Genomic DNA, 52931 nt, shown 5'->3' on the forward strand with positions numbered 1-52931 from the left:
GGACCTGAACGGGACGGCATCACAAGGCCGCAAACCACAGCTCGCCCATCTGCGCCTGTTCATCGTCGATCCCTCGGCCCGCGGCAGCGGCCTTGGCAAGGCCTTGCTCAGCGAGGCCCTTGATTTCGTTGACACGCAGGCGTTCGACGAGACCCATCTCTGGACCTTCAAGGGGCTCGATGTGGCGCGGCGAATGTATGAAGCCTCCGGCTTCCAGCTCGCCGAGGAGCGCCCGGGTAGCCAGTGGGGCACGCCCGTGCTCGAACAGCGATTCGTTAGAAAGAAACTCTGAGACGTTGGTGCGGACGGCGGGGATCGAACCCGCATGACCTAGGCCGAGAGATTTTAAGTCTCTTGCGTCTACCAGTTTCGCCACGTCCGCGCGGGCCCTGTTTCGATCAGTTCGGCGGACGCGTCAAGGGCGGGCAGCGCCATCGACGCCCTGCCCCGTGCAATCGATCACTCAGCTGGCGAGCACATCGAGGAATTCCACGCCGATCTCCCGAGGGTTGCGCCATTTCACCGCGCAGTCGTGCGTTGTGCCGTCTTCGAAGCGGAGGCGGAACTGGGGTGGAATGTCGGCGGTCGATTCGAAGGTGACCTTGGCACCGATGGGCGAGAGATTGCGAATCATGCAGTCGAAGGTGGAGTGGCCGCCGGCAAGGATGGCGCGGCCGGCTTTCAGGGCTCTGAGACGGGGATGGCGACGACGTTCTGGTTGGGTCATGTCCTTGCATCCGGTTATAATTCACAACCAACAGCATGCATCACAAGGTTGAAACGATCCTTGCGAAGACATCACGCATTTTAACCATCTCTTCTTCGCGGCTCTTCGCGCATGAAAAAAGGCGGAGCCTGCGCCCCGCCTTTGACGATCGTCAATTCTGTCTTGATCAGGCGAGCTTGGCAGCGAGCTTTGCCACATGGGCGCCCTGGTAGCGAGCACCTTCGAGTTCGATCTCGGAAGGCTGGCGCGAGCCGTCGCCGGCCGTGATCGTGGAAGCGCCGTAGGGCGAGTTGCCCATGACTTCGCTCACACCCATCTGGCCCTGGAAGGCGTAAGGCAGGCCGGCATAGAGCATGCCGTGATGCAGGAAGGTCGGGATGAAGCCCATGATCGTGGTTTCCTGGCCGCCATGCTGAGTGGCGGTCGAGGTAAACATCGAGCCGAGCTTGCCGGTCAGCTTGCCCTGCGCCCAGAGGCCGCCGGTCTGATCCCAGAAATTGCGCATCTGCGAGGCAACCGTGCCGTAACGGGTGCCGGCGCCAACGATGATGGCGTCATACTGGTCGAGCTCGGACGGGTCGGCGATCGGGGCCTGCTGGTCCATCTTGTAGTAAGAAGCCTTGGCCACATCATCGGGCACCAGTTCCGGAACGCGCTTGACGGTGACGTCGGCACCAGCAGACTTTGCGCCTTCCGCAACGGCGTAAGCCATCGTTTCGATGTGACCGTAAGCGGAATAGTAGAGAACCAGTACCTTGGCCATGTCGTATCTCCCTTTGAACATGCGGACCCGCCGCGCTGAATGGATGAGCCAGATGTAGCGCATTCCACGGTTGCGACCAGTCACGCCCTCGGGAACGCAGTGTTCAATCAAACACCGCCTTTACTTCTCTTCCCGGACACAAAACGGTAACCTCTAAGCCTTCAACCGCCTGCCCCATCCCATAGGACCTCATCCATGACCTCCACGATCAAGACCGCCGCGATGCTCGCCATCGGCGACGAACTCCTGTCCGGCCGCACCAAAGACAAGAATATCGGCCATCTCGCCGATCTCCTGACGGTTGCCGGCATCGATCTGAAAGAGGTGCGCATCGTCTCCGACGAGGAGGATGCGATCGTCGAGGCGCTGAATGCGCTTCGCGCCAAATACACTTACGTCTTCACATCGGGCGGCATCGGCCCGACCCATGACGACATCACGGCGGATGCCGTGTCCAAGGCTTTCAACGTTCCCTGCCTGCATGATCCCGCCGCCATGAAGCTGCTCGGCGACATGTATGCCGGACGCGGGCTGGAATTCACCGAGGCGCGCCAGCGCATGGCGCGCATGCCGGAAGGCAGCCGCCACATCCCGAACCCGGTCTCGACAGCGCCGGGCTTCATCATCGGCAATGTGCATGTGATGGCGGGCGTGCCGCAGGTCTTCCAGGCGATGATGGCGCATGTGATCGACACACTCCCGGCCGGCCAGCGGGTGCTGTCGCGCTCCATCCCCTGCCCCTTCGGCGAAGGCGATATCGGAACGGCGCTCGGCGCGATCCAGAAGGCGCATCCGGAGACCTCGATTGGCTCCTATCCGCATTTCGACGGCATCCGATTCTCTACCGAGCTGATCGTCAGGGCGCGCGACCAGGCGGTGGTCGATGCGGCAGCAGCCGATGTCGAGGCGATGATCGAGGCCTTGCGGTCCGAGAAGGATGCGGCCGCCAAGCGCGATCTCGGCACCGGCGAAGTCGCCTGAGCCACTTCTCCCGGCTTGACCTCGGTCAAGGCGGAACATCGTACCGGAACCCATAGTTATCTCATGCGGACAATACATAAGGGCCGCGAGAGGAGACGACCATGGGTTACCGGACACTTCTTTCCATATTGGACACCCCGAAAACCACGCGCCAGGTGACGGATTTCACCGTCGCCATCGCCAACCAGTTCCAGTCGCATGTGATCGGCGCACATGCGGAAGCCGTCGCCATGGTGCCGCTCGTCGCACCGATGGAGATCCCGGACCCTGCGACCGTACAGGCACTGCAGGACATGGCGCATCAGGAAACCGAAAGCGTCGAGAAGATCTTTCGCGAGATCGGCACCCGCGAGGGGCTCTCGCATGAGTGGCGCAGCTTCGTCACCTCTTCCGGCTTCAACTCGGCCTCGCTGATCGACAGCGCCCGCAGCGTTGATCTAGTCATTGCCGCCCAGGGCGAAACCGGCATGCTGTCGGAGACCCGTTCCGAACTTGAGAGCTTCCTGTTCGAAAGCGGGCGGCCGGTGCTGCTGATCCCGCATATCCTGAAAGAACCAAAGCCGATCCGCCGGGTGCTCGTTGCCTGGAATGGCTCGCGAGAGGCGGCCCGCGCCACATTCGATGCGCTTCCGTTCCTTAAAGCTGCCGAAGTGGTCGAGATCTTCACCGTCGATGCGTCCGACACCGCCACCCAGACCGGCTCCATGGCCGGGGCCGAGATCGCCACTTCGCTTGCCCGCCACGGCATCAATGTCACGCTGACCGCGTCGGAAAAGACCGGCCTTGCACCGGCCATCGCCATCGAAAACCGTCTGTCGGACAGCTCCATCGACCTCCTCGTCATGGGCGCCTATGGCAACAAGCGCTGGTGGGAAATGCTGTTCGGCGGCGTCACCCGCACGCTGCTCGATTCGATGACGGCGCTGACGCTTTTGTCGCGCTGATCCAGAGCGAGAGCGGGATGGAACACGGGCCTTGCCAGAGGCTTCGGATTCCCGCTAATAGCAACGGCCAAAGACTGGAGCCCCTCGGGGACGAGCTTCGCGCGGTACATGCCGCGCGAAACGCGTTTCAGGACCGCGCATATGGCGGCCCGCCCAAGGATCCGGTCCATGGCGCCGCAATCCGGCGCGGACGATATCATCCAGCCAGCGGAGCCCTCTTTCCATGTCTCTTCCCGATAAAGCCTTCCCCGTCTCCTGGGACCAGTTCCACCGCGATGCCCGTGCGCTTGCCTGGCGCCTTGCCGGCCTCGGCCAGGAATTCCGCGCCATCGTCTGCATCACTCGCGGCGGTCTCGTGCCGGCGGCGATCATCTCGCGCGAACTCAACATCCGCCTGATCGAGACGGTCTGCGTCGCCTCGTACCATGACTATGTCAACCAGGGCGAAATGAACCTGCTGAAGGGCATTACGGCAGAGCTGATGGTCAATGGCGGCGAAGGCGTGCTCGTGGTCGATGACCTCACCGACACCGGCAAGACCGCACTTGAAGTCCGCCAGATGATGCCGAAGGCGCATTTCGCCTGCGTCTACGCCAAGCCGAAGGGTGTGCCGACCATCGATACCTTCGTCACCGAAGTTTCGCAGGACACCTGGATCTACTTCCCCTGGGACATGGGCTTCACCTATCAGGAGCCGATCGCCAAGGGCTCGAAGGGCTGACAGCCCTCCTCCTCTATAATCAAGAAAGCCCGCGCATTGCCGCGGGCTTTTTTGTCCCTGTCTTTCTCTCGAGCGCGACCCACGGCTGAAGGACGGAACAAAACTGGCGCTCGGTCGTCTGGCTAGGGTATCCCATCCCTCCAGATCGAGATCGCCATGGCCATCCATTCTCCGCCCGCTGCCGGAAACGCCTATCCGTTTTCAGCACTTTTCGCCCCCTTCCCCTTCGTCTGCTTCACCCTGACGCTGATCACCGACATCCTCTACTGGCGGACGTCGCATCTGATGTGGAGCAACTTCTCCGACTGGCTCTTGTTCTTCGGCCTGATCTTCGGCGCACTCGCCGTGCTTGCCGGCCTCATCGATCTTGCCCGCCCCGCCACCCGTGCGCTTCGTCCGCGCTGGCCGGCGTCCCTCGCCTTTATCGGCATTCTGGTCCTCGCCATCCTCAACAGCTTCATCCATGCCGGTGACGGCTGGACCGCCATCGTGCCCTACGGCCTCATCGCCTCGACCGTCACCGTGATTGCCATGATCGCTTGCGTCTACCTCACGGCAGACCAGCGCGCGGCCGATGCCTGGAGAACACCATGAACCGCCTTACCCTGCGCCATGCAGCACTCGCGTCCACAGCCGTCCTGATCATCGCACTGACAGGCTGCAGCGACGACAACGACAATTTCGACATCACCAGCCAGATTGGCCCCGATCCGGTCCTCCCGGAGCCGAGCCAGTCGCTGGTGCCGGACCTCAAGGTCGCGCCCGTCGTCGGCTGGGGTGACAACGAGACGCCTGATGTCATCGAGGGCTTCACGATCACGGCCTATGCCAGGGATCTCGTCAATCCGCGCACCGTGCACACACTGCCGAATGGCGACGTACTGGTCGTGCAGAGCAAGGCACCGCCCGGCAAGCCGGTCGAGCGGCCGAAGGACGTCATCCGCGGCTTCATCATGTCGATCGCCTCAGGCGGCGGTGGCGGCGACAAGCCGACCAATCTCATCACCCTCCTGCGCGACACGGACCGCGACGGCACGGTCGATGAGCGCCACGACATCCTGAGGGATCTCAACTCGCCCTTCGGCCTCGCCTTCGTCGACGACACGCTCTATGTCGCGGCCGCCGACGCGGTGCTCGCCTATGATTACCAGCTCGGCCAGAACGAGATTACGACGCCGCCGCAGGTGCTTAGCCCCCTGCCCGGTGGCCCGATCAATCACCACTGGACCAAGGATCTGGCACTCAGCCCCGATGGCCGCTTCCTCTACGCCTCGGTCGGCTCCAACTCCAATGCCGGCGAACGCGGGCTGGAAGCCGAAAAGGGGCGCGCTGCCATCTGGCAGATCGACCGGGAAACCGGCGCCTCGCGCGTTTACGCGTCGGGCCTGCGCAACCCGAACGGCCTTGCCTTCAACCCGGAAAGCGGTGCGCTCTGGACCGTCGTCAACGAGCGCGACGAACTGGGCCCGAACCTCGTTCCCGACTACATGACCTCGGTCCAGGATCGCGGCTTCTACGGTTGGCCCTGGAGCTACTACGGCCAGCATGTCGATCCGCGCCTGCATCCGCCGCGCCCCGACATGGTCGAACAGGCGATCAAGCCTGACTATGCGCTGTCGAGCCATGTCGCGGCTCTGGGCCTTGCCTTCTCCATGGGCACAGCCATGCCTCAGGACTTCGCCAATGGTGCATTCGTCGGCAATCGCGGCAGCTGGAACCGCGATCAGTTCAACGGCTACAAGGTGCTTTACGTGCCCTTCGAAAACGGCCGACCCACCGGTGAACCACGCGACGTGGTCACGGGCTTCCTGAACGCCGAAGAAGAGGCGCGCGGTCGCCCCGTCGGCGTCGGCTTTGATGGCACAGGCGCGCTTCTGATCGCCGATGACGCCGGCAATACTGTCTGGCGTGTCGCCGCCGAAGGGGCAACCGCCCTCGCCGCGCCGCTCGGCACCGACCAGATGCCGGCCGGTTCACCGGTTGCTGCAGAACAAGCCGCAGCCGGCGATGCCGTGGAAGGCACAGCGCCTGCCACGGGTACGGGTGCGCCTCCCCCTGCACCGGCGCCGTCGTCCACCTCGCCAGCCGAAGATCCGGCCGTCGCGCCGACGCCGGACGCACCCGCCAATACCGGTGACGGAACGCTCGCTCCGCCCACACCGCCCCAGACGGATGTCCCGGCAACCGCTCCGGAAGGTGCGGTTCAAGATGCCGCGCCACCGGCACCCGCCCAGCCATAAACGGTTGATCGGCAACTGTTGAAACGACAAGGCCCTCCAGATCACTCCGGAGGGCCTTGCTTTTGCGCTGTGTAGATCCGGACGCTCCAGCCTCAGGCCGGCAGGCGTCGATCATAGTCGTCCTTCAAGGCCAGCCATCCATCCCAGAAGGGTGCGGACTGCGTGCTGTTCAGCTTGGCTGAGAGTATGTCGAGATGCATGTGCCAGCCGGCACCGACCATCAGCAGATTGGCGCGATCCGAAATCCGCCTGTGCGTCACTGTCAACAACACCTCGTCGCCTTCAGCCTTGAGATCGAAGGCCACCTCGCCGCTCTCGCCCCAGGTGAAAACGAGACGCTTGTCTTTCTGCACTTCGAGAACGCGGCTCTTCATCCGCATTTCCTCACTGAACCCGTCCGGCCTGTGACCGGGCGGATCGGTGAGTTCATCATTGCGCCAGACCAGTTCGAAGGCAGCGCCCGCCTTTTCTTCCATGGCGCCGGCCGCCAACCACTTGCGGCGCATCTCGCCATCGGTGAGATAGCGCCAGATCCGCGAGGCGGGGCCGGGCAAAAGGCGCTCGATCACCAGCGTCGCCGGTTCGGTCAGCCGGCCATAGGGGTTGATGCCAAGTCTTTCCGTCATCGTCATTCTCCATCGGTTTGCTCTCGGGTGAATGCGGCATCCTCCGCGCGAAGGAGCCGTTCGAGGACATCCAGCCGGCCGGCCCAGAAGTGCTCGTAGTCGCTCAGCCACTGGTGGGCGCCGGCAAGCGGCCCCGGTTCCAGACGACAGAGATGCGTGCGCCCCTTGACCTCACGGCGGATCAGGCCTGCCGTCTCCAGCACCTTGATGTGCTTGGAGGCCGCTGCCAGCGACATGGCGAAAGGTTCAGCCAGTTCACCGACGCTGAGTTCGCCCTTGGACAGGGCCGCCAGCATGCGGCGACGGGTCTGGTCGCCCAACGCGTGAAAGATCGTATCGAGCGGGTGTTCTGATAATTCAACCATGTGGTTGAACATGCGCCTGCCATGGACCATTGTCAACCATATGGTTGAGCAATTTCCAGCCTCGCGAATATCGCTCTCAGATGAGGATCAGTCCGCCGAGGACCAGCACCAGAAACAGGCCGCCTATTACAAGCGACCAGGCAGAAAGAACGAAGCCGGGTTTGGCACCGCTGTCAGATCGGGACGCATAATCGGTGTCATCGCGTGGCTCACTGCCATTCTGTCCTGGTTCCAGCGCCATCGGATGCTCCCCTGTTGATTGTCTTTGCGGCTAACCCCTTGCTGAGCTGTCGGTTCCGCTGGGCATGCAAAGAAGACCTGGTCAGGCGGGATCAATGCAGGGGAAACGGAACCCCACCCTCTCTTCTCCGTTCTCTCCGGAGATAAGGAGAGGCTTTCCATGAACACGCGGTCGAAATTTCACTTGCTGGCACGAGCGGGCTACAGCGCACGCGGCATCGTCTTTCTGCTGATTGCGGCGCTGGCACTGTTTTCCAGCTTTGCCGGCGGCAGGCCGGATACGCAGTCGGCGCTCTCAGCCATCCTGCAGCAGCCTTTCGGACGGATCTGGATCGGCCTGATCGGGCTCGGGCTTGCCGGCTTTGTCGTCTGGCGGCTCGCCCAGTCGCTCGCCAATGCCGATGGCCAGGATGATGACCTCAAGGGCTATGCAATCCGCGCGGCACTCTTCGGCAGTGCCATCACCTATGCAGGCCTTGCGGTCACCAGCCTGATGATGGCCCTGCAGATGTCGGGTGGCGGCGGCTCCGGTGGCGAAGAGGGCCTGGCTGCCTGGGTCATGGCCCAGCCTTTCGGTCGCTATCTCGCCGGTATCATCGGCATCGGCTTTGTCATCGGCGGCGTGATCACCGCGATGAAGGGGATCAAACGCCGGTTCGGTCGCTATCTGGACCTCGATGCGGAGAAGAACTCGCCGGCCGTGCTCATCTCCATCTACGGCCTTGTCGCACGCGGTGCGGTCTTTGCCATTATCGGCATCTTCTTTGTCTATGCCGGCTTCACTGTCGACCCGGAGCAGGCCGGCGGCATGGCCGATGCCTTGGCCTGGGTGCAGAGCCTTCCATTCGGCAGCGTCATCTATGCCGTGGTCGCGGTGGGTCTCGCCGCCTTCGGCATCTATAACTTCGTCGAGGCCCGCTATCGGCGCATCGAGGCCCCTGATGTCGCTGGCATCCGCCGTCAGCTGCCGCTCGGCCGCTTCAACTAAAGGCCATGGAAGACCCGTCGGTGCCGCCCCTCGCTGTCACACCAGCTTTTCGGACGGCACGACGGTCACGCCCGGCGCCGCCGCGATGGCGGCATCGAGCATGGCGCGGGCGATGGCCTCCGGCCGGTTCGCCTGCATGGATAAAGGCAGGACCGGCTTCAAAACCGAAAGCACTTTGCCTGCCCATTGCTCCATGGGGCGCGGCTCAGGACGCGGCCCGTCGATTAGGCCCGGACGGACAAGCACGGTGCGCTCGAACCCAAGCGCCAAGATATCCTGCTCCGTTTCACCCTTCACCCGGCTATAGAAGAAGAGAGACTTGATGTCCGCACCCTTGGCCGAGTTGAGGACGAAGCACCTGGCGCCATGAGCTTTCGCCAGCTTGGCGATCTCGACCGGATAGTCATGGTCGACGCGGTGGAAGCGCTCGCGCGATCCGGCGGACTTGAGCGTGGTGCCGAGCGCGCAGATCACCGCATCCGCGGTCCAGATCGACGGATCCTGCGGAAGCTCGTCGAAATCCAGAATGGGTGCAGACAATCCCGGTCGAGATGGCAAAGGCTTGCGGGCCGGAGCGGTCACCGCAGTCACCCGCGGGTCAGCGAGCGCCAGTTCCAGAACATGACTGCCGACAAGCCCGGTAGCGCCCAACAACAACAGATGCATGATCCCGTCTTCCTATATGTAAACAGCCGGCTCAGATCGGCCGCCCCCTGCCCGCTTATGGGTCACGACCTCAATGTCCGGTCACACTGCCTGTTCCATCATACATACGCAAAAAAGGCGCCGCATCGCTGCGGCGCCCTGTGTTGTGACCGGTTACCCGGAGCCTTGGCTCAGGCTGCTGTACGGTAGCTGGCAGAGCCGGACGATGCGCCGCCTTCGAGCTTGAAGCGGGCGAGCTGCGCCTGCAACTGGCGGGCTTCGCCGGCAAGAACCTGGCTGGCAGCCGTGGTTTCTTCGACCATGGCGGCGTTCTGCTGGGTCATCTGGTCCATATGGTTGACCGAGGTGTTGATCTCGCCGAGCGCTGCCGACTGTTCTTCGGCGGCACGGGCAATCGTCACAACGTGGTCGTTGACGCGGTTGACCAGCGATTCGATCTCCTTCAGCGCCTCGCCAGTCGACAGAACCAGCGACACGCCACCCTTCACCTCGTCGGCCGAGGTGTTGATCAGGGTCTTGATCTCCTTGGCGGCATTTGCCGAACGCTGGGCCAATTCACGCACTTCCTGGGCGACGACGGCGAAGCCACGACCGGCTTCACCGGCACGCGCTGCCTCGACACCGGCGTTCAGTGCGAGAAGGTTGGTCTGGAAGGCGATTTCGTCGATGACCGAGATGATCTGGCTGATCTTCTGCGAGGACTGCTCGATGCGGCCCATGGCGTCGATCGCGTTGCGAACGATATCACCCGACTTGCCGGCGCTCGACTTGGTCTCGTCGACCATGTGCGAGGCTTCCTTGGCGCGGACGGTCGAGGTCTTCACCGTGGTGGTGATTTCCTCGAGCGCTGCAGCGGTTTCTTCCAGCGAAGCGGCCTGCTGCTCGGTGCGGCGGGCAAGCTGGTTGGCAGCCGACGACAATTCGCCGGAATTGCCGGTGATGGTGCCAGCGGCGGTCAGGATGTTCTGCATGGTCTGGCGCAGAACGGCCATGGTCTGGTTGACGTTGCCCTGGAGTTCGGCAAACGCGCCCTGGAACTGACCCTGCATCTCATGCGTCAGGTCGGCATCGGCAAGTGCTGCGATCACGCGGCGGACTTCCGAGACGCCACGGTCGACGCTTTCGACCAGTTCGTTGACCGAAGCTGCAAAGCGCTGCAGGTCGGCATCCTCATAGGTCTTGGAGATACGCTTGGAGAAGTCACCGGCAGCGGCCGCAGCAACAATGCCGCTGATCGAGGTCTGCAGGTCGCGGCTCTGGGCATGCAGAGCGGCTTCCTGGGCTTCCATGGCGCGCATCTGCTCTTCATTGGTGCGGAAGACTTCAAGCGCACGGGCCATTTCGCCGATTTCGTCCTTGCGGTCGGTGCCGGGGATGGCGCTGCCGAGCTTGCCGGATGCCATTTCGGACATGATCGAGGTCAGGCTGCGGATCGGGTTGACGATGCCGCGGCGGGCGAGCAGGAAGCTGATCGCCACACCGGCGAGAATACACACACCTGCGGTGACAACCTGAAGCAGCATGGTGAAGCCGGAGGCGGCCAGCGCGTTTTCACGCGAGCCCTTCAGGCTCTCGGCCGAGGAGGTCGAGTATTCCTTGACGACCGAGGTCACGACCTTCTGGGCTTCGAGCGCCTTTGCGAGCTCAGCCTTCATGACCGCGAGATCCTGGCCGGCGGGCGTTGCGGCAACGGCGACCATTGCCCGGATCTGGTTGAAATAGGCATCCAGCGCCGTCTTGGTGCGATCGAGGATCTGTGCTTCCGCCGGGCTGGCCGTCGTTGCGATCTTCGGCAGGCGGGCCAGCATCTCGCCCGCGCGCTTGTCGGTTTCAGCGGCGAAGTCGGCCGCCTTTTCCGGCGTCAGCGCCAGCTGATAGGTCATGCGCGAGATCGCGATGATGTCGACGCGCAGGTCCATCGCCTCGCGGGCAACCTCTTCGCGTGCGCCGGTGTCCTTGAGGGCAGACCCCAGCGAGGACAGGCCGCTTGCGCCGACAGCTGCAATTGCCGCAGCCGCCACGCCCATCAGCACCACGACAAGGCTGACCTTTTTCAGAATGGAAAGATTGGCAATACTCATGAAACTTACTCCGTGCGACCCGCCATCCTGGCAGGCGGCCTTGTGCGGCCGTGCATGGAGCTCATTCCATACTGATCACCTTCCTCACTACACGGGACATGTTTCCATTTCGTTGATGCGAAATAGAGGAATTACGCATGGGAAATACAGGGTATGGCCCGCTAGCCGGAGACCTGCCAGAGCCTGTCAAGCCCGCGATTTGTGCAGTGTGTCATCCCCAGCTTTTTCGCCGTCCGATTCGACGTGGCCGAAAGAGCGCCGAAATAGTGGCTCGGCCCTGCAAACCGGCTCGTTTCGATACGAAATTATAACTGTGACAATTGGCTGAAGCCACGACATCTGCTGACCCTTGCGTCACACCGCACGAGAAAGCCGTGTCATTCCCGTGACTTCGCTCTTTTGCCCGTTATCCACAATCTAACACCACAACATATAGCGTTAACATTTCCTTCACAGACCACCCCTTGACGGAATCAGTCGGGACGATGTTAATGGACCCTGTTGCGGCGGCGACTGGACCGGGCATAACGAGGCCGGGTTTCATCAAACATTGTGGCGGCTTTCTTTGAGGCGGAACGACGTTCTGACGACGTCGTCCGCGACAGGAAATTTGTGCGATTTTTGACCGCCCGGCAGGGGTCTGGGTCTGGCGGCAATAATCTGTTAGTACTATATTTAGTGTTTGCAGCCACCATCACCACAATATACAGAGTGCCATCATCTCCGGATGAATCACCTGACGGACGACCAAGTCAACGGCTGCGCGACTTTCCCGCGCGACCGCAGCAATATTTACGCGCCGGTTTTTCGGCGCCCTAGATCGAGGGACATAGGCAGATGCGCATTGAACGTCGCTTCACCAAACCGGGACAGTCCGCTTACGCGGAGATCGAGTTCCGCAAGGCCATCAGCGAGATCAAGAACCCCGACGGCTCAATCGTATTTCGTCTTGCCGACATCGACGTGCCCGCTCAGTTCAGCCAGGTGGCAGCGGACATTCTCGCTCAGAAGTATTTCCGCAAGGCCGGCGTGCCGAAGGTGCTGAAGAAGGTTGAGGAGAACGATGTTCCTTCCTTCCTCTGGCGCTCGGTTGCCGACGAGAAGGCACTTGCCTCGCTTCCTGAAAACGAGCGTTACGGCTCGGAAACCGATGCTCGCCAGGTCTTCGATCGCCTGGCCGGCACCTGGGCCTATTGGGGCTGGAAGGGCAAGTATTTCTCCTCCGAAGAAGACGCTGCCGCCTTCAAGGACGAGCTCTCCTACATGCTCGCCACCCAGCGCGTCGCACCGAATTCCCCGCAGTGGTTCAACACCGGCCTGCACTGGGCCTATGGCATCGACGGCCCCGGCCAGGGCCATTTCTATGTCGACCCCTTCACCGGCAAGCTCGTCAAGTCCAAGTCGGCCTATGAGCATCCGCAGCCGCATGCCTGCTTCATCCAGTCCGTCGAAGACGACCTGGTCAACGAAGGCGGCATCATGGACCTCTGGGTCCGCGAAGCCCGTCTCTTCAAGTATGGCTCCGGCACCGGCTCCAACTTCTCTTATCTCCGCGGCGAAGGCGAAAAGCTTTCCGGCGGCGGCCGCTCGTCCGGCCTCATGTCCTTCCTGAAGATCGGCGACCGCGCTGCCGGCGCCATCAAGTCTGGCGGCACCACCCGTCGTGCGGCCAAGATGGTCGTCGTCGACATCGACCATCCTGACATCGAAGCCTATATCGACTGGAAGGTGAAGGAAGAGCAGAAGGTTGCCGCCCTCGTCACCGGCTCCAAGATCGTCGCCCGTCACCTCAAGGCGATCATGAAGGCCTGCGTCAACTGCGAGGCTGACAACGGCGCCTGCTTCGACCCGAACGAGAACCCTGCCCTCAAGCGCGAAATCAAGGCCGCGAAGAAGGACCAGGTTCCGGAAAACTACATCAAGCGCGTCATCCAGTTCGCCCAGCAGGGCTACAAGGATCTCGACTTCAAGACCTATGACACCGACTGGGATTCGGAAGCCTATCTGACGGTCTCCGGCCAGAACTCTAACAACTCGGTTTCGCTGAAGGACGACTTCCTGCGCGCCGTCGAGAATGATGGCGACTGGAACCTCACCGCCCGCAAGGACGGCAAGGTCATGAAGACGCTGAAGGCCCGCGACCTCTGGGACAAGATCTCCTATGCCGCCTGGGCATCGGCTGATCCTGGCCTGCACTTCAACACGACGATGAACGACTGGCACACCTCGCCGGCAGCCGGTCCGATCCGCGCGTCGAACCCGTGCTCGGAATACATGTTCCTTGACGACACGGCCTGCAACCTGGCTTCGTTGAACCTGCTCCGCTTCAAGGATCAGAAGACCAAGAACATCGACATCGCCGACTACGAACATGCCGTCCGTCTGTGGACCGTCGTGCTCGAAGTCTCGGTCATGATGGCGCAGTTCCCGTCGCGCCAGATCGCCGAACGCTCCTATGAATACCGCACGCTCGGCCTCGGCTATGCAAATATCGGCGGCCTGCTGATGTCGTCCGGCATTCCTTATGACTCGGCCGAAGGCCGCGCCATCGCCGGTGCGCTCACCGCCATCATGACCGGCGTCTCCTATGCGACGTCAGCCGAAATGGCTTCGGAACTCGGCCCCTTCCCGGGCTTTGCGCCGAACCGCGACAACATGCTGCGCGTCATCCGCAACCATCGCCGCGCGGCGCTCGGCCTGTCGGACGGCTATGAAGGCCTCTCCGTCAATCCCGTACCGCTCGTCCATGCCGAATGCACGGATCCGGCCCTGATCGCCCATGCGACGGCTGCCTGGGACAAGGCACTTGAGCTCGGCGAAAAGCATGGCTACCGCAATGCCCAGGTCTCGGTCATCGCGCCGACCGGCACGATCGGTCTCGTCATGGACTGCGACACGACCGGCATCGAGCCCGACTTCGCGCTCGTCAAGTTCAAGAAGCTCGCCGGTGGCGGTTACTTCAAGATCATCAACGCTGCCGTTCCGGAAGCGCTGCGCTCGCTCGGCTATTCGGAAAGCCAGATCGCCGAGATCGACGCCTATGCCGTCGGCCATGGCAACCTGAACCAGGCCCCGGGCATCAACCCCTCGACGCTGCGTGCTAAGGGCTTCACCGACGAGAAGATCGAAGCCGTCAACGGCGCGCTGAAGGCTGCCTTCGACATCAAGTTCGTCTTCAACCAGTGGACGCTCGGCGCCGACTTCCTGAAAGAGACCCTCAAGGTCTCCGAGGAGCAGCTCGCCGACATGAGCTTCAACCTGCTCGACCACATGGGCTTCTCGAAGAAGGACATCGAAGCCGCCAACATCCACGTTTGCGGTGCAATGACGCTCGAAGGCGCCCCCTTCCTCAAGAAGGAGCACCTGCCCGTCTTCGATTGCGCCAATCCGTGCGGCAAGATCGGCAAGCGTTATCTCTCGGTCGAATCCCACATCCGCATGATGGCAGCGGCCCAGCCGTTCATCTCGGGTGCGATCTCCAAGACGATCAACATGCCGAACGAAGCCACCGTCGAAGATTGCGGCTCCGCCTACATGCTGTCCTGGAAGCTGGCACTGAAGGCCAACGCGCTCTACCGCGACGGCTCGAAGCTCTCCCAGCCGCTCAACGCCTCGCTGATCGAGGACGAGGATGATGAGGATGGCGTCGACGAACTGCTGCAGCAGCCGATGGCGGCCCAGGCGGTTACCATCACGGAACGCATCGTCGAGCGCATCGTCGATCGTGTCGTGCGCGAACAGGAAAAGCTGCCGACCCGCCGCAAGGGTTACACCCAGAAGGCCAAGATCGGTGGTCACACCATCTTCCTGCGCACCGGTGAATATGACGACGGCCGTCTCGGCGAAATCTTCCTTGACATGAACAAGGAAGGCTCGGCGCTCCGCGCCTTCATCAACAACTTCGCCATCTCCGTCTCGCTCGGCCTGCAGTATGGCGTGCCGCTCGAGGAATATGTCGACGCCTTCACCTTCACCAAGTTCGAGCCGGCCGGCATGGTCACCGGCAACGACGCGATCAAGAATGCGACGTCGATCCTCGACTACGTCTTCCGCGAACTGGCGATCTCCTATCTCGGTCGCCACGACCTCGCGCATGTCGACACCTCGGACTTCTCGACCACGGCGCTTGGCCGCGGCATGAAGGAAGGCAAGGCCGATGTCGTCTCCAAGGGTCTGACCCGCGGTTACAAGCCGACGCTCGTCTCCAGCCACATGCCGGCTGCGGCCAGCGCCGAGCCCAAGGGTGCAGCCACCGCCGCCCCCGCCAAGGCCTCGGCCACCGTCACCGCCTTCTCGTCTTCGGGCGCCACCGCCCGCAAGCTCGAAGTAACGACCGCTGTAGCAACCTCTGAAGTCGTGTCCTTCAAGCGCGACTACGAGGAGCGCGCCGTGGAACTGGCCGAGGAGATCGCGTCGGAAAGCGTCTTCTCCGACGCCGCCGCCGACGAGGCAGCAGCCGCCAAGGCCGACGCCAAGAAGCTCGAAGCCTCGCGCCGCATGCGCTCGATTGCACAGGGCTATACGGGCAACATGTGCTCGGAATGCCAGAACTTCACGATGGTGCGGAACGGCACTTGCGAGAAGTGCGACACGTGTGGCGCGACGAGTGGGTGCAGCTGATTAGACACAGGGATAGGTGGAGATTTCGATGTCCACCCGCCTGAGATGAGGTAGATTAAACCCCGCGTCGATTGAGTTCGGCGCGGGGTTTTGGTTGGGGGAGCTAGCAATGCGATTTCCATTTGAGCTCGAAATCACGAACTATCGATCGATTAAGAGCCCAATCTGCATTCCGTTCAGATCAAAGACAACATTTATTGTTGGTCAAAATAATTCTGGAAAATCGAACATTCTTCGTGCGCTATCAGCTGTGTTCAATAAATCGCCACAGTCCGGCGACGCAAAATACGATTTCCGAATATCGATTAAAGACAATGACTTCACCTCAGATATTTTACCTGCAAATTGCGCACGCATACTCGGACACTCAAAAATAGTACTACCCATATCACACAAAAAGAAAACGCTTCCTCAAGAGATTCCCTCTGATCTAGTTTCATACGCTCAGTCACATAGTTTCTTGTCTGATTTTGGCTACAGGTCACAGGATTATTTGGACAATCTATCATCTGTCTATGGGCAAATCGAAAACCACATTATGTCTTCGATGCCGGGAACAGTATATGTCCCAACTACCCGGTTCATAACTCAAACTGGACAAGAGCCTGTGCGCTTTTCTACATTTGAGATGCCAGGGGAGACGTTGAATTACGGCAACATCATTCAGCGCTTGGCTGAAATGGATCGACCTCCGACTGACAAACGGCACCTGAGGCAACAGTTCAAGGAACTAGAGGAATTTATCGCTTATTGCTTAGAAAAATCTACAGTTAAACTTGAGATACCCACCGACCAGAGGACAATCCATGTAAGTATTGAAGGAGACGAACATCCAATAGAGGATCTTGGGTCAGGCATAGAACAGTTGGTCATAATCGGTTTGGCGTCGTTTGGCTTCAAGGGCAAACTGGTCCTTATCGATGAACCTGAACTCCACTTTCATCCTCGCGCCCAAAAAAGGATGGTGCAGTACCTTAATGACAGGGTGGAAGCGGATTTCGTTTTTGCCACCCACTCCGCAGCAATATTGGACGCGATATGTGCAGATGTAATTCAAGTGAACTATGCGGAAGGCCAATCCAGCGGACGCACCCTGGTAAACAACGCTGACAGATATCGCGCGGTCCGAGACCTGGGCCACTCCCCTAGTGAACTGCTTCAAACGCGTTTTGCTATTTGGGCGGAAGGGCCATCAGACCGCATTTACGTCAATCACTGGATCCGCAAGATTGACAGTTCATTGGTAGAAGGAGTTGATTACACAATTTTGTTCTATGGGGGCAAAATCCTTAGCCATCATGGATTTTTGGACGATGAATCGGAACTCGTGAAAGCAATATCGCTTTCGAGAGCTTTCGCAGTGATTATGGATAGCGACGTGAGGATTGGAAGACCGGCAATTAATGCGACCAAAGCTCGCGTCCGAGATGAAGTCCAAAGCCAGGGTGGAATATGCTGGGTCACGAAAGGGCGAGAGATCGAGAACTATCTGCCGAATTTGGTCGTCAGGCAGCTGGTTAGCAAATTCCCAGGAGCGGAAGAGCCGAGTTCTGAACTTGATCAAGTACTTGATCCGGATAAAGTGAAGAAGAGCGAGTTCGCGCGTGCTGCGATTGAAGTTGAAACGGATGAGTGGCCGCTCGATCTGAAGGAACGCGTAAGTGAGCTGGTAAATGCGATCAAAGACGCACGTTAAAAAGGCGTGTGGAAAACAATCGTCTCAGCCGCCTACCTCTCCTCTTTGTGGGAGAGGTTGCAAAATCGAAGGCTTAGGAGCGCGAAAGCCGCCTAAACTTCAGATTTTGCTGGTGAGGGGATCGGTTCCGTTGCCACGACATAACCGCCCCCTCACTTGCGAAATCTGAGGTTTGACCCTGATCGGGCCATACTAGGCCTTGTGTCTGGATCCTCGGGTCAAGCCCGAGGATGACCGAGGATGGGGAAGCTGCGGGTATCCTCTTCTACCGTTTTCATCGCACGAGGCCTGAGGAGAGTACCCTCATCTTCCCCCAACGGTCGTCATCCTCGGGCTTGACCCGAGGATCCAAACACAAGCCCTGCCAAGGCAGCGATCGGCACCAAGTACCACTGAAACTGTAACATCAACCGATGATGCAAATCCCGCCAGGTGGGACGGAGCATGGGGAATTGCGGGTATCCTCCTCTACCGTCGTCCTCACGCGAGCCCTGAGGAGAATACCCTTACCTCACCCCAAAGGTCGTCACCCTCACACTCCTTCATCCTCGGGCTTGACCCGAGGATCCAGACACAAGCCCTTCACCGGCATCGGAAAGCACCCCGTCACAACTCATAATACAAATCGCGCCAATCAGGGTTGAATCCCTCAATCAGCTCGATCTTCCACTGCCGATACCAGCGCTTCAGCGACTTCTCTCGTTGGATCGCCGTTCCGATGCGGTCGTGCTCCTCGTACCACACCAGTTGCCGGCAGCCATACTTGGAAGCAAAGCCCGGCGTTTCGCCCTCCCGATGCTCGTAGATCCGCCGCTCCAGATCGGATGTCACACCGATATAAAGGGTGCCGCGTTTGTGGTTGGTGACGATGTAGACATATCCCGCCATGCGTGCAGTGTGCTTGTGACTGGATCCTCGGGTCAAGCCCGAGGATGACGACCTCTAGGGTGGGGGAAGGTATTCTCCTTTAGCGTTGTGGGAGCGAAACAGTGGTGGAGGATACCTGTCGCTCCCCTCACACTCCGTCATCCTCGTCCTCGGGTTTAACCCGAGGATGACCCGAGGATCCAAACACAAGCATTCTGAGGGCCGTCGGGGAGCAAGAAGCGCTCTATTTGCCGGAAAAAGGGGGACGCCCCGCAGCGATTCCTAAACAAAATCAAACACCGGCATGTTTTTTCATCCCCCACCATTTCCACCCTCGTAGACTCATCCCCGTCCCGCCCTCGGATACACCTGACGATGCGATGTCAGGCGAGGCGGGGCCGGCGCCGGGGTGGCGTGCTCTCGCAGGCACAAATCCCCGGCCCGCTGCAACGGTCTCCCTCCGGACGAAGGGCTTGACGAGGGTGATGGGGTCGGATGCGCCTCAAAACCTGGATACCCTGATCGGAAGGACGTGCCTCAGAGACACACAGACAAGGCGCCTACGCTGTCGCGAACATACCAGACAGCGGGGCGGAAAAAACGGCGGGGATGAGCGCCGGTCGCAAATGACCAAGTCCTCATCCCCCGGGCGAGGGTCCCGGTCGGATTGGTGCACCATCCGGCGGGAACCTCCCGGGCCACCGGCCAGGCTGAAGCGTCACTATCATGGTGGCGCCGCAGCCGGACCCTACGCCCGGTCATCCTCGGGCCTGACCCGAGGACCGTCGCCGCCTTGCCAGAGAGACGCATGCAGCGGGAAAAAACGTCGAACGAGGCGCCGGAAGGAGCCACATAAAACTACTTAGACAGGTTGCTTCTGGCGCCTCGTCCGAGACAAATTTCAGCCCACCCGGAGGGAGCGATCCCGACCGGCGGCGAAGCTTGGGGTTTTTGACAATCGGTTTTCCCCTCTCCCCCTTGTGGGAGAGGTTACAAAATCGAGGGCTTAGCCTGATCAGGGCTAAACCTCAGATTTTGTTGGTGAGGGGATCGGTGCTGCGGGCACGACGAACGGACCCCCTCACTTGCGATTTCAGATGTTTAGGCGGCTTACGCTCGCCTAATTCATCGAAATCGCTTTCTCCCCCACCAAGGGGGAGATGGGCCTCGCACACGCAGGTCCCTCTTTCATTCCGATAAACGCCGCGTCCCAAAAAAGTCCGCCCTGCCCGGCCCTGCGCCACCCTCCGGCCAACGCTTCCTTAACGGCCTTGCGGTACATTACGATAGATTAAAAGACTGGACGGAGACCCGAGCGAAATGTCCAAACCGACCTTCCGCTTCACCCATTACGACCTGAAGGAACAGCGCGCCGGCACCATTATCGAGGTGACGTTGTCTGCCGTGAACAATGTGCGGCTAATGACGCCGACGAATTTCCAGCGCTTCAAAGAAACGCTCGATTACAAGTTTCTCGGTGGCGTGGCGAAGAAGTCGCCGCTCAAAATCGTCATTCCGGAAAGCGGCCATTGGCACATGATCGTCGACATGGAAGGCCATCACGGACTGGCCGAATCCAAGGTCAAGATGATCGCGGCCCCTGTCGTGCAGCCGAAGCAGAAGGCATCTTAAGGCCTTCTCACCTCCCCTTGGCCACTGCCCTTTCCCCACGTCATCGGCCCAAAGCCAATCAGCCCTTGCGGTCTGCAAGGATCGCAAGAGCCGCCCGTTCCCCGCTCAGCATCGCGCCATGCACCGTGCCGAAATAGTCGGCACTCACATGTTCGCCTGCTAGCCGAAGGCGCGGTCCGGCAGGTTTGGACAGCGTGTGGTGATCGGCAGGCTCTGCGCCCACAGCGGGGAAGGAATAGGCGCCGAGCGCATGAGGATCGGTTGACCAGGCATGGCGGGCGATCGCTTTCGGCTCTGGCACGTCATCCCCAAACATATCGCGCAGCACTGCCGTGATATCGGCGACAAGAGCCGCCTCATCCATCACATCGACACGGGCTGCGTAATCGCCGCTAGCGATCAGCGTCAGCACCGGCGCATCCTGGATCGGCATCAGGTTCAGCATATCGGCGAAACGGCCACGATCATTCCCGGCATAGCCCAGGAAATGCTGGTCCTTCGGCCAGAAGGCCGCGTCGAAGGCAACCGACACCTTGGCCAGCTGGCCGAAGCCGATGGCGGCAATCGCCTTCTGCTGTGGCTGTGGCAGCGGCGGATCAAAGGCGATGCGCCCGGCCTTCAACACGCCGAGTGGCACGGTGACGATGCAATGATCCGCCTCGAAGCGCCCGTTATCCGTTTCGACGATGACGCCGTCCTGCGTGTGGCGGATGCGGGTGACCGGATGGCCCAGGCGGATATCGAGTCGCTTGCCCAGGAATGTCGGCAGGCGGTCATACCCTTCGCGGAGCACGGCGTCCGGCCCGTCGAACATCTCGCCGGCATCGACATGCAGGGCCGAAATCTGTGACAGGGATGCCGCAAACTCGCCCTCATAGGTATCGGTGAGCGCCCAGTTACCGATCGGCTCCTGAAGCAGCGCCGGGTCGAGAAGCTCGATGACATCGAGCAGCGACAGGGAGCCATCGCCATCGTCCTCTTCGGCGGCTTTCTCGGCGATCTGCTCGAGATCATCGAAGACATCGTCGATCTCGAAGTCCTCGGGCTCGACGCCACCGGGCTGGAAGAGTTGCCAGCGCTCCTGATCGATGAAGAAGGGTGTGGCGCCGGCTTCCACCGCGAGCTCAGCTGCCGGATTGTCGTTGAAGCCGTGAATGAAGTTGGCCCCGTGCTCGACGGGCACCCCGAGGCTGCGGTCGGTGAAGATGCGGCCGCCGATCCGGTCCCGGGCTTCCAGCACGATCACCTCAGCACCGGCCTCGGCAAGGTTGGCGGCAGCGGAAAGACCCGCCATTCCAGCCCCCACCACGATGACCTTCAGCCCCTTGCCGGCACCGGAGCTGGCCGCAGGCGCATCGCTTGGGGCCGGCGGTGAGGTTTGCGCCAGGGCAAGGCGAACTGACGACGCGGTCGACAGGCCGGCCGAAGCAGCGAGCAGAAGGAGCAGCCTGCGACGGATCAGATCAGGCCGCATCGACCGCCGGCTCCTCCTCTTCCGGGGGCAGATCCTCAGCGAAGAAGGCCCGGCCGCGACCGCCTTGCTTGGAGGCGTAAAGCGCCCGGTCGGCAATCGCCATGATCGGGCGGGCCGCTGCACCGTTTTCAGGCGCAATGGCAATGCCGAGGCTGATGCCGACATCCACAACCGCGCCGCTCGAGAGCGTGATCGGCTGGGATATCGACGTGATGACGTGCTGGGCGAGCATCGCAAGGCGCGGCCGGTCGCGGAAGGCATTGATCAGCACGACGAATTCGTCACCGCCGACGCGCCCGACCAGCCCGTATTCGCCGACGGCGTCGCGCAGCCGCTCGGCCACCACGCGGATGACCTCGTCGCCGGCGCCGTGGCCGTGGAGATCGTTGACGGCCTTGAAGCGGTCGAGATCGCTCGCGATCACCGCAAAGGGCGCATGGGCGAGCCGGTCGGCGGCCTCGTTCAGCGCCTTGTCGAAGCAGAGGCGGTTGGCAAGCCCGGACAGGGCATCGCGATGGGCGAGTTCGCGGTTGCGGCGCTCGCTCTCCTCAAGCCGCTCCGAGAGGCGGCCGATATAGCGGCCGAGCACGAAGCTGGCTGCAAACAGCAGGCCGCAAAGCAGGATGACGGTGGGCACGACCAGGGTCCAGATGTCAGCGCCCGGCTTGTAAAGGGTAAAGTCGAAGCTGCCGAGAACCTCGCCATCGACGCCCTTTACCGCCAGCAGCCCGTCGCTGTTGCGGTTGAACTGCAGGCCGCCATATTCGAGCTGGCTGTTGATGTCCGCAACGAATTCCGCGTCGATCGGCCGGGCTGAGACAAGAATGACGGGATCGCCATCCGGCAGCGCCACCTCACCGTCGTCAGGCACGATCGCCATGGCCGTGGTCAGCATGACGTCGCCGTCGATCTCGGCGAAACCGAAGGCTGCGATGGCATGAACCTGCGACGGGGGTACCTGCTTCTGGCCATAGCCGCCGTCGATCGTGGTGCGATGGGCGTGGTGCTGGGTGAGCGCGAGCTCCGCAATTGCCTTCAGATCCTCGCCGGGCTTAAGATCACGGGCGGTGAGATCCTCCTCGTCCTGAACGGCCGACATCAAAAGGCGACCGCCGGGGCCGATCAGGAAGCTGCGCTCGTGGCCGAAATCGTACCAGAGCGAGGAGACGAACTCCTCGACGACGTAAGAGGGACGAAACTTCAGCGTGATGTATTTGACCGAGCGGTCCCAGCGCGCCAGACCCAGCTGATCGCGGGCAAGAAGGCTGTGGCGATCCCGCAGGACGTTTTCCAGCATGAGGATCTGCTTCTCGACCGCGATATCGTCGGCCTTTCGCGACGCGATATAGCCGATGAACAGCAGCGACAGCGCCGAGAGCGTGATCAGCACCAGCGAGAAGAGCTTGACCAGTGTCGGCAAGCCAATGCGCGGCGGCTCCGTGCCTCCGGCGTGCAGATAGCTCAGTTCGGTCTTCTTCGGCATGCGCAATCCCTAGGTTCGGACGAGAACACTAGGGCATAGCGCTTAAAAGCAGCTTAAGCTGAAATGACGATAGGCAAGCGGCTTAGCCGCCTCCCCTTTCCCGGCGCAATTTCGCCCACCAGTCGAGGCGCTTCTTGATCTCCCGCTCGAAGCCGCGCTCTGGCGGATCGTAGAAGGTCTGGCGGCCCATCTTTTCGGGGAAATAGTCCTGACCGGAAAAGGCATCGGGCTCATCGTGATCGTAACGATATCCCTCGTTATAGCCTTCCGCCTTCATCAGCTTGGTCGGGGCGTTCAGGATATGCTTGGGCGGCAGAAGCGAGCCGTGCTCCTTGGCGGCGCGCATGGCGGCCTTGTAGGCGACATAGACGCCGTTCGACTTCGGCGCGGTCGCGAGATAGACGCAGGCCTGGGCCAGCGCCAGTTCACCCTCGGGAGAGCCGAGGTAATCATAGGCGTCCTTGGCGGCATTGCAGACCACCAGCGCCTGCGGGTCGGCAAGGCCGATATCCTCGACGGCCATGCGCACCAGCCGCCGCCCGAGATAGAGCGGATCCTCGCCGGCGTCGAACATGCGGCAGAGATAATAAAGCGCTGCATCCGGATCTGAGCCCCGAACGGCCTTGTGGAGCGCCGAGATCAGATTGTAGTGGCCATCCTGGCCCTTGTCGTAGACCGGCGCGCGGCGCTGGACGATCTTTCCCAGACCTTCCGTGTCGAAGACTTCGCCCGGGCGGGCGGCACGCCAGACTTCTTCGGCAAGCGTCAAAGAGGCGCGGCCATCGCCATCGGCCATGCGGATCAGGGTTGCGCGGGCATCCGCGTCCAGCGGCAGCGGCTTGGCTTCCGTTTCCTCGGCACGCTTCAGAAGCGTCTCGATGCTGTCGGTATCATGGCTCTTGAAGGTGAGCACCCGCGCCCGCGACAAAAGAGCGGCGTTCAGTTCGAAGCTCGGGTTTTCGGTCGTTGCACCCACGAGGATGACGGTGCCATCCTCCATGACCGGCAGGAAACTGTCCTGCTGGGCGCGGTTGAAGCGGTGGATCTCATCGACGAAGAGCAGCGTCTGACGGCCCTCCATGCGGCGCAGGCGGGCGCTTTCGAAGACCTTCTTGAGGTCAGCGACGCCCGAAAAGATCGCCGAGATCTGCTCGAAGGCAAGCCCCGCCTCGCCCGACAGAAGCCGGGCGACGGTGGTCTTGCCGGTGCCGGGCGGGCCCCAGAAGATCATCGATCCGAGCGAACCTGCCGCGATCATCCGGGCCAGCACGCCATCCTCGCCGGTCAGGTGTTCCTGGCCGGTGACTTCGGCGAGGTTCTTCGGCCGCAGGCGGTCGGCGAGCGGGCGACGCTCGGCCATTTCCTTCGACATCTGCGGCGCGAAGAGGTCACTCATCGGAAGATCTGCCGGATGCGCTGGCCGTCGCGTTCGATCTCGACCCGCCAGAAGCCGGGATCGCTCTCGGCGATCTTCTGCAGGTCCTCGACCGAGGCAATATCCTCGCCGTTGACGGCCACGACAATGTCGCGCGGCTGGAAGCCGAGGCGGGCCGCGGGCGAACCGCGGACGATATCGGTGACCACGACGCCGGTGACTTCTGAGGCCATCTTCAGCTCATAGGCCAGACGCGGCGAGAGGTTGCCGGCGCGGAGGCCGGCAAAGGGGCTGCGGCCCTCGATCAGCTGGATGTCGCGCGGACGGGTTTCGGGGGCTGCGGCAAGCGTCAGCGCGATCGTCTCTTCGCGACCGTCTTCCTGAACCGTCAGTTCTGCCTTCTTGCCCAGTCCTGCGGTGGTCAGACGATAGCCGAGGGCATCGGGATGCTCGACGGGGATGCCATTGACGGCGGTGACCACCTGGCCGGGCTTCAGACCCGCCTTGGCCGCCGGGCCATCCTCGGCGATGCGCACCACGAGCGCGCCGCGTACCGTTTTCAGGCCAAGGGCTTCGGCAACATCCGAGGTGACCGGCTCGAAGCTCGCACCGACATAGGGCCGCTCAAAGCTTGCCTCGCCGCGATCGGCGGCATCGAGGAAGACGCGAACGAGATTACCGGGGATCGCGAAGCCGACACCGTTCGAGCCGCCACCGCGCGAAAAGATCGCCGTGTTGATGCCGATCAGCTCGCCGTTCATGTTGACCAGCGCACCGCCGGAATTGCCGGGATTGATGGCGGCATCGGTCTGGATGAAGAAGCCGAAATCGCCTTCCGTCACCTGGTTGCGGGCGAGCGCCGAGACGATGCCCGAGGTGACCGTCTGGCCGACGCCGAAGGGGTTGCCGATGGCGAGCACGAGATCGCCGACTTCGGTCGCGTCGGAATTGCCGATCGGGAGCGTGGGCATGACCTCGTTGGTTTCGAATTTCAGGACGGCGAGATCGAGGCGATCGTCCTTCAGCACGACCTTGACCGGGAATTCACGGCCGTCGGCCAGGGCCACCTTGATGTCGTCGGCACCATCGATGACGTGGTTGTTGGTGACAACTACGCCATCGGCCTCGACGATCACGCCGGAGCCCAGCGAGGACTGCTTTTCGGTGCGGTTCGGCATGCGCTGGCCGAAGAATTGCTCAAGGAAGGGATCGCCGGCAAACAGGCTGGAGCGACGCTGGACGAGGCGCTCGGCATAGACATTGACCACGGCGCCGCGCGCCTGCTTGACCAAGGGCGCGAAGGAGAGCTGCATCTCGAGCTGGCTCTGCGGCACGGCCTTGTCCTGCGCAAGCGCGGGAGCAGAGAGCGGCACCATAAGAGCGACAATCACGGCAATCGGTTTGAGACGGTCGAAGCGCGGCATGCAAAGATCCTTCATGCGATCATGGACGTTCTAGACCCGGTTCCTGCTCCGGCAAATAGGCAGAAGCAAGGACGACCAATCGCAGATGGGGATAACGTTTGCCCGGCTCAAGCCCCGACCGTTTCGATGATGCGCGTCATCAGGCCATGGAGCTCATCGCGGTAACCGGTGCGGGCGGAAGGGGCTGCTTCGTTCGATGTCATGGCGACGGTCAGACCGCGGCTTGGGGTGATGTAGAGCATCTGTCCGCCGTAGCCCCAGGCATAATTCACCTGCTCGCCCGCCATCTCCTTCAGGAACCAGGCATAACCGTAGCCATCGCCGTTGAAGACGGAATTGGTGCGGCGGATCCAGCTTTCGCGGATCCAGGCCTCCGAGATGACCCGCGTGCCGTCCTCGGTCACGCCGCCCCGGCGATAGAGTTCGCCGAAGGCATGCAGCGAGCGCGGCGTCATCGCCATCTGGTTGCCGCCGAGATAGAAGCCCTGGGGATCGCGATCCCAGGACCCGATCCGGAACCCTTCGAGCGGCTCCAGCCATTCGCGGGCAAGCGCCAGCGTCGGTTTGCCCGAGACCTTGGTGAGGATGACCGACAGAAGATGGGTCGACGCCGTCGAGTAGAGCATGCCGCCGCCCGGTTCGTCGACGAAATCGGCGGCGAGCGCAAAACGCGTCCAGTTGCGGCTCGCAACCCATCGGCCGTAATTCGGGCCGGACATGCGGTCGAGGCCAGAGCGCATCGACAAGAGATGGCCGATGGTGATCTGCGACAGGCGCGGATCGGGATTGGCGGGAAACTCCGAGCGCAGCACGGTTTCGATGCGCTGGTCGACGCCTTCGAGCAGGCCCTTGTCGATGGCAATGCCGACCAGTGCGGAGACAACGCATTTCGAGGCGGATTTGATGTTGGTGGATCCATCAAGCGAATTGTTGCCATAGGCGCGCTCGCCGAGCGTTTCGCCATTGCGGGTGACGATGACGGTTTCCAGCGTATCCAGCCTGCGGGCTTCTTCGAGCAGCGTCGCGATACGCGGGCGGAGGACATCGAGATTTGCGGGCGGCGCCGCTTCATCCGCGGGCACCGTCACAGCCGGCTCTGCCGACTGGGCAAAGGCGCGAGATACGGAAAGAATCGGCACGGTGGCTGCGGCGGCGAGGAGGGTTCTTCTGTTCATGGTGGTGAAGGTAGGGATTGTGGCTGGCAATGACAGGACCTTTTGCGGATTTTCACCGGATAGTGAGAGGCTGGCATGCGCGGATTGCATGGAACGATGGGCCGGCTGCGGGCGTTGCTTCGGCAAGTTAAAACCGAGCGAGGTGACCATGTCCGATACAACCGCAGCCACGCGCGCCATCCTGTTTGCACTTCTGGCTGGCCCCGTTTTGGCGGGCGCGCTTCCGGCCCACGCGGCAAGCTTCGACTGCCAGAAGCCCGACCTTGCCGAGGACGAGACGGCCATCTGCGAGACGCTGTCGCTCAACGACATGGACGTGAAGATGGTCACCACCTTCGAGCTTCTCTCCGGCCTGCTGGCCATGGGCGCGCGGGGTGAACTGCAGGACCAGCAGATCGAGTGGCTGACCAAGCGCGGCGAATGCAAGGGCGACGTCGCCTGCCTGACGGCCGTCTATACGGCGCGGATGGCGCAGCTAGCTGTGGTGTATGAGGGTATTCAGCGGCCGAAGTGAGCTTTGCTGCCGGAACTCAACTACGACCCAGCAGCTCAGATATTCTTGTCAGCACAGCAGCTGTCATCGATGGAGATGCGGCACCCAAGGGCTCCACATTGCGCGCCTCGACAGTCGCCAATTTCACCGGGCGCACGACCGAAGGTGCCGGCAAGCCGGCTTGCAGATGCTCGGGAATGACAACGTCCTGCGGCCAAGGGCGGTTTTCCGCAGAGGTGATCATGGCAACCCACAAAAGGCCCTCGCCTTCGCCAATTCCACCGTTCGAAACGACGAAAGCCGGCCTTCGCTGACGCGTGTCGCGATCTGTATAGGGAAAGGGAACGCGCACGATATCGCCTTGCTCAAAGGTCGGCATACGCGCGCCTATCCGCTTCACTGTCCCATTCGGAGAAAGTGGCGAAGGGATCCTCCAATGGGTGATCCGACGCGGCTCGTGACAACAGGACGCGGCCGTCAGCCTCGATCGTGTAGACGATTGCGTCGCCCTCCTTCAACCGGAGAGCCGCCCGAACGGCTTGGGGAACCGTGGTTTGCGCCTTGCTGCTCAGCTTGCTCGTGATCATAAAGCTACCTCTCCCCAGAAAGTAAGGAATTTCCTTGTTTCAGGCAAGAGGCAGGCAGAGCACCCAAAGTGACGGGCAAGATACCGTGTGGTAATATGTAATCATGAAGCAGGTTGAAGCCCTAGCGAAGCTCCGTTGGCTTGCCCCAAGGGTCCAGGGCATGGGAGCGACCGCGCTATTCATTTTCGGCTCGACGGCCCGCGACGAAGCCAAGCCAACAAGTGATCTGGACCTGTTCATCGACCATGATCCAGCCCGAAAGTTCTCTCTCATCGAACTCATCGGCATCCAGCAGTTTCTGGAGCAGGAGCTTTCGATCACTATAGATCTCACGACTCGGAATAGCCTGCACCCCATGCTCAGGGCCGATATCGAGCGGTCCGCACTTCGGGTGTTCTGATTGCCTGTTAGAGCCCTTGGGCGTGCCGGACAGCGGCCTCTCGAAGGAGAGGTAAAAAGGCCATCCCGCTTGATATTCTTCGCGAGACGCAGCCCCTTCCTAGGGGAGACATCCAACAGCAATGACTTCGCTATTTTCCTAACTTCCTATTTCTCTTCACTTCTCGACGCCCCACTCTCGATCCCCTCCCCCAACCACGCCACAAACGCCTTGACCGCCGGGCGTTTTGCCGCCGCCGGTGCGACTGTGGCGAAATAGGCGGTGCCGAGGCCGAGGGCTCCATCGGGCCAGGATTTGAGGCTGCCGTCGGCGACGAGGGTGTCGGTGATTGAGCGCCAGCCGAGCATCAGACCTCGGCCGTCGAGGGCTGCCTGGACGGCCTGGACGTAGTTGTCGAAGATGTGAGATGGGCCGCGCGGTTTGGGGAGGTCGCGACGGGCGAGATAGTCGGTCCAGCCTTCCCAGTGGCGCGCTTCGACCGTGCGGACATGGATCAGCGGGGCAGCGTCCAGCCCCTCGCCTTTTGACAGCAGGCTTTCGACCAATGCCGGGCGACCGACGGGGCAGACAGTCTCGTCGAAGAGGCGGAGCGTCGTGCCATCGGTCCAGGTGCCGCGGCCGTAGCGCAGGACGAGATCGGTGCCGGGCCACATCTGCGGCAGGTCGGTGGGGGGCACCTGGACATTGACGAAGAAGCCGGGATGGCGGGCGTAGAAATCGCTGAGGCGCGGCATCAGCCAGTGAGTAGCGAGGCCCATGGTGCAGGCGACGGTCAGGCGCTGGTCTTCGAGGCCTGTGCTGCTGCGGATTTCCTCGATGGTGTCGGCGATGAGGTCTAGGCCGTCGCGAGTGGCGCGGGCGAGCTGCTGGCCGGGTTCGGTGAGCCTTGCCGGACGGGTCGAGCGATCGATCAGGACGGCGCCGACATGCTCTTCCAGCGCCTTCAGGGCTTGCGTTACGGCAGGCTGGGTGACGTTCAGGGCGCTTGCCGCCTCGCGCATCGAGCCGAGCCGGGCGACGGCCTCGAAGGTGGTCAGCAGACGCAGGGGTGGCAGACGGCTCAACTTAATCTCCAGCTTAACTCAGCATAAGCATAATCGCTCTGGCCTCGCCTGCAAAGTCGGATGATGATCGTCAAATCCGATATTCTCTTCCGCTGTCCAGACTTAAGGAAAACCGCTGTGAATATGCATGTTGCGACCGGGGCCGTCACGCTTGCCGACAAGGGGCTTCACCTGCCGCTTTCCGAGGGTGGGCAGGCCTATTTCAATTACTACTGGCTGCGTGACAATTGCCCCTCCTCCTTCGACAGCACGACGCGCGAACGCAGCTTCGACATCTTTCATCTGTCGGCCGCACCGCGCGCCGATAGCGCCGAGATCGAGGACGGCATGCTGGTGATCCGCTGGGCGGGTGAGAACCATGTGTCGCGCTTTCCGCTGTCGCTGCTGGCGCTCTACACCGAGGGCAAACATCGGCCTGACCCCGCCGACCTGCCGCGCAAGGCCTGGTTCAGCGACCACTATCCTGATGTCCCGCGCTTCTCGCAGCCGGAGCTGATGCGCGATCCGAAGAAGGTTGCGGAATGGCTGGAGGCGATGATCGTCGAGGGGCTGACGATCGTCACCGACATGCCCGACAGCAACGAAGGGCTGACCGAGACCGTCAAGCTGATGGGCCATGTGCGGCCGACCTTCTTCGGCGAATATTTCGATGTGAAGACGCATATCAACCCGACCAACACCGCCTATACGGCGAAGGCGTTGGAGCTGCATACCGACACGCCGGCGGAGGAGCATGCGCCGGGCATCCAGTTTCTGCATTGTCGGGCCAATACCGTCGAGGGCGGGATGAGCATCTATTCAGATGGTGTTGCCGTGGCCAATGCCTTCCGCGAGATCGATCCTGAGGGGTTCAAGCTCTTGTCGGAGATCGATATTCCGTTCTTCTGCGAACACGACACCTACGACATGCGCTCGCGGCAGCGGGTGATCGAACTCGACAAACATGGCGAGGTCTCGGGTCTGACGATCAGCCAGCATATGGCCGATCTGTTCGACCTGCCGCAGACCGTGCTCGACGATTATTACCCGGCCTTCTGCCGCTTCGGCAAAATGCTGCAGGACGACAAGTTCATGATGCGCTTCCTGATGAAGGCGGGGGACTGCATGGTGTTCGACAACCACCGCATCGTACATGGCCGCATGGCCTATTCGGCGACCAGCGGCGATCGTTATCTGCGCGGCTGCTACGCCGATCGCGAGGAGATGCGCTCGACCTATCGGGCGCTGACGACGGAAGGGCGGTTCAAGGCATGAATATTTCCCCTTCGGTCAACGACATGCTCGATGAGGCTGATCTAACCACGCTGCGTCAGGATCTGGCGGCGGCCTTCCGGCTCTGCCATCGCTTCGGCTGGAGCGAGTCGGTCGGCAATCATTTCAGCGCTGCGGTCTCCGCCAATGGGCGAAAATTCCTGCTCAATCCGCGCTGGCAGCATTTTGCCACGGTAAAGGCGAGCGATCTGCTGCTGCTCGATGCAGATGACCCTGGCGTGATGAACCGGCCCAATGCGCCGGATCCGTCGGCCTGGACCGTGCATGGCACGCTGCACCGGATGCTGCCGGAGGCGCGGGTGATCCTGCATTGCCATTCGCCCTATGCGGTAGCGCTGTCCTGCCTCAAGGACCCGACGCTTCTGCCGCTCGACAACAACACGGCGCGGTTTTTCGGGCGGATCGGCTATGACCTCGATTTTGGCGGCATCGCCGACGCGGCGGAGGAAGGCGAACGGCTGGCGGAGATGATCCGCGGCAAGGCGGTGCTGGTCATGGGCAATCACGGCGTTTCGGTTGCCGGCGAGACGGTGGCGGATGCCTTCGAGGACCTCTATTTCTTCGAGAAGGCAGCGCAGACGATGGTGCTGGCGCTTTCGACCGGCCAGCCGCTGGCCGTGCTATCGGATGAGATTGCGCAGGGCACCTCGGACGGGTGGATTCCGTATCGGGGCATGGCGGAGAAGCACTTCGCCTATCTGAAGTCGTGCCTGGACAAGGAAGATCCGAGCTACCGGGATTAAGGCGAGGCGTCAGGCGCATCCATCCGGATATTCGGCCGGGCCCTTGATCTCGATCGTGTTCCCGAAGGGGTCCTTCACATAGAAGGAATGGCCGATGCCGCGGGCACCGCCGTGGAGGGCTTCGCGGTCTATCGCCACACCGTGGCGGGCGAGATGGGCGCGCAGCTCGTTATGGTCGAAGGGGCCGGTTGCGATGCAGATATGGTCAACGTTGCGACCGCCTGCGACGGGCGGGGCAGCCTTGTGGCCGCCGGGATGGGTAATGTCCCAGAGCACGATTAAGGCACTGCCGCACCAGACCTGCTCCATGCCGAGCGCCGGATAGGTGTAGCCGGGGCGGCAACCGAGGACGTTATGATAGAAGCGGAGCGCCTTTTCCATGTCGTCGACGATGAAGACGACGTGGTCGATGCCGACAAGGCTGAAGGGGACGGTCATCTTGGCTCCTGATTACAAAAGGTATTGGCAAGCAATTGAGCGCCGGAGACACGATTGCCGGGAATGCCCCGATCGGTCAGCGGCTGGTCGGCTCGTTACCGGACCATTCGACGGTTCCCGTGGATGAGTGCCTGAGTCGGTACCGGCGAAGATCGATGCCGTTGATGAACCTGCGCGCAGGCCCCTCGATAAACAGATAGCTACCGATGGCACAGCACAGGGCGGCCATGACAAGCACGAGGACGTAGATCAAACCCATGTCCCGGAACCGGCCAGCCGCAACATAAAATGGCTGCTGCCAAAGATAGAGAGAATAGCTAACGAGCCCGAGAGACACCAGCGGCTTGAACGAAAGCGCCTCCCTTATCAGTTTCGGGGACTCGTCGAGCGCGTTGACACTCCAGGCCAACAGAAGCGTCGCCGCTCCATATTTGATATAACCGGGGGTCTGCTCGGCAAACATCATCAGGGCCAAAGGCAGGGCAAGCACCGTGATTGCTGGATGCATGAAGCGCCTTAGGTCAAACTCGCGGATCGCAAGAAAGGTCGAGGCGGAGATCAGGATCGAAGCGATGCGGACGTCGGTGCGCCAATAGACCAGTTCTTCGCGCTGGCCGAAATGCTCGCTGGAAATCACGCCGTTTACCACGCACAGGATCGCAGCTCCAATCATGCAGTACATCGCCAGCCGCGTATTGCGACGGGTGAACCAGGCAAGCGCCAGCAGGACGAGATAGCTGTTTTCCTCGACCGACAGCGACCAGGTATGAGCGAACACCAGGCCGCGCGCGTAGAAAAGCTCGAGATAGCTTGAGGTGAAAGTGAGCGCCGCGACGATGTCAGGTAGCTGTGCCAGCGGCTCGCGTGTGTGCATCAGTTCCACGCTCAGCAGGGCCGGAATGCTGACGCAGGATACGAAAAACAGCAGGGCCGGGTAGATGCGCGAAAAGCGGCGACGGAGGAACTCCAGAGCGTCCAGTTTGCGAACAAACAGGATCTCGGCCATCAGCCTGCCGGACAGGACAAAAAAGAGCTCGACCCCGAATGAACCGAACTCAAAGCCCGGGACCGGGAAGAAATGCCCGATCATCACGGCCAGAATGGCCAGACCGCGCCATCCATCGAGAAAGGCCAGTCTCTCGCTGGTGGGGTTTACGCCGCTCGCTGTCATGAACCATCTCCCGGGTATCCAGGCGATTTATTCAAACGGGCGGATTTTCGAAAGTTCAACGTGGAGAAGTGGTTAACGTCAACCCGTCGGTCATGCCGACGGATTGACGTGTGTAGACGCCTTACTCCGGCAGCTGGCGCACCGCGCCCTTGTCGGCGGACGAGGCGAAGGCGGCGTAGGCTTTCAGCGCGGTCGTGACGTTGCGCTTGCGCTTTTCTTCGGGGAACCAGCCCTTGGCGTCCTGTTCAACTCGGCGGCGTTCAAGCTCTGCCGGGTCAACGACGAGGTTGATCGTGCGGTTCGGGATGTCGATGTCGATGATGTCGCCTTCGCGGACGAGACCGATCGCGCCGCCCTGGGCTGCTTCCGGCGAGGCGTGGCCGATCGAGAGGCCCGAGGTGCCGCCGGAGAAACGGCCGTCGGTGATCAGCGCGCAGACCTTTCCGAGGCCCTTCGACTTCAGATAGCTCGTCGGATAGAGCATTTCCTGCATGCCGGGGCCACCCTTCGGGCCTTCATAGCGGATGACGACGACGTCGCCGGCCTTGACCTCGTTCGACAGGATTGCCTTGACGGAGGCGTCCTGGCTTTCGAAGACGCGGGCGGGACCGGAGAACTTCAAGATCGATTCATCAACGCCGGCCGTCTTCACGATGCAGCCGTCAAGCGCGATGTTGCCCTTGAGGACCGCCAGACCACCATCCTTGGAGAAGGGATGTTCGACGGAGCGGATGACGCCCTTCTCGCCGTCGGTGTCGAGATCATCCCAGCGCGAGGCCTGGGAGAAGGCCTGGGTGGTGCGAACGCCGCCGGGGGCCGCCTTGAAGAAGTCGCGCACGGTTTCGGAATTGGTGCGGGTGATGTCCCAGCGGTCGATGGCATGGCCGAGGGTTTCAGCATGCACGGTCGGGCAATCGCGGTTGATCAGGCCGCCGCGATCGAGTTCGCCGAGGATACGCATGATGCCGCCGGCGCGGTGGACGTCTTCCATGTGCACGTCCTGCTTGGCAGGGGCGACCTTGGACAGGCAGGGCACCTTGCGCGACAGGCGATCGATGTCGTCCATGGTGAAGTCGATACCGCCTTCATGGGCAGCGGCCAGGATGTGCAGAACCGTGTTGGTCGAGCCGCCCATGGCAATGTCGAGCGCCATGGCGTTTTCGAAGGCAGCCTTGGAGGCGACGTTGCGCGGCAGAACGCTTTCGTCGTCCTGTTCGTAGTAACGGCGGGTGATGTCGACGATCAGGTGGCCCGCTTCGACGAAGAGGCGCTTACGGTCGGCATGGGTTGCGAGCGTCGAGCCGTTGCCGGGCAGCGACAGACCAAGCGCTTCGGTGAGGCAGTTCATCGAGTTGGCGGTGAACATGCCCGAGCAGGAGCCGCATGTCGGACAGGCGGCCTTTTCGATCTCGTCGACATCGGCGTCGGAGATCTTGTCATCGGCAGCGGCGACCATGGCGTCGACGAGGTCAAGCGCCACCTTGCGGCCCTGCAGGATCGCCTTGCCGGCTTCCATCGGGCCGCCGGAGACGAAGACCGCGGGGATGTTGAGGCGCATGGCAGCCGATAGCATGCCGGGCGTGATCTTGTCGCAGTTGGAAATGCAGACCATGGCGTCGGCGCAATGGGCGTTGACCATGTACTCGACCGAGTCGGAGATGATCTCGCGCGACGGCAGCGAATAGAGCATGCCGTCATGGCCCATGGCGATGCCGTCATCGACGGCAATGGTGTTGAACTCCTTCGCCACGCCGCCGGCCGCTTCGATTTCGCGGACAACGAGCTGGCCGAGATCCTTCAGGTGGACGTGGCCTGGCACGAACTGGGTGAAGGAGTTGACGACCGCGATGATCGGCTTGCCGAAATCGCCGTCCTTCATGCCGGTGGCGCGCCACAGACCGCGGGCGCCGGCCATGTTGCGGCCGTGGGTGGTGGTTCTCGAACGATAGACGGGCATGGGTGTCACCTCGATGGCTTGTTCGCCGCCATGCCTGCACCCCGGGCGCCAAGGCAAGGCAGCCATTTTGGAACTGATCTAAGCCATGCGCCCTCACCTGTCACTAGCATCGAAGGGCAAATCGGTACGCCTGGCGGTCACGGAGCCTGCGACTTCGTTCGCATTTGAGTGATCGGCTTAAGCCTGCGGCAAGATGTGTTTATTAGAGTTTACCGCGGAAAGGGGAGTCATGATGACCCGGAAACCTGCCCGCGTGATTCTGCTGAAAGATGCTCGCCAGAAGCTCAATCCCGAGCCTGCGCCACGCTGGAGCCCGTTCAAGGCGCTCTACCAACTGCGCCGCGTCTTCCTGTGTGCCGGCCTCGCCGCACTGGCCGTCATTCATTTCGATAAACTTCCCTATTCCTACCTGGTTGTGCCAGCCGGCAACAAATTCATCGATTACAGCATCACCGGCGCCGTGGAACCGCATCCAGAGCCGATCGAGGGACGCTTCATCACCTGCTCAGGCGCACAGCGGGTCAATTGCGTCGTTGATGGCGACACCTTCTGGTACCGGGCGGTGAAATACCGGATCTCTGATATCAACACGCCGGAGATCGGGCGCCCGGAATGCGAGCGGGAACGCACGCTCGGGCTTGAGGCTCAGGTGGCACTGCTCGACAGCCTGAATGCCGGGGGCCTCACCATGGAGCGCCGGGAACGGCGGGACGTGGACCAATATGGCCGCAAGCTGCGCGTGGTGCTGCAGGACGGACGCTCGGTAGGCGACGCGTTGATCGCGCGCGGACTGGCCCATCGCTGGGAAGGCCACAAAGAGACCTGGTGCGGCTGACCGCCGTCGGCGGACAGAGCAGATTCTTACAGCTTACCGAGACGACAGACCTACACGAAATTGTTCCTGCCTTGCTTCTTTTCGCGGCGGTGAAACTCTGGTCTCTATGCTTGCGTCTTCTATCTAGAGAGACAGAGAGAGCCTCAAGAGGTCTGCCATGCCCATTTACCAGCCGCCGAAGATCGCCAGTTCCGAGATCACCCCGAAGTCGCTCTATCTGAGGCGACGGCAGTTCATGGGCGTCGCGGCCGGTGGGGTTGCGGCGGTCGGCCTGGGCGCGCCGGCAATCGCCGCTCCGCTTGCGGCCAAGCCGAGCATCTACAAGCTCGACGAGAAGCTGACCTCCAAGGAAGATGTGACGACCTACAACAATTTCTACGAGTTCGGCACGAGCAAGGAAGATCCGGCGCGCAATGCGGGATCGCTGACCACTCGGCCCTGGACGATCGAAGTCGGCGGGCTGGTTGCCAAGCCGCAGGTGATCGACATCGAGACGATCATGAAGGAAATCCCGATGGAAGAGCGCGTCTACCGGATGCGCTGCGTGGAAGGCTGGTCGATGGTGATCCCGTGGATCGGCTTCCCGATCTCGGCCCTGCTCGACCGGGTGGAGCCACTGGGCTCGGCAAAGTATGTTGCCTTCGAAACGCTTGTCCGCCCTGAAGAAATGCAGGGACAGGCCGGCATCTTCCAGGCGCTGGAATGGCCCTATGTCGAGGGCTTGCGGCTGGACGAGGCGCGTCATCCGCTGGCGATCCTTGCGACCGGGCTCTACGGCGAGACGCTGCCGAACCAGAACGGCGCGCCGATCCGCCTCGTCGTGCCGTGGAAATACGGCTTCAAGGGCATCAAGTCGATCGTCAAGATCACGCTCACCGAGCAGGAGCCGCCATCGACCTGGAACAAGCTCCAGCCGTCGGAATACGGCTTCTATGCCAACGTCAATCCGGCCGTGGATCATCCGCGCTGGAGCCAGGCGACCGAGCGACGGATCGGCGAGGCCGACGGCCTGTTCGGCGGAGCGCGCATCGATACACTGCCGTTCAACGGCTATGCCGACGAGGTCGCAAGCCTTTACGACGGCATGGATCTGACGAAGTTCTTCTGATGGCTTCGCTCGCTATGCCCGCCCTGCCCGCCCGCTACAAGCCAGCCTCCGTGTGGGCGCTTTATGCGGTCGGGCTGTTGCCTGGGCTTTATGCCTTCTATCTCGGGATCTTCGGGGGACTGGGCGCCGATCCGGTGCGCGCGTTTGAGCATCTTCTGGGTCTCTGGGCGCTCAGGTTTCTCTGCCTTGGCCTTGCCGTGACACCGCTGCGCGATCTCTTCGGCATTAACCTAATTAGCTATCGACGCGCACTCGGGCTTCTCGCTTTCTACTATGTACTGGCGCATTTCGCTGTTTACCTGACGCTCGACCGCGGCATGATCCTGTCGTCGATTGCCGGCGACATCCTGAAGCGGCCCTACATCATGCTCGGCATGGCGGGGCTGCTGATGCTGATCCCGCTCGCGCTGACGTCGAACCAGTGGTCGATCCGCAGGCTTGGGCCACGGTGGAACAAGCTCCACAAGCTCACCTACCCGATCCTGCTCGTGGCGATCCTTCACTATGCGCTGTCGCTGAAGGTGATCGATCTGGAAGCGGCCTTCTACATCGTCGTGACGATCGTGCTGCTCGGCTACCGGCTGGTGCGGCCAAAGATCATGGAGCGTCGGCGGGCGAAGCGCATGGCGGGTGCGACCCGTTAGTGTGGTGACCGGCCGGAGCGCGTGAGACGGCGCGCTTCGAAGAATGCAGCCAAGGCGATGCCGAGGCCATAGGCCACGATGTTCCACCAGGAGAAGATGCGTCCGAGCAGCAGCACGCCTGCCAGCGTCAGGCGGAATTCGTCGAGCCAGGGCGTGTGGTAGAGGCGGCTGAACTCCGTGAGAGCTGCAATGACGATTGCGAGGATCGCCAGGCGACCGAGCGGCTGTCGCGGCAGGAGCATGGCGATGAGGAAGAAGACCATCGCGCCCCAGAGGGTCGAGCCGCCGTATTTGACCAGAAAGTACGGCAGGCCGATGTCGTAGCCGCCGAGTCTCAAGCCGAGGCCACACGCGATGATGGCAAGCGCTATCCCCAGACGGCGTATGCGAAGTAACGTCAATGCCTTGATTTCGTCCATGGCCGCTTAGTAGTGAGGTTGCAACGGAATGCAACAGCGAAGGCGGTCGACAATGACACTGGTGGCAGATGGACGAAGCGGCCTCCTCAGCGCACTCGACCGCAGACTTGTCGATCAGACGCCCTATCCCCAGCTGACCGGCTTTCGTCGCTTCGTCGTCGAGTTCCTGATGTTCGGGATCAAGGAGGCGCGGGCCTGCCTGTTTGCCGGTCTGTTCTTCGTTTCGATCTTCGTCGTGCCGCGCGCCGGCGTCTTCGGCATTCCGCGCTATGACGTGCTGCTGATCATTGCGCTTGCCATCCAGATCTGGATGGTCTGGACGAAGCTCGAGACCATGGACGAGCTGAAGGCGATCTGCCTTTTCCATGTCGTCGGCTTTGCGCTCGAGGTGTTCAAGACGTCGGGCGCGATCCAGTCGTGGTCCTATCCCGATTTCGCCTATAGCAAGGTGCTCGGCGTGCCCCTGTTTTCCGGCTTCATGTATGCGGCCGTGGGCAGCTACATCATCCAGGCCTGGCGGCTCTTGGATGTCCGGATCCGCCACCACCCGCCCTACTGGATGGCCATCGGGGTCGCGCTCGCCATCTATCTCAACTTCTTCACCCACCACTATATCGGCGACTATCGCTGGTATCTGGCAGCACTCGCGATCGGCCTCTATGCCCGGACCACCGTCACCTTCCGGCCGTTTGATCGGGATCGGCAGATGCCGATGCTACTCGCCTTCATCCTGATCGGCTTCTTCATCTGGGTGGCCGAGAACATCTCCACCTTCTTTGCGATCTGGCACTATCCGAACCAGCTGGGGGCCTGGTCGACGGTGCATCTGGGCAAGTGGAGTTCGTGGACGCTGCTGGTGATGATGACCTTCACCATCGTCGCCTCGCTCAAGCATATCCGGGCGACGATCCACATTCCGAAGTGATCACGGCAACCTTTGTACGATTTTTTTCGCATGCCGTGTCGAAATCGGTTTAGCTCGTTCGTTGGGGAAGCAGGATCGCAAAAGCGGTCCGGAGAACGAGAGGAGAGAAGACATGCGTGTCATGGTGATGGTGAAGGCGACGGAAGACAGCGAAGAAGGCATCATGCCGCCGCCGAAGCTTTTCGAAGACATGGGCAAGTTCAACGAGGAACTGGTGCAAGCGGGCATCATGCTCTCCGGCGACGGGCTGAAACCGTCGAAGATGGGCAAGCGGATCGCCTTTGACGGAGCGGACCGCCGCGTGATCGACGGCCCCTTCGCAGAAACCCGGGAGCTGGTCGCCGGCTACTGGATCTGGGAAGTGAAGGACATGGACGAGGCCGTTGCCTGGGTGAAGCGTTGCCCAAATCCGATGTTGGGACCGAGTGAGATCGAGATCCGGCCCTTCTACGAGATGGAAGATTTCGCCGAGATCGCCACGCCCGAGGGACAGGCGAGCCATGACCGCGCGGCGGAAGGCCTGGCGCGCCGGGAAAACGGTGTGGGCTGATGCAGGACGCGGCCCCATGAGCCCGGTTGACCGCGCCGAGGGGGCCGCCATACTCCGGCTCATGACAGAGCGTGGAAAATCGACCGCCTCACCTTTGCGGCCGCAAGCAGCCGGCGCAGAGGCAGCAGCACGGGATATCGAGGCAATCTATCGCATGGAGCGGGTCCGGCTGATCGCCGGGCTCGCAAAACATGTTGGTGACCTCAGCCTTGCCGAGGAACTGGCGCAGGAGGCTCTGGTCACGGCGCTCGCGACATGGCCTGCATCCGGCACACCGCCCAATCCCGGCGGCTGGCTGATGACGACGGCAAAGCGGCGGGCTGTTGATCTCTGGCGCCGACGCCGGATGATGGCGCGGCATGAGCCGTCAATTGCCCATGATATCGAGACCGACCGTCCGGACGATTATGCGACCGTCGACGCCGCACTCGACGACGCAATCGGCGACGAGCGGCTGTCGCTGATCTTCACCGCATGCCACCCTCTGCTCTCGCGGGACCAGCGTGCGGCGCTGACACTGAAGATCATCGGCGGACTGACCACGGAGGAGATCGCCCGGGCTTTTCTCTCCCAGGAGACGACGGTGGCGCAGCGGATCGTCCGGGCGAAGAAGATCCTGCGGGAGGCCGATGTCGCGTTCGCTGTGCCGGTGGGACAAGAGCGCGACGCCCGCCTCGCCTCGGTGCTGGAGGTGATCTACCTTGTTTTCAACGAGGGATATGCCGCCAGCCGTGGCGAGGATCTGATCCGGGTCCAGCTTTGTGAAGAGGCGATGCGGCTCGGGCGCATCCTGGTGGGGCTGGCACCACAGGAACCGGAGGCGCATGGCCTGCTGGCACTGATGGAGTTGCAGGCATCACGCTTCAAGGCGCGGGTGGCAGCCGATGGCAGCGCGCTGACGCTCGAAACGCAGAACCGGGGGCTCTGGGACCGGCTGTTGATCCAACGCGGGCTGGCCGGGCTAGAGATGGCAGGAAAGCTGGGCGGTGCGGATGGCGTCTATGCGCTGCAGGCGGCGCTGGCCGCCGTGCATGCGCGGGCCGCGAGATTTGCGGATACAGACTGGGGGATGAGTGCTGCGCTCTATGACCGACTGCTGGAGCGGATCCCCTCGCCTGTCGTGGCACTCAACCGGGCGGTGGCGCATGCGATGGCCCGTGGGCCGGAGGTGGGGCTGGCACTGCTGGCAGAGATCGAGGAAGAGCCTTCGCTTTCCGACTATCTGCCGCTGCATGCGGCGAAGGGGGACTTCCTGTTCCGGCTGGGGCGTCTGGCGGAGGCGCGGACCGCTTTCGCGACGGCTGCAGCACTCAGCGGCAATGATCGGGAGCGCGCTTTCCTGTTGGATCGTGCAGGGCAATGCAGCCGGGGTGACAGCTGACATGAAAAGGGACATCCGGCCTTTCGACCGGATGTCCTTGCATTGGGCCAAAGATCAGAACTGCTTTCTGAACATCAGACGATCGAGCGACAGATAACCGCCACCGAAGGCTGCGAAGAGGAAGGCGCCGCCGGTCCAGAAGAGTGAGGCCAGTTCCGCCTTGGACTGGACCTGATGCAGGAAGGTGTGGCCGCCATCTGCGAGGCGCGCCATGGCTTGCGGGGTGAAGAATTCGCTCCCGGCCTTCAGCGCGTCGATGCCCGCCTGGGTGAGGAAGGCGTCACCGTAAGGATTGGCCATGTGGAAATAGAGCGTGATTGCCAGCATCACACCATTGGCCAGGGCTGCCGGGCGGGTGAAGAGGCCAAGCGCGATCAGGAGGCCGCCGAGGACCTGCAGGACGGCGAGTGTCGGGGACCAGAGCCAGCCCGGATAAAAGCCGAGCTTTTCGACAAAGCCGACCTGGGCGAAGGGTGCCATGATCTTCGGCCATCCCTCGATCACCAGCATGCCGCCAACGGCGAGGCGGAAGATCGTCCATGCCATGGGCTGGGCGATGCGGTCATAAAAGGTCGAGAGCGGCGGAATGATGAGATGGTTCTTGTCGTTGCTGAAAATGGATGCGTCAACCATTGGGAAACCTCACTTACATCGATAATTCGATGGGTTGAGGTTAGCGCTGTCTTGGCGATCTCCCTTGACGCAGATCAAGAATTTCCCATCGAACCGCCTAAACTGTTCAAGTATGCGTGATATCCCGCCACAACTGCACAATCGAGGCAGTCGCTTAGCTCCCTCTAGATTTTAGGCCTCACGTTGTGAGATCACTATTCCGCTACAACTTATGGCGGAAATTCAATGTTCAAGATTTTGGCTCTTGCCATCTCACTTAGCGCGAATTGCCTGACCGCATACGTCCTCTTCCAACCGACGAGCGAGGTCAAAAGCAAGGATCGAATGACGTGTGCGCAGGCGCGGAATGAAAACGACAACAAAGCTGCTGTCAGAAACTACGCCGCTCGCGAGAAGGTCACGATCTCCGAGGTTCACGAGTACCTCAGGAACAGCGATTACGAACTGAGGAACATCGAAGTAGCCGATGGGAGACTGACATTCACCTACAGGTCCTCGGGCTTCTACCCATCCACCTGCGGCATTCACCTACCCGGCATGGACGGTGGCATCGTTCATGTCGAAACCGACCCGACGAGCGACCACACTATCCTCTCGGTCCGCTAGTCCCGCCACCCAACACGCAAAAAAGCCGGGTGATCGCTCACCCGGCTTTTTTCATCCTTCCCTTACGGGAGGAAACTTACGCTGCTTCAACTTCGGCTTCAGCGGCGACGCGGGCCTTGTCGGCTGCGCCCTTGGCGTCAACGTCGCGCTCGACGAACTCGATAACAGCCATGGCGGCGTTGTCGCCCAGGCGGAAACCGGCCTTCATGATGCGCAGGTAGCCGCCGTTGCGGGTGGCGTAACGCGTTGCGATGGCGTCGAAGAGCTTCTTGACGGCATCGACGTCCTTGATCTGCGAGATCGCCTGACGACGAGCGTGCAGGTCGCCGCGCTTGCCGAGGGTCACCAGCTTCTCGACGATCGGGCGAATTTCCTTCGCCTTCGGGAGCGTCGTGACGATCTGCTCATGGGTGATGAGCGAAGCAGCCATGTTGGCGAACATCGCCTTACGGTGGCTGGCGGTACGGTTCAGCTTGCGGCCGGCTTTCTGGTGGCGCATTGCTATTCTCCTTTAAGTGCAGGCTCTGTCTCAGAGGCTGCCGTTTCCTGACACATACGGGCATCCGCCCGCAGTTTGACGGGGAAAGGCAGGCTTAGAGGCTGCCTTCACTGTTATTAATATTGGTCTTCGTAACGCTTCGCGAGATCTTCGATGTTCTCGGGCGGCCATGCCGGTACTTCCATACCGAGGTGCAGGCCCATGGAAGCGAGAACTTCCTTGATTTCGTTCAGCGACTTGCGGCCGAAGTTCGGCGTGCGCAGCATCTCTGCCTCGGTCTTCTGGATCAGATCGCCGATGTAAACGATGTTGTCGTTCTTCAGGCAGTTTGCCGAGCGGACCGAAAGCTCCAGCTCGTCGACCTTCTTGAGCAGCGCCGGGTTGAAGGCGAGCTCGGTGACGGCTTCCTCTTCGGCTTCCTTCTGCGGTTCGTCGAAGTTGACGAAAACGCCGAGCTGGTCCTGAAGGATGCGTGCAGCGAAAGCGACAGCGTCCTCACCGGTGACGGAGCCATCGGTTTCGATGGTCATCAGCAGCTTGTCATAGTCGAGAACCTGGCCCTCACGGGTGTTTTCGACCTTGTAGGACACCTTCTTGACCGGCGAATAGAGGCTGTCGACCGGGATGAGACCGATCGGTGCATCTTCCGCGCGGTTGCGCTCGGCTGGGACGTAACCCTTGCCGTTGTTGACCGTGAACTCCATGCGGATTTCTGCGCCTTCATCGAGGGTGCAGATAACATGGTTGGGGTTCAGGATCTCAATGTCGCCGACCGTCTGGATGTCACCGGCGGTTACAACGCCCGGACCCTGCTTACGGACAACCATGCGCTTGGCATCGTCGCCGTCCATCTTGATGGCGATTTCCTTGATGTTCAGGACGATGTCGGTGACATCTTCGCGAACGCCCGGGATAGACGAGAACTCGTGCAGAACGCCGTCGATCTGGACAGCCGTAACAGCTGCACCACGAAGCGACGACAGGAGAACGCGACGCAGAGCGTTGCCGAGCGTCAGGCCGAAGCCACGCTCGAGCGGCTCGGCGACGAGGGTCGCCTTGGTGCGGCCGGAGGAGGAAAATTCCACCTTGTTCGGCTTGATCAGTTCCTGCCAATTCTTCTGAATCATGATTTTACCTTCCGTTCGCCATCACCATTCAATCGTGACGGCCGAATATGAGAAGCACCGGGAAGGCGAACCGCCTGCCCGGCAAGACGAAGAATGATTAGACGCGACGCTTCTTGCGCGGACGGCAGCCATTGTGCGGGATCGGGGTCACGTCACGGATCGACGTGATCATGAAGCCGGCAGCCTGGAGGGCGCGCAGAGCGGATTCACGACCCGAACCCGGACCGCAGACTTCCACTTCGAGAGACTTCATGCCGTGTTCCTGGGCCTTCTTGGCGCAGTCTTCAGCAGCGATCTGGGCAGCGAACGGGGTCGACTTACGCGAACCCTTGAAGCCCTTCGCACCAGCAGACGACCAGGCAATAGCATTGCCCTGTGCGTCGGTGATGGTGATCATCGTGTTGTTGAAGGTCGAGTTTACGTGGGCAACGCCCGACGAGATATTCTTGCGTTCGCGACGGCGGACGCGTGTGGCTTCCTTGGCCATGGTCTTCCTTTCAGTTGATCTAAACACCGCCGTAATGCCAGCGGCTACACCAATCGATGCAACAGGATGAAGGCAGTGGGCACCAGGTCACCCTGCTGCCCACTGCCTTTTCCCAATGCCGCGAAAAATTACTTCTTCTTACCAGCGATCGCCTTCGCCGGACCCTTACGGGTGCGGGCGTTGGTGTGCGTGCGCTGACCGCGAACCGGCAGACCACGACGATGGCGCAGGCCACGGTAGCAGCCAAGGTCCATCAGACGCTTGATGTTCATCGCGGTATCGCGACGCAGGTCGCCTTCGACCTGGTAATCGCGGTCGATGGTTTCGCGGATCTGGAGGACTTCTGCGTCGGTCAGCTGGTGAACGCGCTTTTCAGCCGGAAGACCGACCTTCTCCATGATTTCCGATGCGAACTTCGGTCCAATCCCGTGAATATAGGTCAGCGCGATAACAACGCGCTTCGCAGTCGGGATGTTGACGCCAGCGATACGTGCCACGCCTATTCTCCTTGCTTCCAGTTGCCATCCGGCAAGTGGTGTCTCGTTACACGGCCCAGATGGACCGCAATTACAAATCGGGTTCTCAACAAACCAAAACGACCGAACCCGGTCTTCCAACGTTTTGGAAGAACGCGCCGATCGCAGTCATGTCGCGAGTTGGCGCGGTCTTTAACGGAATCGGTCGACAAAAGCAACCGGCCCCGCGAAGATTCTTAGAACTGACAGGCTTCAGAGCCCGGCCAGGATGGCCTCGATCTCGCCGGTGACGGCATCGATCTCACCCATGCCGTCGACCGAATGCAGCTTACCCTTGGCGTGGTAATAGCCGATCAGCGGCGAGGTTTCCTTGTAGTAGGCCTGCAGACGGGTGCGGACCGTATCACGGTTGTCGTCGGGGCGGCGCTTGAAGTGGGTCGAGCCACACTTGTCGCAGACACCGTCGACCTTCGGCTTCAGGTTCTCGTCGTGGTAACCGGCGCCACAGTTGGCGCAGGTGTACCGGCCGGCGATTCGGTCAGCCAGGATCTCGTCATCGACGCGGATCTCGATCACCGCCGAAAGGTCGAGGTCTTTGCTGCTCAGCATCGCCTCGGTGGCATCCGCCTGGACAAGCGTCCGCGGGAAGCCATCGAGAATGAAGCCATTGGCACAGTCGGGCGCATCGATGCGCTCGGAGACGATGGCGATGACGATGTCATCGGAGACGAGCTTGCCGGCGTCCATGACAGCCTTGGCGCGTTTTCCGACCTCCGTGCCAGCCGATACGGCGGCACGGAGCATATCACCGGTGGAGAGCTGCGGGATGCCGTGCTTCTCCACGATCCGCTGGGCTTGGGTCCCCTTGCCCGCGCCCGGCGGTCCTAACAGAATCAGTCTCATCGTCCCCTCTTTCCTCCACGCAACTTCGACTTCTTGATCAGACCTTCATATTGCTGGGCGATCAGATGTCCCTGAACCTGTGCTACAGTATCAAGGGTGACGCTGACAACAATCAAAAGCGAAGTACCACCAAGGGCTAATGGGATGCCCGTGCGTGCGATGAGGATTTCAGGCAGAACGCAGACGAAGACGAGGTAGACGGCGCCGACCACGGTGATGCGGGTCAGGACGTAGTCGATGTATTCGGCCGTGCGGTCACCGGGGCGGATGCCCGGGATGAAGCCGCCATGCTTCTTCAGATTGTCGGCCGTATCCTTCGGGTTGAAGACGATGGCCGTGTAGAAGAAGGCGAAGAAGGCAATCAGCGCACCGTAGAGCAGCATATAGATCGGGTGACCATGCTGCAGCGACGCGATGATGGTCGTCGCCCAGCCGGGCAGCGCCTGGTTGCCGGAGAAGCCAGCAGCCGTTGCAGGCAGCAGCAGCAGCGACGAGGCGAAGATTGCCGGGATAACGCCTGCGGTGTTGAGCTTCAGCGGCAGGTGCGAGGTGTCGCCCTGGAACATGCGGTTGCCGACCTGTCGCTTCGGATACTGGATCAGAAGACGACGCTGGGCGCGCTCGACGAAGACGATGAGGGCGATGACGCCGATCGCGACAACGATGACGGTGAGAATCAGCAGCGTCGACAGAGCACCGGTGCGGCCGAGTTCCAGCGTATGGGCGACAGCGGTCGGAAGACCTGCAGCGATGCCGGCGAAGATGATCAGCGAGATGCCGTTACCGATGCCGCGCGAGGTGATCTGCTCACCGAGCCACATCAGGAACATGGTGCCGCCTAGAAGCGTCAGCACGGTCGAAATGCGGAAGAACCAGCCCGGATCGGCAACAATGCCCTGCCCCGATTCGAGGCCGACGGCGATGCCGTAGGCCTGGAGCGTGCCGAGCAGAACCGTGCCGTAGCGGGTGTACTGGTTGATGATCTTGCGGCCCTGCTCGCCCTCTTTCTTGAGCTGCTCGAGGGCCGGCACGACAGACGTCATCAGCTGCACGATGATCGACGCGGAGATGTAGGGCATGATGCCCAGCGCGAAGATCGCCATGCGCTCGACAGCGCCACCAGCAAACATGTTGAAAAGACCGAGGATACCACCCGACTGCCCCTGGAAGGCGGCGGCATAGGCCTCCGGATTGAGGCCAGGCAGCGGAATATGCGTGCCGAGGCGATAGACCAGCAATGCGGCCAGAGTGAACCACAGACGCTTCTTCAGATCTTCCGCCTTGGCGAAAGTCGAGAAGTTCAGGTTCGAGGCCAGTTGTTCCGCTGCAGAAGCCATAGAATTCTCCGCCAACCTAGACCGGCGACGGAAACCCGTCCGAACCGGAGGCTATTCGTTCAAACTGTTTTTCAGAAAACAGGGCGCGGGGAGAAGTTGCCGAGCAACCGCATGCCTCACACCCTTGTTTTCCAGATGACCCGGAAGACGAAACGACGTCCATTCCGTCCTGGGATCGTGAGGCTCACATATGGGAGCAAAATCGCCCGGTGTGAAGCACCCCGGGCGATTGTCTGTCACTTATTCAGCGGCTTCCTTAGCTGCTTCGAGCAGCTTGATGGAACCGCCAGCCTTTTCGATCTTCTCGACGGCGACCTTGGAGGCGCCGGCGACTTCGATCGTGAGCTTAGCCTTCAGTTCGCCGCCGGACAGGACGCGAACGCCGTCCTTGACGCGACGGATAACGCCGGCTGCCTTGAGCGAAGCGGCATCAACCGTTGCCTTGGCGTCGAGCTTGCCAGCATCGATCGCAGTCTGGATACGGCCGAGCGATACGGTGACGTATTCAGAAGCGAAGATGTTGTTGAAGCCGCGCTTCGGCAGGCGACGATAGATCGGCATCTGGCCGCCTTCGAAGCCGTTGATGGCGACGCCGGAACGAGCCTTCTGACCCTTTACACCGCGACCACCGGTCTTGCCCTTGCCAGAACCGATACCGCGACCTACGCGGATACGTTCCTTGGAAGCGCCTTCGTTGTCTTTGATTTCATTCAGTTTCATGATGACTTCCCCCGTCTCACTTCTCGTCGACGACGCGAACGAGATGCTGGACAGCACGGATCATGCCACGAACGGAAGGGGTATCTTCCAGGGTGCGGACCCGGTGCATCTTGTTGAGGCCCAAACCGACCAGCGTTGCGCGCTGGACTGCCGGACGGCGAATAGGCGAACCGATCTGCTCGACCGTGATCGTCTTTGCTTCAGTCTTCTTCGTAGCCTTGGCCATGGTTCAGACTCCTCTTATTCTTCAGCAGCGTTGCCAGAAGCAGCGCGGCGAGCCTGGAGGGTAGCATACTTCAGGCCACGCTGAGCAGCGACGTCCTTCGGATGCACCTGGTGCTTCAGGGCGTCGAACGTAGCGCGAACCATGTTGTACGGGTTCGACGAACCGGTCGACTTGGCGACGACGTCGTGCATGCCGAGCGTTTCGAAAACGGCGCGCATCGGACCACCGGCGATGATACCGGTACCGGCCTTGGCGGAGCGCAGCAGAACCTTGCCGGCGCCATGACGGCCGTTGACGTCGTGATGCAGCGTACGGCCGTCACGAAGCGGAACGAAAATCATGTCGCGCTTGGCAGCTTCCGTTGCCTTGCGGATGGCTTCCGGCACTTCACGTGCCTTGCCATGGCCGAAGCCTACGCGACCCTTCTGGTCGCCGACGACGACGAGGGCTGCGAAGCCGAAACGACGGCCGCCCTTGACGACCTTAGCGACGCGGTTGATCGCGACAAGCTTGTCGACGAACTCGCTGTCGCGCTCTTCACGGTTCTGGCGATCATCGCGCGAACCACGCTTTTCTTGTGCCATTGTCCTTTTCCTTTTTCTTTTCCGGGTGCAATCGGCAGATTACGCAAAGTTCCACCCTGCCCTGTCGGGTCAAGGTGGAATCCGGTGTGACCGGCTTAAAGCCGGAAATCCACCCGAACGCAAGTCCGGGTGGAAATTCTATCTTAGAAGGTCAGACCACCTTCACGAGCCGCTTCGGCGAGAGCCTTGATGCGGCCGTGATAGATGAAGGCGCCACGATCGAAGACGACTTCATTCACGCCAGCCTTGACGGCGCGCTCAGCAACCAGCTTGCCAACGGCAGCAGCTGCTGCGATGTCGGCGCCGGTCTTGAGCTCGGCCTTCAGGCCGCCATCGAGTGTCGAAGCAGCCGCGAGGGTCTTGCCAGCGACGTCGTCGATGATCTGAGCGTAGATGTTCTTCGAAGAGCGATGTACCGACAGACGCGGACGGCCATTTGCCACCGCCTTGATCTGACGCCGTACGCGGTTCGCACGGCGAACAAGTGCTTCTTTTCTGCTTGCCATTTCGCGCGATCCTTACTTCTTCTTGCCTTCTTTGCGGACGATCCGCTCTTCGGCATACTTGACGCCCTTGCCCTTGTAGGGCTCCGGACCGCGATATTCGCGGATCTCGGCGGCAACCTGGCCGACCTGCTGCTTGTTGATGCCGGACACGATGATTTCGGTCGGCTTCGGAACAGCGATGGAGATGCCAACCGGAGGCTCATAGACGACGTCGTGGCTGAAGCCAAGTGCCAGCTGCAGGTTCTTGCCCTGAAGCGACGCGCGGTAACCAACGCCGTTGATTTCGAGCTTGCGCTCGTAACCGTCCTTAACACCCTTCAGGATGTTTTCGATCATCGTGCGGGACATGCCCCACTTCGACCGAGCATCCTTGGAGTCGTTGATCGGCTGTACGACAACAGCGTTGTCTTCGAGCTTCACGGAGATTTCGTCATTTGCGACGAAGAAAAGTTCACCCTTCGGGCCCTTGACGGAGACCTTCTGGCCTTCGACAGAGGCGGTCACGCCAGCCGGAACCGGAACGGGCTTTTTACCGATACGAGACATAGTTTTTCCTGTCTGTTCGCTATGGAGATCGCCTGCCCGTCTTAGAAGACGGAGCAGAGTACCTCACCACCAACGTTCTGTTCGCGAGCCTGGTGATCGGCCATCACACCCTTCGGAGTCGAAAGGATGGTGATGCCGAGGCCGTTCGCGACCTGCGGGATGGACTTAACCGAGACATAAACTCGGCGGCCCGGCTTGGATACGCGGCCGATTTCGCGAATGACCGAAGAACCTTCGTAGTACTTCAGTTCGATCGTGAGCTCAGACTTGCCATTGCCGTAATCGACCTGGCTGTAGCCACGGATGTAACCTTCGGCCTGCAGAACGTCGAGAACGCGGGCACGGAGATTGGAGGCCGGAGTGGAGACGGAGCTCTTGCGGCGAGCTGCGCCATTCCGGATGCGGGTGAGCATATCGCCCAACGGATCAGTCATCGTCATATTGGCGTCTCCTTACCAGCTCGACTTCACAACGCCCGGCACCTTGCCGGTGTTGCCAAGCTCGCGAAGCGCGATACGCGACATTCCAAGCTTGCGATAGAATGCACGCGGACGACCGGTGACTTCGCAACGGTTGCGAATACGGGTCTTGGAGCCATCGCGCGGCAGTTCTGCCAGCTTCAGGGTGGCCTTGAACCGCTCTTCAATCGAAAGAGACTGGTTCATGATGATTGCCTTCAAACCGGCACGCTTTGCGGCCTGGCTCGCGGCAATCTTGCGGCGGCGCTTGTTCTTTTCAACTGCGCTTGTCTTCGCCATATCGAAGTTCCTCTTCTACGCTCGTCGTTACGGTTACTGACGGAACGGGAAGTTGAACTCTTTCAGAAGAGCCCGAGCTTCGTCGTCGTTGGTCGCCGTCGTGCAAACGATGATGTCCATGCCCCACATCTGATCAACCTTATCGTAGTTGATCTCCGGGAACACAATGTGCTCCTTGATGCCCATGGCGAAGTTGCCACGGCCGTCAAAGGACTTCGGGTTCAGGCCGCGGAAGTCGCGAACGCGCGGAAGCGCGATGTTGACCAGGCGGTCCAGGAACTCATACATGCGGGCGCCGCGCAGGGTAACCTTTGCGCCGATCGGCATGTTTTCGCGGACCTTGAAGCCAGCGATCGAATTGCGGGCCTTGGTGATAACCGGCTTCTGGCCGGCGATCGCTGCAAGGTCAGCCGCTGCAACAGTGGGCTTCTTGGAGTCGGCAGTTGCCTCGCCCACGCCCATGTTGATCACGATCTTGTCGAGCTTCGGGATCTGCATTTCGTTGGCGAAGGAGAACTGCTCCTGCATCGCCTTGCGAATGCGATTTACGTATTCAACCTTGAGCCGCGGCTCATACTTTGCCTCAGCCATCGATCACTTCTCCCGAACGCTTGGCCACACGAACCTTCTTGCCGTCAACGACCTTGAAACCGACGCGGGTCGGCTTGCCGTCCTTGTCGGCGATCGCGATGTTCGACAGATGGATCGAGGCTTCCTTGCTGATGATGCCGGCTTCCGTGGTCTGCGTCTGGCGCTGGTGGCGCTTGACAACATTGATGCCACGGACGACCGCACGGTCTTCCTTCGGCATGACCTGGAGGACTTCGCCCGAACGGCCCTTGTCCTTGCCAGCGAGTACGACGACCTTGTCGCCCTTGCGGATCTTATTCATCGCTTCCCGCTCCCTTACAGTACTTCTGGAGCCAGCGAGATGATCTTCATGTGGTTCTTGGCGCGAAGTTCGCGCGGAACCGGTCCGAAGATACGGGTGCCGATCGGCTCTTTCTTGTTGTCGATAAGAACAGCTGCGTTGTTATCGAATCGAATGACGCTGCCGTCAGCGCGACGGATGTCCTTAGCGGTGCGAACAACAACCGCCTTCATCACGTCACCCTTCTTCACGCGGCCGCGCGGGATAGCTTCCTTGATCGAAACGACGATGATGTCGCCGATGGAAGCGTACTTGCGCTTAGAACCGCCCAGCACCTTGATGCACATGACACGACGTGCGCCGGAATTATCCGCGACGTCGAGGTTAGTCTGCATCTGAATCATGTCAGGTCGCCTTCTTGTTGTAACCCGAACGGTTGGGCCGAGGCCCCCTATTCGGGCTTATGATAAATTTCTGATGTGCGCGGGAAGATAAATACAGGGTGGTTTCCCATAGGGACCTTCCGTGCGCTCAAAGCAAAAGAACGCCCGATTCCGAGCGTTCTCTGCCAGTGGTCTGCTTCATACAGATTTCTGCGCAAGGTGCAAGCCCTTGCGCAGGAAGTCCGTAAATTAAGCCTGGGCGGCAATCACCGTCCAGCACTTGTCCTTGGAGATCGGTGCACATTCCTGGATGGAAACGACGTCACCGGTCTTGTACTGGTTGTTCTCGTCATGTGCCTTGTACTTCTTGGACCGGCGAACGGTCTTCTGAAGCAGCGGGTGGGCGAATCGACGCTCAACGCGAACGACAATGGTCTTGTCGTTCTTATCGCTGACAACTACGCCCTGCAGAATGCGTTTCGGCATATTTCTCGGTCCTTAGGCCTTGGCTTCTGCCGCCTTCTGGCGGGCAATGGTTTTCACGCGTGCGATATCACGACGGACTTCCTGAATACGGGAAGACTTCTCGAGCTGGCCAGTGGCCTTCTGGAAGCGCAGGTTGAACTGCTCCTTCTTCAGCTTTGCAAGCTCGTCGTTCAGCTGGTCAGCGCTCATGGCGCGTACATCTACGGCTTTCATCGACTTGATCCTCACTCTGCAATGCGCTGTACGAAGCGCGTCGTGACAGAGAGCTTGGCGGAACCGAGGCGGAGAGCCTCGCGCGCGATCTCTTCCGATACGCCGTCGATCTCGAACATGATACGACCAGGCTTGACCTTGCATGCCCAGTATTCGACCGAACCCTTACCCTTACCCATACGAACTTCGGTCGGCTTTGCCGTGACCGGAACGTCAGGGAATACGCGGATCCACACGCGACCAGCACGCTTCATATAGCGGGTGATCGCACGACGGGCTGCTTCAATTTCGCGAGCGTTCACGCGGTTCGGTTCCAGAGCCTTGAGGCCGAATTCACCGAATGCCAGATCAAAACCGCCCTTGGCGACGCCCTTGATGCGGCCCTTGAACTGCTTGCGGTACTTTGTACGCTTTGGCTGCAACATTTTCTTACTTCTCCGAGCTTATCTTTCGCCAGCGTTCAATCAAGCGTTCTCGCGGCGACGGTCGCCACGA

The 52931-nt window shown here is 61.1% G+C and carries 62 protein-coding genes and 1 tRNA gene (2 of these 63 only partly in view); 21 read left to right on the forward strand and 42 right to left on the reverse strand.

Annotation, left to right across the window (positions count from 1 at the left end):
• Positions 1–292, forward strand: the 3' end of a protein-coding gene (locus AC02Y0_RS09490; protein WP_476383638.1) for a bifunctional helix-turn-helix transcriptional regulator/GNAT family N-acetyltransferase. 884 nt of this gene lie to the left of the window's left edge; only the last 292 of its 1176 coding nucleotides appear in the window; its start codon lies off the left edge, out of view; its stop codon occupies positions 290–292.
• Positions 293–297: 5 nt separating this feature from the next.
• Here AC02Y0_RS09490 and AC02Y0_RS09495 read toward each other — a convergent pair.
• The 3 genes from AC02Y0_RS09495 to wrbA all read right to left on the reverse strand — a co-directional run bounded on the left by AC02Y0_RS09495 (position 298) and on the right by wrbA (position 1490).
• A tRNA-Leu gene (locus tag AC02Y0_RS09495) sits at positions 298–382 on the reverse strand.
• Positions 383–463: 81 nt separating this feature from the next.
• A complete protein-coding gene (locus AC02Y0_RS09500) occupies positions 464–727 on the reverse strand; it encodes a PilZ domain-containing protein (RefSeq protein WP_476383639.1) in 264 nt (87 codons plus the stop codon).
• A gap of 166 nt (positions 728–893) precedes the next feature.
• Positions 894–1490: an NAD(P)H:quinone oxidoreductase gene (gene wrbA / locus AC02Y0_RS09505; RefSeq protein ID WP_102020337.1), complete on the reverse strand. Its 597-nt coding sequence runs from the start codon at positions 1488–1490 to the stop codon at positions 894–896.
• Between the two features lie 195 nt (positions 1491–1685).
• Between wrbA and AC02Y0_RS09510 the strand changes: the two genes are divergently transcribed.
• The 5 genes from AC02Y0_RS09510 to AC02Y0_RS09530 all read left to right on the forward strand — a co-directional run bounded on the left by AC02Y0_RS09510 (position 1686) and on the right by AC02Y0_RS09530 (position 6376).
• Complete coding sequence (locus AC02Y0_RS09510) at positions 1686–2471, forward strand: competence/damage-inducible protein A (RefSeq protein ID WP_476383640.1); 786 nt, start codon at positions 1686–1688, stop codon at positions 2469–2471.
• A 101-nt stretch (positions 2472–2572) separates the two neighbouring features.
• Positions 2573–3415, forward strand: coding sequence for a universal stress protein (locus AC02Y0_RS09515; protein WP_476383641.1), 843 nt, complete (start codon positions 2573–2575; stop codon positions 3413–3415).
• A gap of 223 nt (positions 3416–3638) precedes the next feature.
• Positions 3639–4136 (forward strand): xanthine phosphoribosyltransferase, encoded by a 498-nt coding sequence (gene gpt, locus AC02Y0_RS09520; protein ID WP_006728625.1) that lies wholly within the window; start codon positions 3639–3641, stop codon positions 4134–4136.
• Positions 4137–4292: 156 nt separating this feature from the next.
• Complete coding sequence (locus AC02Y0_RS09525; protein WP_102019811.1) at positions 4293–4730, forward strand: DUF2231 domain-containing protein; 438 nt, start codon at positions 4293–4295, stop codon at positions 4728–4730.
• Complete coding sequence (locus AC02Y0_RS09530) at positions 4727–6376, forward strand: PQQ-dependent sugar dehydrogenase (RefSeq protein ID WP_476383642.1); 1650 nt, start codon at positions 4727–4729, stop codon at positions 6374–6376. Before AC02Y0_RS09525 ends, AC02Y0_RS09530 begins: the two co-directional genes overlap by 4 nt.
• A 92-nt stretch (positions 6377–6468) precedes the next feature.
• Here AC02Y0_RS09530 and AC02Y0_RS09535 read toward each other — a convergent pair whose 3' ends face one another.
• The 3 genes from AC02Y0_RS09535 to AC02Y0_RS09545 form a co-directional block, all read right to left on the reverse strand.
• Positions 6469–7002: an SRPBCC family protein gene (locus AC02Y0_RS09535; protein WP_476383643.1), complete on the reverse strand. Its 534-nt coding sequence runs from the start codon at positions 7000–7002 to the stop codon at positions 6469–6471.
• A 2-nt stretch (positions 7003–7004) separates the two neighbouring features.
• A complete protein-coding gene (locus AC02Y0_RS09540; protein WP_102020336.1) occupies positions 7005–7367 on the reverse strand; it encodes an ArsR/SmtB family transcription factor in 363 nt (120 codons plus the stop codon).
• Between the two features lie 76 nt (positions 7368–7443).
• On the reverse strand, positions 7444–7608 hold the full coding sequence (locus AC02Y0_RS09545) for a hypothetical protein (RefSeq protein ID WP_476383644.1): 165 nt from the start codon (positions 7606–7608) through the stop codon (positions 7444–7446).
• 159 nt (positions 7609–7767) lie between these two features.
• Here AC02Y0_RS09545 and AC02Y0_RS09550 point away from each other — a divergent pair, with 159 nt between their 5' ends.
• On the forward strand, positions 7768–8595 hold the full coding sequence (locus AC02Y0_RS09550; RefSeq protein ID WP_476383645.1) for a DUF1206 domain-containing protein: 828 nt from the start codon (positions 7768–7770) through the stop codon (positions 8593–8595).
• Positions 8596–8631: 36 nt separating this feature from the next.
• Here AC02Y0_RS09550 and AC02Y0_RS09555 read toward each other — a convergent pair whose 3' ends face one another.
• Together AC02Y0_RS09555 and AC02Y0_RS09560 are read right to left on the reverse strand one after the other, a co-directional pair.
• Positions 8632–9261 (reverse strand): NAD(P)H-binding protein, encoded by a 630-nt coding sequence (locus AC02Y0_RS09555; protein WP_476383646.1) that lies wholly within the window; start codon positions 9259–9261, stop codon positions 8632–8634.
• Between the two features lie 170 nt (positions 9262–9431).
• The gene (locus AC02Y0_RS09560) at positions 9432–11342 is read right to left on the reverse strand and encodes a methyl-accepting chemotaxis protein (RefSeq protein WP_476383647.1); all 1911 of its coding nucleotides are present in this window, start codon (positions 11340–11342) and stop codon (positions 9432–9434) included.
• Positions 11343–12179: 837 nt separating this feature from the next.
• On the opposite strand from AC02Y0_RS09560, the gene AC02Y0_RS09565 reads away from it, so the two are divergent.
• Positions 12180–15962, forward strand: coding sequence for a vitamin B12-dependent ribonucleotide reductase (locus AC02Y0_RS09565; protein WP_476383648.1), 3783 nt, complete (start codon positions 12180–12182; stop codon positions 15960–15962).
• Positions 15963–16071: 109 nt separating this feature from the next.
• Positions 16072–17658, forward strand: a complete 1587-nt coding sequence (locus AC02Y0_RS09570; RefSeq protein ID WP_476383649.1) for an ATP-dependent nuclease — start codon at positions 16072–16074, stop codon at positions 17656–17658.
• 606 nt (positions 17659–18264) lie between these two features.
• Here AC02Y0_RS09570 and AC02Y0_RS09575 read toward each other — a convergent pair.
• The gene (locus AC02Y0_RS09575; protein ID WP_476383650.1) at positions 18265–18546 is read right to left on the reverse strand and encodes a GIY-YIG nuclease family protein; all 282 of its coding nucleotides are present in this window, start codon (positions 18544–18546) and stop codon (positions 18265–18267) included.
• A 1299-nt stretch (positions 18547–19845) separates the two neighbouring features.
• Here AC02Y0_RS09575 and AC02Y0_RS09580 point away from each other — a divergent pair.
• Entirely contained in the window at positions 19846–20157 is a 312-nt protein-coding gene (locus AC02Y0_RS09580; protein ID WP_476383651.1) for a DUF1883 domain-containing protein, read from the forward strand.
• A 58-nt stretch (positions 20158–20215) separates the two neighbouring features.
• Here AC02Y0_RS09580 and AC02Y0_RS09585 read toward each other — a convergent pair whose 3' ends face one another.
• The 5 genes from AC02Y0_RS09585 to AC02Y0_RS09605 all read right to left on the reverse strand — a co-directional run bounded on the left by AC02Y0_RS09585 (position 20216) and on the right by AC02Y0_RS09605 (position 27088).
• Positions 20216–21631 carry a flavin monoamine oxidase family protein gene (locus AC02Y0_RS09585; RefSeq protein ID WP_476383652.1) on the reverse strand — a complete coding sequence of 472 codons (1416 nt, stop codon included), beginning with the start codon at positions 21629–21631 and terminating at the stop codon, positions 20216–20218.
• Positions 21621–23114, reverse strand: coding sequence for a diguanylate cyclase domain-containing protein (locus tag AC02Y0_RS09590; protein WP_476383653.1), 1494 nt, complete (start codon positions 23112–23114; stop codon positions 21621–21623). The genes AC02Y0_RS09585 and AC02Y0_RS09590 overlap by 11 nt, the downstream gene beginning before the upstream one ends.
• 82 nt (positions 23115–23196) lie before the next feature.
• A complete protein-coding gene (locus tag AC02Y0_RS09595; RefSeq protein WP_476383654.1) occupies positions 23197–24510 on the reverse strand; it encodes a replication-associated recombination protein A in 1314 nt (437 codons plus the stop codon).
• The gene (locus tag AC02Y0_RS09600; protein WP_476383655.1) at positions 24507–25913 is read right to left on the reverse strand and encodes a DegQ family serine endoprotease; all 1407 of its coding nucleotides are present in this window, start codon (positions 25911–25913) and stop codon (positions 24507–24509) included. The genes AC02Y0_RS09595 and AC02Y0_RS09600 overlap by 4 nt, the downstream gene beginning before the upstream one ends.
• 107 nt (positions 25914–26020) lie before the next feature.
• Complete coding sequence (locus AC02Y0_RS09605) at positions 26021–27088, reverse strand: serine hydrolase domain-containing protein (protein WP_476383656.1); 1068 nt, start codon at positions 27086–27088, stop codon at positions 26021–26023.
• Positions 27089–27236: 148 nt separating this feature from the next.
• On the opposite strand from AC02Y0_RS09605, the gene AC02Y0_RS09610 reads away from it, so the two are divergent.
• Positions 27237–27602, forward strand: a complete 366-nt coding sequence (locus tag AC02Y0_RS09610) for a lysozyme inhibitor LprI family protein (RefSeq protein WP_476383657.1) — start codon at positions 27237–27239, stop codon at positions 27600–27602.
• Between the two features lie 16 nt (positions 27603–27618).
• On the opposite strand, the gene AC02Y0_RS09615 is transcribed toward AC02Y0_RS09610, so the two are convergent.
• Both AC02Y0_RS09615 and AC02Y0_RS09620 read right to left on the reverse strand, forming a co-directional pair.
• Complete coding sequence (locus tag AC02Y0_RS09615) at positions 27619–27960, reverse strand: type II toxin-antitoxin system PemK/MazF family toxin (RefSeq protein WP_476383658.1); 342 nt, start codon at positions 27958–27960, stop codon at positions 27619–27621.
• Complete coding sequence (locus AC02Y0_RS09620; RefSeq protein WP_476383659.1) at positions 27947–28168, reverse strand: type II toxin-antitoxin system PrlF family antitoxin; 222 nt, start codon at positions 28166–28168, stop codon at positions 27947–27949. Before AC02Y0_RS09620 ends, AC02Y0_RS09615 begins: the two co-directional genes overlap by 14 nt.
• 103 nt (positions 28169–28271) lie before the next feature.
• On the opposite strand from AC02Y0_RS09620, the gene AC02Y0_RS09625 reads away from it, so the two are divergent.
• The gene (locus AC02Y0_RS09625) at positions 28272–28568 is read left to right on the forward strand and encodes a nucleotidyltransferase family protein (RefSeq protein WP_476383660.1); all 297 of its coding nucleotides are present in this window, start codon (positions 28272–28274) and stop codon (positions 28566–28568) included.
• Positions 28569–28714: 146 nt separating this feature from the next.
• Here the strand turns inward: AC02Y0_RS09625 and AC02Y0_RS09630 are convergent, their stop codons facing one another.
• Positions 28715–29632, reverse strand: a complete 918-nt coding sequence (locus tag AC02Y0_RS09630; protein ID WP_476383661.1) for a LysR substrate-binding domain-containing protein — start codon at positions 29630–29632, stop codon at positions 28715–28717.
• A gap of 123 nt (positions 29633–29755) precedes the next feature.
• Between AC02Y0_RS09630 and AC02Y0_RS09635 the strand changes: the two genes are divergently transcribed.
• Both AC02Y0_RS09635 and AC02Y0_RS09640 read left to right on the forward strand, forming a co-directional pair.
• Entirely contained in the window at positions 29756–30886 is a 1131-nt protein-coding gene (locus AC02Y0_RS09635) for a TauD/TfdA family dioxygenase (RefSeq protein WP_476384005.1), read from the forward strand.
• Positions 30883–31647, forward strand: a complete 765-nt coding sequence (locus AC02Y0_RS09640) for a class II aldolase/adducin family protein (RefSeq protein ID WP_476383662.1) — start codon at positions 30883–30885, stop codon at positions 31645–31647. Before AC02Y0_RS09635 ends, AC02Y0_RS09640 begins: the two co-directional genes overlap by 4 nt.
• A 9-nt stretch (positions 31648–31656) precedes the next feature.
• On the opposite strand, the gene AC02Y0_RS09645 is transcribed toward AC02Y0_RS09640, so the two are convergent.
• The 3 genes from AC02Y0_RS09645 to ilvD all read right to left on the reverse strand — a co-directional run bounded on the left by AC02Y0_RS09645 (position 31657) and on the right by ilvD (position 35213).
• Complete coding sequence (locus AC02Y0_RS09645) at positions 31657–32085, reverse strand: VOC family protein (protein WP_476383663.1); 429 nt, start codon at positions 32083–32085, stop codon at positions 31657–31659.
• A gap of 76 nt (positions 32086–32161) precedes the next feature.
• The gene (locus AC02Y0_RS09650) at positions 32162–33256 is read right to left on the reverse strand and encodes an acyltransferase family protein (RefSeq protein ID WP_476383664.1); all 1095 of its coding nucleotides are present in this window, start codon (positions 33254–33256) and stop codon (positions 32162–32164) included.
• 121 nt (positions 33257–33377) lie between these two features.
• Positions 33378–35213 (reverse strand): dihydroxy-acid dehydratase, encoded by a 1836-nt coding sequence (gene ilvD, locus AC02Y0_RS09655; RefSeq protein WP_476383665.1) that lies wholly within the window; start codon positions 35211–35213, stop codon positions 33378–33380.
• Between the two features lie 232 nt (positions 35214–35445).
• On the opposite strand from ilvD, the gene AC02Y0_RS09660 reads away from it, so the two are divergent.
• From AC02Y0_RS09660 to msrQ, 3 genes are all read left to right on the forward strand, one after another.
• Positions 35446–36048, forward strand: a complete 603-nt coding sequence (locus AC02Y0_RS09660) for a thermonuclease family protein (RefSeq protein WP_476383667.1) — start codon at positions 35446–35448, stop codon at positions 36046–36048.
• A gap of 157 nt (positions 36049–36205) precedes the next feature.
• Positions 36206–37156 carry a protein-methionine-sulfoxide reductase catalytic subunit MsrP gene (gene msrP / locus AC02Y0_RS09665; protein WP_476383668.1) on the forward strand — a complete coding sequence of 317 codons (951 nt, stop codon included), beginning with the start codon at positions 36206–36208 and terminating at the stop codon, positions 37154–37156.
• Positions 37156–37800 carry a protein-methionine-sulfoxide reductase heme-binding subunit MsrQ gene (gene msrQ, locus AC02Y0_RS09670; protein ID WP_476383669.1) on the forward strand — a complete coding sequence of 215 codons (645 nt, stop codon included), beginning with the start codon at positions 37156–37158 and terminating at the stop codon, positions 37798–37800. The genes msrP and msrQ overlap by 1 nt, the downstream gene beginning before the upstream one ends.
• Here msrQ and AC02Y0_RS09675 read toward each other — a convergent pair.
• Positions 37797–38219 carry a ribosomal maturation YjgA family protein gene (locus AC02Y0_RS09675; RefSeq protein ID WP_476383670.1) on the reverse strand — a complete coding sequence of 141 codons (423 nt, stop codon included), beginning with the start codon at positions 38217–38219 and terminating at the stop codon, positions 37797–37799. The two genes, msrQ and AC02Y0_RS09675, sit on opposite strands and share 4 nt — an antisense overlap.
• Positions 38220–38271: 52 nt before the next feature.
• Here AC02Y0_RS09675 and AC02Y0_RS09680 point away from each other — a divergent pair, with 52 nt between their 5' ends.
• The 3 genes from AC02Y0_RS09680 (at position 38272) to AC02Y0_RS09690 (ending at position 41075) form a co-directional block, all read left to right on the forward strand.
• A complete protein-coding gene (locus AC02Y0_RS09680; RefSeq protein ID WP_476383671.1) occupies positions 38272–39144 on the forward strand; it encodes a DUF817 domain-containing protein in 873 nt (290 codons plus the stop codon).
• A 112-nt stretch (positions 39145–39256) separates the two neighbouring features.
• The gene (locus AC02Y0_RS09685) at positions 39257–39694 is read left to right on the forward strand and encodes a YciI family protein (protein WP_476383672.1); all 438 of its coding nucleotides are present in this window, start codon (positions 39257–39259) and stop codon (positions 39692–39694) included.
• 16 nt (positions 39695–39710) lie between these two features.
• Complete coding sequence (locus AC02Y0_RS09690; RefSeq protein WP_476383673.1) at positions 39711–41075, forward strand: RNA polymerase sigma factor; 1365 nt, start codon at positions 39711–39713, stop codon at positions 41073–41075.
• Positions 41076–41129: 54 nt separating this feature from the next.
• On the opposite strand, the gene AC02Y0_RS09695 is transcribed toward AC02Y0_RS09690, so the two are convergent.
• Positions 41130–41708, reverse strand: coding sequence for a DoxX family protein (locus tag AC02Y0_RS09695; protein WP_102019781.1), 579 nt, complete (start codon positions 41706–41708; stop codon positions 41130–41132).
• Positions 41709–41933: 225 nt separating this feature from the next.
• Here AC02Y0_RS09695 and AC02Y0_RS09700 point away from each other — a divergent pair, with 225 nt between their 5' ends.
• Positions 41934–42314, forward strand: coding sequence for a hypothetical protein (locus AC02Y0_RS09700; RefSeq protein WP_476383674.1), 381 nt, complete (start codon positions 41934–41936; stop codon positions 42312–42314).
• 76 nt (positions 42315–42390) lie between these two features.
• Here AC02Y0_RS09700 and rplQ read toward each other — a convergent pair whose 3' ends face one another.
• From rplQ to rpsC, 20 genes are all read right to left on the reverse strand, one after another.
• The gene (gene rplQ / locus AC02Y0_RS09705; RefSeq protein ID WP_476383675.1) at positions 42391–42813 is read right to left on the reverse strand and encodes a 50S ribosomal protein L17; all 423 of its coding nucleotides are present in this window, start codon (positions 42811–42813) and stop codon (positions 42391–42393) included.
• A 116-nt stretch (positions 42814–42929) separates the two neighbouring features.
• Positions 42930–43940, reverse strand: a complete 1011-nt coding sequence (locus tag AC02Y0_RS09710; protein ID WP_006728661.1) for a DNA-directed RNA polymerase subunit alpha — start codon at positions 43938–43940, stop codon at positions 42930–42932.
• A 97-nt stretch (positions 43941–44037) separates the two neighbouring features.
• Positions 44038–44427: a 30S ribosomal protein S11 gene (gene rpsK / locus AC02Y0_RS09715; protein ID WP_015915761.1), complete on the reverse strand. Its 390-nt coding sequence runs from the start codon at positions 44425–44427 to the stop codon at positions 44038–44040.
• Positions 44428–44555: 128 nt separating this feature from the next.
• Positions 44556–44924 carry a 30S ribosomal protein S13 gene (rpsM, locus tag AC02Y0_RS09720; RefSeq protein WP_006728664.1) on the reverse strand — a complete coding sequence of 123 codons (369 nt, stop codon included), beginning with the start codon at positions 44922–44924 and terminating at the stop codon, positions 44556–44558.
• A gap of 231 nt (positions 44925–45155) precedes the next feature.
• Positions 45156–45806, reverse strand: a complete 651-nt coding sequence (locus AC02Y0_RS09725) for an adenylate kinase (RefSeq protein WP_476383676.1) — start codon at positions 45804–45806, stop codon at positions 45156–45158.
• Positions 45803–47143 carry a preprotein translocase subunit SecY gene (gene secY, locus AC02Y0_RS09730; RefSeq protein WP_102019777.1) on the reverse strand — a complete coding sequence of 447 codons (1341 nt, stop codon included), beginning with the start codon at positions 47141–47143 and terminating at the stop codon, positions 45803–45805. The genes AC02Y0_RS09725 and secY overlap by 4 nt, the downstream gene beginning before the upstream one ends.
• A 240-nt stretch (positions 47144–47383) precedes the next feature.
• On the reverse strand, positions 47384–47863 hold the full coding sequence (gene rplO / locus AC02Y0_RS09735; protein WP_102019776.1) for a 50S ribosomal protein L15: 480 nt from the start codon (positions 47861–47863) through the stop codon (positions 47384–47386).
• A gap of 16 nt (positions 47864–47879) precedes the next feature.
• Positions 47880–48089 carry a 50S ribosomal protein L30 gene (gene rpmD / locus AC02Y0_RS09740; RefSeq protein WP_006728669.1) on the reverse strand — a complete coding sequence of 70 codons (210 nt, stop codon included), beginning with the start codon at positions 48087–48089 and terminating at the stop codon, positions 47880–47882.
• A 14-nt stretch (positions 48090–48103) separates the two neighbouring features.
• Positions 48104–48673, reverse strand: a complete 570-nt coding sequence (gene rpsE, locus AC02Y0_RS09745; protein WP_102019775.1) for a 30S ribosomal protein S5 — start codon at positions 48671–48673, stop codon at positions 48104–48106.
• A gap of 143 nt (positions 48674–48816) precedes the next feature.
• Positions 48817–49179, reverse strand: a complete 363-nt coding sequence (gene rplR, locus AC02Y0_RS09750) for a 50S ribosomal protein L18 (RefSeq protein ID WP_054150972.1) — start codon at positions 49177–49179, stop codon at positions 48817–48819.
• 12 nt (positions 49180–49191) lie between these two features.
• A complete protein-coding gene (rplF, locus tag AC02Y0_RS09755) occupies positions 49192–49725 on the reverse strand; it encodes a 50S ribosomal protein L6 (RefSeq protein WP_102019774.1) in 534 nt (177 codons plus the stop codon).
• Positions 49726–49766: 41 nt separating this feature from the next.
• Positions 49767–50165 carry a 30S ribosomal protein S8 gene (gene rpsH, locus AC02Y0_RS09760; RefSeq protein ID WP_102019773.1) on the reverse strand — a complete coding sequence of 133 codons (399 nt, stop codon included), beginning with the start codon at positions 50163–50165 and terminating at the stop codon, positions 49767–49769.
• Positions 50166–50177: 12 nt separating this feature from the next.
• Entirely contained in the window at positions 50178–50483 is a 306-nt protein-coding gene (rpsN, locus tag AC02Y0_RS09765) for a 30S ribosomal protein S14 (RefSeq protein ID WP_102019772.1), read from the reverse strand.
• A 33-nt stretch (positions 50484–50516) separates the two neighbouring features.
• Positions 50517–51074: a 50S ribosomal protein L5 gene (rplE, locus tag AC02Y0_RS09770; RefSeq protein ID WP_444557380.1), complete on the reverse strand. Its 558-nt coding sequence runs from the start codon at positions 51072–51074 to the stop codon at positions 50517–50519.
• Positions 51067–51375: a 50S ribosomal protein L24 gene (gene rplX / locus AC02Y0_RS09775; RefSeq protein ID WP_102019770.1), complete on the reverse strand. Its 309-nt coding sequence runs from the start codon at positions 51373–51375 to the stop codon at positions 51067–51069. The genes rplE and rplX overlap by 8 nt, the downstream gene beginning before the upstream one ends.
• A gap of 14 nt (positions 51376–51389) precedes the next feature.
• Positions 51390–51758 (reverse strand): 50S ribosomal protein L14, encoded by a 369-nt coding sequence (gene rplN, locus AC02Y0_RS09780; protein WP_006728677.1) that lies wholly within the window; start codon positions 51756–51758, stop codon positions 51390–51392.
• A 228-nt stretch (positions 51759–51986) separates the two neighbouring features.
• Positions 51987–52223: a 30S ribosomal protein S17 gene (rpsQ, locus tag AC02Y0_RS09785; RefSeq protein ID WP_102019769.1), complete on the reverse strand. Its 237-nt coding sequence runs from the start codon at positions 52221–52223 to the stop codon at positions 51987–51989.
• Between the two features lie 12 nt (positions 52224–52235).
• Positions 52236–52436 (reverse strand): 50S ribosomal protein L29, encoded by a 201-nt coding sequence (gene rpmC, locus AC02Y0_RS09790; protein WP_006728679.1) that lies wholly within the window; start codon positions 52434–52436, stop codon positions 52236–52238.
• Between the two features lie 11 nt (positions 52437–52447).
• Positions 52448–52861, reverse strand: a complete 414-nt coding sequence (rplP, locus tag AC02Y0_RS09795) for a 50S ribosomal protein L16 (RefSeq protein WP_006728680.1) — start codon at positions 52859–52861, stop codon at positions 52448–52450.
• Between the two features lie 39 nt (positions 52862–52900).
• Positions 52901–52931: the final stretch of a 30S ribosomal protein S3 gene (gene rpsC / locus AC02Y0_RS09800; RefSeq protein WP_102019768.1), read on the reverse strand. Its footprint extends 701 nt past the window's final position; 31 of the gene's 732 nt are visible here — the last part of the coding sequence; its start codon lies beyond the right edge, outside the window; it ends in the stop codon at positions 52901–52903.

The sequence above is a fragment of the Allorhizobium sp. nf9_anc genome (assembly GCF_056323085.1).

Excerpts from the sequence above, each read along its gene's own strand:
- rplR (WP_054150972.1), bottom strand. The coding sequence starts at position 49,179 with ATGGCAAGCAGAAAAGAAGCACTTGTTCGCCGTGCGAACCGCGTACGG.
- secY (WP_102019777.1), bottom strand. The coding sequence starts at position 47,143 with ATGGCTTCTGCAGCGGAACAACTGGCCTCGAACCTGAACTTCTCGACT.
- AC02Y0_RS09560 (WP_476383647.1), bottom strand. The coding sequence starts at position 11,342 with ATGAGTATTGCCAATCTTTCCATTCTGAAAAAGGTCAGCCTTGTCGTG.
- AC02Y0_RS09695 (WP_102019781.1), bottom strand. The coding sequence starts at position 41,708 with ATGGTTGACGCATCCATTTTCAGCAACGACAAGAACCATCTCATCATT.
- rplX (WP_102019770.1), bottom strand. The coding sequence starts at position 51,375 with ATGAATAAGATCCGCAAGGGCGACAAGGTCGTCGTACTCGCTGGCAAG.
- AC02Y0_RS09615 (WP_476383658.1), bottom strand. The coding sequence starts at position 27,960 with ATGCCGACCTTTGAGCAAGGCGATATCGTGCGCGTTCCCTTTCCCTAT.
- AC02Y0_RS09500 (WP_476383639.1), bottom strand. The coding sequence starts at position 727 with ATGACCCAACCAGAACGTCGTCGCCATCCCCGTCTCAGAGCCCTGAAA.
- AC02Y0_RS09575 (WP_476383650.1), bottom strand. The coding sequence starts at position 18,546 with ATGGCGGGATATGTCTACATCGTCACCAACCACAAACGCGGCACCCTT.
- AC02Y0_RS09640 (WP_476383662.1), top strand. The coding sequence starts at position 30,883 with ATGAATATTTCCCCTTCGGTCAACGACATGCTCGATGAGGCTGATCTA.
- rpsK (WP_015915761.1), bottom strand. The coding sequence starts at position 44,427 with ATGGCCAAGGAAGCCACACGCGTCCGCCGTCGCGAACGCAAGAATATC.
- rplP (WP_006728680.1), bottom strand. The coding sequence starts at position 52,861 with ATGTTGCAGCCAAAGCGTACAAAGTACCGCAAGCAGTTCAAGGGCCGC.
- AC02Y0_RS09570 (WP_476383649.1), top strand. The coding sequence starts at position 16,072 with ATGCGATTTCCATTTGAGCTCGAAATCACGAACTATCGATCGATTAAG.
- AC02Y0_RS09555 (WP_476383646.1), bottom strand. The coding sequence starts at position 9,261 with ATGCATCTGTTGTTGTTGGGCGCTACCGGGCTTGTCGGCAGTCATGTT.
- AC02Y0_RS09540 (WP_102020336.1), bottom strand. The coding sequence starts at position 7,367 with ATGGTTGAATTATCAGAACACCCGCTCGATACGATCTTTCACGCGTTG.
- rplF (WP_102019774.1), bottom strand. The coding sequence starts at position 49,725 with ATGTCTCGTATCGGTAAAAAGCCCGTTCCGGTTCCGGCTGGCGTGACC.
- AC02Y0_RS09565 (WP_476383648.1), top strand. The coding sequence starts at position 12,180 with ATGCGCATTGAACGTCGCTTCACCAAACCGGGACAGTCCGCTTACGCG.
- ilvD (WP_476383665.1), bottom strand. The coding sequence starts at position 35,213 with ATGCCCGTCTATCGTTCGAGAACCACCACCCACGGCCGCAACATGGCC.
- AC02Y0_RS09535 (WP_476383643.1), bottom strand. The coding sequence starts at position 7,002 with ATGACGGAAAGACTTGGCATCAACCCCTATGGCCGGCTGACCGAACCG.
- rplQ (WP_476383675.1), bottom strand. The coding sequence starts at position 42,813 with ATGCGCCACCAGAAAGCCGGCCGCAAGCTGAACCGTACCGCCAGCCAC.
- AC02Y0_RS09620 (WP_476383659.1), bottom strand. The coding sequence starts at position 28,168 with ATGATCACGAGCAAGCTGAGCAGCAAGGCGCAAACCACGGTTCCCCAA.
- rpmD (WP_006728669.1), bottom strand. The coding sequence starts at position 48,089 with ATGGCCAAGGCTACGAAGAAGACTGAAGCAAAGACGATCACGGTCGAG.
- rpsQ (WP_102019769.1), bottom strand. The coding sequence starts at position 52,223 with ATGCCGAAACGCATTCTGCAGGGCGTAGTTGTCAGCGATAAGAACGAC.
- AC02Y0_RS09690 (WP_476383673.1), top strand. The coding sequence starts at position 39,711 with ATGAGCCCGGTTGACCGCGCCGAGGGGGCCGCCATACTCCGGCTCATG.
- AC02Y0_RS09525 (WP_102019811.1), top strand. The coding sequence starts at position 4,293 with ATGGCCATCCATTCTCCGCCCGCTGCCGGAAACGCCTATCCGTTTTCA.
- AC02Y0_RS09675 (WP_476383670.1), bottom strand. The coding sequence starts at position 38,219 with ATGGACGAAATCAAGGCATTGACGTTACTTCGCATACGCCGTCTGGGG.
- AC02Y0_RS09625 (WP_476383660.1), top strand. The coding sequence starts at position 28,272 with ATGAAGCAGGTTGAAGCCCTAGCGAAGCTCCGTTGGCTTGCCCCAAGG.
- rpmC (WP_006728679.1), bottom strand. The coding sequence starts at position 52,436 with ATGAAAGCCGTAGATGTACGCGCCATGAGCGCTGACCAGCTGAACGAC.
- AC02Y0_RS09510 (WP_476383640.1), top strand. The coding sequence starts at position 1,686 with ATGACCTCCACGATCAAGACCGCCGCGATGCTCGCCATCGGCGACGAA.
- AC02Y0_RS09700 (WP_476383674.1), top strand. The coding sequence starts at position 41,934 with ATGTTCAAGATTTTGGCTCTTGCCATCTCACTTAGCGCGAATTGCCTG.
- rplE (WP_444557380.1), bottom strand. The coding sequence starts at position 51,074 with ATGGCTGAGGCAAAGTATGAGCCGCGGCTCAAGGTTGAATACGTAAAT.
- AC02Y0_RS09605 (WP_476383656.1), bottom strand. The coding sequence starts at position 27,088 with ATGAACAGAAGAACCCTCCTCGCCGCCGCAGCCACCGTGCCGATTCTT.
- AC02Y0_RS09590 (WP_476383653.1), bottom strand. The coding sequence starts at position 23,114 with ATGCCGAAGAAGACCGAACTGAGCTATCTGCACGCCGGAGGCACGGAG.
- AC02Y0_RS09585 (WP_476383652.1), bottom strand. The coding sequence starts at position 21,631 with ATGCGGCCTGATCTGATCCGTCGCAGGCTGCTCCTTCTGCTCGCTGCT.
- gpt (WP_006728625.1), top strand. The coding sequence starts at position 3,639 with ATGTCTCTTCCCGATAAAGCCTTCCCCGTCTCCTGGGACCAGTTCCAC.
- AC02Y0_RS09515 (WP_476383641.1), top strand. The coding sequence starts at position 2,573 with ATGGGTTACCGGACACTTCTTTCCATATTGGACACCCCGAAAACCACG.
- AC02Y0_RS09595 (WP_476383654.1), bottom strand. The coding sequence starts at position 24,510 with ATGAGTGACCTCTTCGCGCCGCAGATGTCGAAGGAAATGGCCGAGCGT.
- AC02Y0_RS09725 (WP_476383676.1), bottom strand. The coding sequence starts at position 45,806 with ATGAGACTGATTCTGTTAGGACCGCCGGGCGCGGGCAAGGGGACCCAA.
- AC02Y0_RS09545 (WP_476383644.1), bottom strand. The coding sequence starts at position 7,608 with ATGGCGCTGGAACCAGGACAGAATGGCAGTGAGCCACGCGATGACACC.
- AC02Y0_RS09580 (WP_476383651.1), top strand. The coding sequence starts at position 19,846 with ATGTCCAAACCGACCTTCCGCTTCACCCATTACGACCTGAAGGAACAG.
- AC02Y0_RS09645 (WP_476383663.1), bottom strand. The coding sequence starts at position 32,085 with ATGACCGTCCCCTTCAGCCTTGTCGGCATCGACCACGTCGTCTTCATC.
- AC02Y0_RS09710 (WP_006728661.1), bottom strand. The coding sequence starts at position 43,940 with ATGATTCAGAAGAATTGGCAGGAACTGATCAAGCCGAACAAGGTGGAA.
- msrP (WP_476383668.1), top strand. The coding sequence starts at position 36,206 with ATGCCCATTTACCAGCCGCCGAAGATCGCCAGTTCCGAGATCACCCCG.
- rpsE (WP_102019775.1), bottom strand. The coding sequence starts at position 48,673 with ATGGCACAAGAAAAGCGTGGTTCGCGCGATGATCGCCAGAACCGTGAA.
- AC02Y0_RS09610 (WP_476383657.1), top strand. The coding sequence starts at position 27,237 with ATGTCCGATACAACCGCAGCCACGCGCGCCATCCTGTTTGCACTTCTG.
- rpsH (WP_102019773.1), bottom strand. The coding sequence starts at position 50,165 with ATGACGATGACTGATCCGTTGGGCGATATGCTCACCCGCATCCGGAAT.
- AC02Y0_RS09680 (WP_476383671.1), top strand. The coding sequence starts at position 38,272 with ATGACACTGGTGGCAGATGGACGAAGCGGCCTCCTCAGCGCACTCGAC.
- AC02Y0_RS09635 (WP_476384005.1), top strand. The coding sequence starts at position 29,756 with ATGCATGTTGCGACCGGGGCCGTCACGCTTGCCGACAAGGGGCTTCAC.
- AC02Y0_RS09600 (WP_476383655.1), bottom strand. The coding sequence starts at position 25,913 with ATGCCGCGCTTCGACCGTCTCAAACCGATTGCCGTGATTGTCGCTCTT.
- AC02Y0_RS09685 (WP_476383672.1), top strand. The coding sequence starts at position 39,257 with ATGCGTGTCATGGTGATGGTGAAGGCGACGGAAGACAGCGAAGAAGGC.
- rplN (WP_006728677.1), bottom strand. The coding sequence starts at position 51,758 with ATGATTCAGATGCAGACTAACCTCGACGTCGCGGATAATTCCGGCGCA.
- msrQ (WP_476383669.1), top strand. The coding sequence starts at position 37,156 with ATGGCTTCGCTCGCTATGCCCGCCCTGCCCGCCCGCTACAAGCCAGCC.
- rplO (WP_102019776.1), bottom strand. The coding sequence starts at position 47,863 with ATGAAACTGAATGAAATCAAAGACAACGAAGGCGCTTCCAAGGAACGT.
- rpsN (WP_102019772.1), bottom strand. The coding sequence starts at position 50,483 with ATGGCGAAGACAAGCGCAGTTGAAAAGAACAAGCGCCGCCGCAAGATT.
- AC02Y0_RS09660 (WP_476383667.1), top strand. The coding sequence starts at position 35,446 with ATGACCCGGAAACCTGCCCGCGTGATTCTGCTGAAAGATGCTCGCCAG.
- AC02Y0_RS09530 (WP_476383642.1), top strand. The coding sequence starts at position 4,727 with ATGAACCGCCTTACCCTGCGCCATGCAGCACTCGCGTCCACAGCCGTC.
- AC02Y0_RS09650 (WP_476383664.1), bottom strand. The coding sequence starts at position 33,256 with ATGACAGCGAGCGGCGTAAACCCCACCAGCGAGAGACTGGCCTTTCTC.
- wrbA (WP_102020337.1), bottom strand. The coding sequence starts at position 1,490 with ATGGCCAAGGTACTGGTTCTCTACTATTCCGCTTACGGTCACATCGAA.
- AC02Y0_RS09550 (WP_476383645.1), top strand. The coding sequence starts at position 7,768 with ATGAACACGCGGTCGAAATTTCACTTGCTGGCACGAGCGGGCTACAGC.